Source organism: Roseomonas aeriglobus (assembly GCA_016937575.1).
GTDB lineage: Bacteria > Pseudomonadota > Alphaproteobacteria > Sphingomonadales > Sphingomonadaceae > Sphingomonas > Sphingomonas aerigloba.
The window spans coordinates 3035001-3092030 of record JAFHKN010000002.1; the positions used below are offsets into that span (position 1 = coordinate 3035001).

54 protein-coding genes, 1 tRNA gene and 4 pseudogenes (2 of these 59 running past the window's edge) are annotated in these 57030 nt (G+C 65.0%); 39 read left to right on the forward strand and 20 right to left on the reverse strand.

Going from position 1 to position 57030, the window contains the following annotated elements:
• The 9 genes from JW805_14870 to JW805_14910 all read left to right on the forward strand — a co-directional run.
• Positions 1 to 1301, forward strand: the 3' portion of a protein-coding gene (locus tag JW805_14870) for a glutamate--tRNA ligase (GenBank protein MBN2973294.1). Its footprint begins 28 nt before the window's first position; only the last 1301 of its 1329 coding nucleotides appear in the window; its start codon lies off the left edge, out of view; its stop codon occupies positions 1299 to 1301.
• Between the two features lie 118 nt (positions 1302 to 1419).
• Complete coding sequence (locus tag JW805_14875; protein ID MBN2973295.1) at positions 1420 to 2091, forward strand: TonB family protein; 672 nt, start codon at positions 1420 to 1422, stop codon at positions 2089 to 2091.
• A 56-nt stretch (positions 2092 to 2147) separates the two neighbouring features.
• Positions 2148 to 2495, forward strand: a complete 348-nt coding sequence (locus JW805_14880) for a hypothetical protein (protein MBN2973296.1) — start codon at positions 2148 to 2150, stop codon at positions 2493 to 2495.
• A 20-nt stretch (positions 2496 to 2515) separates the two neighbouring features.
• Positions 2516 to 3550, forward strand: a complete 1035-nt coding sequence (gene ribD / locus JW805_14885) for a bifunctional diaminohydroxyphosphoribosylaminopyrimidine deaminase/5-amino-6-(5-phosphoribosylamino)uracil reductase RibD (GenBank protein MBN2973297.1) — start codon at positions 2516 to 2518, stop codon at positions 3548 to 3550.
• Positions 3535 to 4149, forward strand: coding sequence for a riboflavin synthase (locus JW805_14890; protein MBN2973298.1), 615 nt, complete (start codon positions 3535 to 3537; stop codon positions 4147 to 4149). The genes ribD and JW805_14890 overlap by 16 nt, the downstream gene beginning before the upstream one ends.
• A gap of 70 nt (positions 4150 to 4219) precedes the next feature.
• Positions 4220 to 5272 carry a 3,4-dihydroxy-2-butanone-4-phosphate synthase gene (gene ribB / locus JW805_14895; protein MBN2973299.1) on the forward strand — a complete coding sequence of 351 codons (1053 nt, stop codon included), beginning with the start codon at positions 4220 to 4222 and terminating at the stop codon, positions 5270 to 5272.
• Positions 5272 to 5691, forward strand: coding sequence for a 6,7-dimethyl-8-ribityllumazine synthase (locus JW805_14900; protein MBN2973300.1), 420 nt, complete (start codon positions 5272 to 5274; stop codon positions 5689 to 5691). Before ribB ends, JW805_14900 begins: the two co-directional genes overlap by 1 nt.
• Positions 5688 to 6230, forward strand: coding sequence for a GNAT family N-acetyltransferase (locus JW805_14905; GenBank protein MBN2973301.1), 543 nt, complete (start codon positions 5688 to 5690; stop codon positions 6228 to 6230). Before JW805_14900 ends, JW805_14905 begins: the two co-directional genes overlap by 4 nt.
• Positions 6203 to 6652 carry a hypothetical protein gene (locus tag JW805_14910; protein MBN2973302.1) on the forward strand — a complete coding sequence of 150 codons (450 nt, stop codon included), beginning with the start codon at positions 6203 to 6205 and terminating at the stop codon, positions 6650 to 6652. Before JW805_14905 ends, JW805_14910 begins: the two co-directional genes overlap by 28 nt.
• Positions 6653 to 6782: 130 nt before the next feature.
• On the opposite strand, the gene JW805_14915 is transcribed toward JW805_14910, so the two are convergent.
• The gene (locus tag JW805_14915; GenBank protein ID MBN2973303.1) at positions 6783 to 7853 is read right to left on the reverse strand and encodes an alkene reductase; all 1071 of its coding nucleotides are present in this window, start codon (positions 7851 to 7853) and stop codon (positions 6783 to 6785) included.
• A 68-nt stretch (positions 7854 to 7921) separates the two neighbouring features.
• On the opposite strand from JW805_14915, the gene JW805_14920 reads away from it, so the two are divergent.
• Positions 7922 to 8854, forward strand: a complete 933-nt coding sequence (locus JW805_14920; protein MBN2973304.1) for a DMT family transporter — start codon at positions 7922 to 7924, stop codon at positions 8852 to 8854.
• A complete protein-coding gene (locus JW805_14925) occupies positions 8854 to 9510 on the forward strand; it encodes a COQ9 family protein (GenBank protein ID MBN2973305.1) in 657 nt (218 codons plus the stop codon). The genes JW805_14920 and JW805_14925 overlap by 1 nt, the downstream gene beginning before the upstream one ends.
• A 131-nt stretch (positions 9511 to 9641) precedes the next feature.
• Here the strand turns inward: JW805_14925 and JW805_14930 are convergent, their stop codons facing one another.
• Complete coding sequence (locus JW805_14930; GenBank protein MBN2973306.1) at positions 9642 to 10424, reverse strand: zinc-ribbon domain-containing protein; 783 nt, start codon at positions 10422 to 10424, stop codon at positions 9642 to 9644.
• 175 nt (positions 10425 to 10599) lie between these two features.
• On the opposite strand from JW805_14930, the gene ftsE reads away from it, so the two are divergent.
• From ftsE to JW805_14950, 4 genes are read left to right on the forward strand one after another with little or no spacing between them, the layout of a single operon-like run.
• Positions 10600 to 11304: a cell division ATP-binding protein FtsE gene (gene ftsE, locus JW805_14935; protein MBN2973307.1), complete on the forward strand. Its 705-nt coding sequence runs from the start codon at positions 10600 to 10602 to the stop codon at positions 11302 to 11304.
• Complete coding sequence (locus JW805_14940) at positions 11301 to 12179, forward strand: hypothetical protein (protein ID MBN2973308.1); 879 nt, start codon at positions 11301 to 11303, stop codon at positions 12177 to 12179. Before ftsE ends, JW805_14940 begins: the two co-directional genes overlap by 4 nt.
• A complete protein-coding gene (locus tag JW805_14945) occupies positions 12176 to 12709 on the forward strand; it encodes a YdcF family protein (GenBank protein MBN2973309.1) in 534 nt (177 codons plus the stop codon). The genes JW805_14940 and JW805_14945 overlap by 4 nt, the downstream gene beginning before the upstream one ends.
• Entirely contained in the window at positions 12709 to 13434 is a 726-nt protein-coding gene (locus tag JW805_14950; GenBank protein MBN2973310.1) for a 1-acyl-sn-glycerol-3-phosphate acyltransferase, read from the forward strand. The genes JW805_14945 and JW805_14950 overlap by 1 nt, the downstream gene beginning before the upstream one ends.
• Positions 13435 to 13507: 73 nt before the next feature.
• On the opposite strand, the gene JW805_14955 is transcribed toward JW805_14950, so the two are convergent.
• Both JW805_14955 and JW805_14960 read right to left on the reverse strand, forming a co-directional pair.
• On the reverse strand, positions 13508 to 14419 hold the full coding sequence (locus JW805_14955; GenBank protein MBN2973311.1) for a prephenate/arogenate dehydrogenase family protein: 912 nt from the start codon (positions 14417 to 14419) through the stop codon (positions 13508 to 13510).
• Complete coding sequence (locus JW805_14960; GenBank protein MBN2973312.1) at positions 14419 to 15513, reverse strand: histidinol-phosphate transaminase; 1095 nt, start codon at positions 15511 to 15513, stop codon at positions 14419 to 14421. The genes JW805_14955 and JW805_14960 overlap by 1 nt, the downstream gene beginning before the upstream one ends.
• Positions 15514 to 15592: 79 nt before the next feature.
• On the opposite strand from JW805_14960, the gene JW805_14965 reads away from it, so the two are divergent.
• The 3 genes from JW805_14965 (at position 15593) to metW (ending at position 19137) form a co-directional block, all read left to right on the forward strand.
• Positions 15593 to 17164, forward strand: a complete 1572-nt coding sequence (locus JW805_14965; GenBank protein ID MBN2973313.1) for an FAD-dependent oxidoreductase — start codon at positions 15593 to 15595, stop codon at positions 17162 to 17164.
• Positions 17165 to 17341: 177 nt separating this feature from the next.
• The gene (locus JW805_14970; GenBank protein MBN2973314.1) at positions 17342 to 18463 is read left to right on the forward strand and encodes a homoserine O-acetyltransferase; all 1122 of its coding nucleotides are present in this window, start codon (positions 17342 to 17344) and stop codon (positions 18461 to 18463) included.
• Positions 18460 to 19137 carry a methionine biosynthesis protein MetW gene (metW, locus tag JW805_14975; protein ID MBN2973315.1) on the forward strand — a complete coding sequence of 226 codons (678 nt, stop codon included), beginning with the start codon at positions 18460 to 18462 and terminating at the stop codon, positions 19135 to 19137. Before JW805_14970 ends, metW begins: the two co-directional genes overlap by 4 nt.
• A 320-nt stretch (positions 19138 to 19457) precedes the next feature.
• Here the strand turns inward: metW and ssb are convergent, their stop codons facing one another.
• Positions 19458 to 20021 carry a single-stranded DNA-binding protein gene (gene ssb / locus JW805_14980; protein MBN2973316.1) on the reverse strand — a complete coding sequence of 188 codons (564 nt, stop codon included), beginning with the start codon at positions 20019 to 20021 and terminating at the stop codon, positions 19458 to 19460.
• Between the two features lie 44 nt (positions 20022 to 20065).
• On the opposite strand from ssb, the gene JW805_14985 reads away from it, so the two are divergent.
• Positions 20066 to 20254 (forward strand): DUF4169 family protein, encoded by a 189-nt coding sequence (locus JW805_14985; protein ID MBN2973317.1) that lies wholly within the window; start codon positions 20066 to 20068, stop codon positions 20252 to 20254.
• A 94-nt stretch (positions 20255 to 20348) separates the two neighbouring features.
• On the opposite strand, the gene JW805_14990 is transcribed toward JW805_14985, so the two are convergent.
• Both JW805_14990 and JW805_14995 read right to left on the reverse strand, forming a co-directional pair.
• The gene (locus JW805_14990; protein ID MBN2973318.1) at positions 20349 to 22205 is read right to left on the reverse strand and encodes a ferrous iron transporter B; all 1857 of its coding nucleotides are present in this window, start codon (positions 22203 to 22205) and stop codon (positions 20349 to 20351) included.
• A complete protein-coding gene (locus JW805_14995; protein MBN2973319.1) occupies positions 22205 to 22468 on the reverse strand; it encodes a ferrous iron transport protein A in 264 nt (87 codons plus the stop codon). The genes JW805_14990 and JW805_14995 overlap by 1 nt, the downstream gene beginning before the upstream one ends.
• A 163-nt stretch (positions 22469 to 22631) precedes the next feature.
• Here JW805_14995 and JW805_15000 point away from each other — a divergent pair.
• Positions 22632 to 22718: transfer RNA gene (locus JW805_15000), tRNA-Leu, on the forward strand.
• A gap of 507 nt (positions 22719 to 23225) precedes the next feature.
• On the opposite strand, the pseudogene JW805_15005 reads toward JW805_15000, so the two are convergent.
• The 6 genes and pseudogenes from JW805_15005 to JW805_15030 form a co-directional block, all read right to left on the reverse strand.
• Positions 23226 to 23408 (reverse strand): annotated as a pseudogene (locus tag JW805_15005) (zinc ribbon domain-containing protein).
• A gap of 54 nt (positions 23409 to 23462) precedes the next feature.
• A pseudogene (locus tag JW805_15010) lies at positions 23463 to 23876 on the reverse strand (recombinase family protein).
• Positions 23850 to 24320 (reverse strand): annotated as a pseudogene (locus JW805_15015) (recombinase family protein). The pseudogenes JW805_15010 and JW805_15015 overlap by 27 nt, the downstream one beginning before the upstream one ends.
• Positions 24321 to 24410: 90 nt before the next feature.
• Entirely contained in the window at positions 24411 to 24926 is a 516-nt protein-coding gene (locus tag JW805_15020) for a hypothetical protein (protein MBN2973320.1), read from the reverse strand.
• 19 nt (positions 24927 to 24945) lie between these two features.
• Entirely contained in the window at positions 24946 to 25158 is a 213-nt protein-coding gene (locus tag JW805_15025; GenBank protein MBN2973321.1) for a hypothetical protein, read from the reverse strand.
• Positions 25159 to 25215: 57 nt separating this feature from the next.
• On the reverse strand, positions 25216 to 26535 hold the full coding sequence (locus JW805_15030; protein ID MBN2973322.1) for a hypothetical protein: 1320 nt from the start codon (positions 26533 to 26535) through the stop codon (positions 25216 to 25218).
• A 322-nt stretch (positions 26536 to 26857) separates the two neighbouring features.
• Between JW805_15030 and JW805_15035 the strand changes: the two genes are divergently transcribed.
• Positions 26858 to 27598 carry a ribonuclease H-like domain-containing protein gene (locus JW805_15035; GenBank protein ID MBN2973323.1) on the forward strand — a complete coding sequence of 247 codons (741 nt, stop codon included), beginning with the start codon at positions 26858 to 26860 and terminating at the stop codon, positions 27596 to 27598.
• Between the two features lie 126 nt (positions 27599 to 27724).
• On the opposite strand, the gene JW805_15040 is transcribed toward JW805_15035, so the two are convergent.
• A complete protein-coding gene (locus JW805_15040) occupies positions 27725 to 28633 on the reverse strand; it encodes a sigma-70 family RNA polymerase sigma factor (protein MBN2973324.1) in 909 nt (302 codons plus the stop codon).
• A 171-nt stretch (positions 28634 to 28804) separates the two neighbouring features.
• Here JW805_15040 and JW805_15045 point away from each other — a divergent pair, with 171 nt between their 5' ends.
• Together JW805_15045 and JW805_15050 are read left to right on the forward strand one after the other, a co-directional pair.
• Complete coding sequence (locus JW805_15045; protein ID MBN2973325.1) at positions 28805 to 29251, forward strand: carboxymuconolactone decarboxylase family protein; 447 nt, start codon at positions 28805 to 28807, stop codon at positions 29249 to 29251.
• Positions 29252 to 29280: 29 nt separating this feature from the next.
• Entirely contained in the window at positions 29281 to 29760 is a 480-nt protein-coding gene (locus tag JW805_15050) for a carboxymuconolactone decarboxylase family protein (GenBank protein MBN2973326.1), read from the forward strand.
• A gap of 535 nt (positions 29761 to 30295) precedes the next feature.
• Here the strand turns inward: JW805_15050 and JW805_15055 are convergent.
• The gene (locus JW805_15055; protein MBN2973327.1) at positions 30296 to 30550 is read right to left on the reverse strand and encodes a PilZ domain-containing protein; all 255 of its coding nucleotides are present in this window, start codon (positions 30548 to 30550) and stop codon (positions 30296 to 30298) included.
• A complete protein-coding gene (locus tag JW805_15060) occupies positions 30550 to 32148 on the reverse strand; it encodes a ShlB/FhaC/HecB family hemolysin secretion/activation protein (protein ID MBN2973328.1) in 1599 nt (532 codons plus the stop codon). Before JW805_15060 ends, JW805_15055 begins: the two co-directional genes overlap by 1 nt.
• Before the next feature lie 190 nt (positions 32149 to 32338).
• On the opposite strand from JW805_15060, the gene JW805_15065 reads away from it, so the two are divergent.
• The 6 genes from JW805_15065 (at position 32339) to JW805_15090 (ending at position 42377) form a co-directional block, all read left to right on the forward strand.
• Complete coding sequence (locus tag JW805_15065; protein ID MBN2973329.1) at positions 32339 to 34783, forward strand: FecR domain-containing protein; 2445 nt, start codon at positions 32339 to 32341, stop codon at positions 34781 to 34783.
• Positions 34784 to 34875: 92 nt separating this feature from the next.
• Positions 34876 to 37209: an EAL domain-containing protein gene (locus JW805_15070; protein MBN2973330.1), complete on the forward strand. Its 2334-nt coding sequence runs from the start codon at positions 34876 to 34878 to the stop codon at positions 37207 to 37209.
• A gap of 26 nt (positions 37210 to 37235) precedes the next feature.
• Positions 37236 to 39008 (forward strand): diguanylate cyclase, encoded by a 1773-nt coding sequence (locus JW805_15075; protein ID MBN2973331.1) that lies wholly within the window; start codon positions 37236 to 37238, stop codon positions 39006 to 39008.
• A gap of 263 nt (positions 39009 to 39271) precedes the next feature.
• A complete protein-coding gene (locus JW805_15080; protein ID MBN2973332.1) occupies positions 39272 to 41164 on the forward strand; it encodes a Tad domain-containing protein in 1893 nt (630 codons plus the stop codon).
• Between the two features lie 32 nt (positions 41165 to 41196).
• Positions 41197 to 41739 carry a pilus assembly protein gene (locus tag JW805_15085; protein ID MBN2973333.1) on the forward strand — a complete coding sequence of 181 codons (543 nt, stop codon included), beginning with the start codon at positions 41197 to 41199 and terminating at the stop codon, positions 41737 to 41739.
• On the forward strand, positions 41736 to 42377 hold the full coding sequence (locus tag JW805_15090; GenBank protein ID MBN2973334.1) for a pilus assembly protein: 642 nt from the start codon (positions 41736 to 41738) through the stop codon (positions 42375 to 42377). Before JW805_15085 ends, JW805_15090 begins: the two co-directional genes overlap by 4 nt.
• Positions 42378 to 42662: 285 nt before the next feature.
• On the opposite strand, the gene JW805_15095 is transcribed toward JW805_15090, so the two are convergent.
• Both JW805_15095 and JW805_15100 read right to left on the reverse strand, forming a co-directional pair.
• Complete coding sequence (locus JW805_15095; GenBank protein ID MBN2973335.1) at positions 42663 to 42953, reverse strand: PilZ domain-containing protein; 291 nt, start codon at positions 42951 to 42953, stop codon at positions 42663 to 42665.
• A 244-nt stretch (positions 42954 to 43197) separates the two neighbouring features.
• Positions 43198 to 43557 (reverse strand): hypothetical protein, encoded by a 360-nt coding sequence (locus tag JW805_15100; GenBank protein ID MBN2973336.1) that lies wholly within the window; start codon positions 43555 to 43557, stop codon positions 43198 to 43200.
• 315 nt (positions 43558 to 43872) lie between these two features.
• On the opposite strand from JW805_15100, the gene JW805_15105 reads away from it, so the two are divergent.
• On the forward strand, positions 43873 to 44883 hold the full coding sequence (locus tag JW805_15105) for a hypothetical protein (protein MBN2973337.1): 1011 nt from the start codon (positions 43873 to 43875) through the stop codon (positions 44881 to 44883).
• 95 nt (positions 44884 to 44978) lie between these two features.
• On the opposite strand, the gene JW805_15110 is transcribed toward JW805_15105, so the two are convergent.
• The gene (locus JW805_15110) at positions 44979 to 45899 is read right to left on the reverse strand and encodes a hypothetical protein (protein ID MBN2973338.1); all 921 of its coding nucleotides are present in this window, start codon (positions 45897 to 45899) and stop codon (positions 44979 to 44981) included.
• Between the two features lie 448 nt (positions 45900 to 46347).
• Between JW805_15110 and JW805_15115 the strand changes: the two genes are divergently transcribed.
• From JW805_15115 to JW805_15130, 4 genes are all read left to right on the forward strand, one after another.
• Entirely contained in the window at positions 46348 to 49800 is a 3453-nt protein-coding gene (locus JW805_15115; GenBank protein MBN2973339.1) for a MobA/MobL family protein, read from the forward strand.
• 27 nt (positions 49801 to 49827) lie between these two features.
• A complete protein-coding gene (locus tag JW805_15120) occupies positions 49828 to 50469 on the forward strand; it encodes a hypothetical protein (protein MBN2973340.1) in 642 nt (213 codons plus the stop codon).
• A gap of 3 nt (positions 50470 to 50472) precedes the next feature.
• A complete protein-coding gene (locus tag JW805_15125; protein MBN2973341.1) occupies positions 50473 to 51105 on the forward strand; it encodes a hypothetical protein in 633 nt (210 codons plus the stop codon).
• Between the two features lie 60 nt (positions 51106 to 51165).
• A protein-coding gene (locus tag JW805_15130; GenBank protein ID MBN2973342.1) for an IS5 family transposase occupies positions 51166 to 51923 on the forward strand; the annotation gives its coding sequence in 2 pieces (ribosomal slippage) (positions 51166 to 51487 and positions 51487 to 51923; 759 coding nt in all).
• A gap of 102 nt (positions 51924 to 52025) precedes the next feature.
• On the opposite strand, the pseudogene JW805_15135 reads toward JW805_15130, so the two are convergent.
• Positions 52026 to 52560, reverse strand: a pseudogene (locus JW805_15135) (transposase).
• Between the two features lie 378 nt (positions 52561 to 52938).
• Between JW805_15135 and JW805_15140 the strand changes: the two are divergent.
• The 5 genes in view from JW805_15140 to JW805_15160 are tightly spaced (each overlapping or abutting the next) and all read left to right on the forward strand, a layout consistent with a single transcriptional unit that may run on beyond the window.
• Complete coding sequence (locus JW805_15140; GenBank protein ID MBN2973343.1) at positions 52939 to 53985, forward strand: phosphotransferase family protein; 1047 nt, start codon at positions 52939 to 52941, stop codon at positions 53983 to 53985.
• The gene (locus tag JW805_15145) at positions 53982 to 54830 is read left to right on the forward strand and encodes an alpha/beta fold hydrolase (GenBank protein MBN2973344.1); all 849 of its coding nucleotides are present in this window, start codon (positions 53982 to 53984) and stop codon (positions 54828 to 54830) included. Before JW805_15140 ends, JW805_15145 begins: the two co-directional genes overlap by 4 nt.
• Entirely contained in the window at positions 54827 to 55597 is a 771-nt protein-coding gene (locus JW805_15150; GenBank protein MBN2973345.1) for an SDR family NAD(P)-dependent oxidoreductase, read from the forward strand. The genes JW805_15145 and JW805_15150 overlap by 4 nt, the downstream gene beginning before the upstream one ends.
• On the forward strand, positions 55567 to 56754 hold the full coding sequence (locus JW805_15155; protein MBN2973346.1) for an acyl-CoA dehydrogenase family protein: 1188 nt from the start codon (positions 55567 to 55569) through the stop codon (positions 56752 to 56754). Before JW805_15150 ends, JW805_15155 begins: the two co-directional genes overlap by 31 nt.
• A protein-coding gene (locus JW805_15160; protein MBN2973347.1) for an FAD-dependent oxidoreductase crosses the window boundary here: on the forward strand, positions 56751 to 57030 show its beginning. 962 nt of this gene lie beyond the right edge of the window; the window shows 280 of its 1242 coding nt (coding positions 1-280); the start codon lies at positions 56751 to 56753; its stop codon lies off the right edge, out of view. The genes JW805_15155 and JW805_15160 overlap by 4 nt, the downstream gene beginning before the upstream one ends.

A 57030-nucleotide genomic window follows, 5' to 3' on the forward strand; every position in this document is an offset into this window, starting at 1 on the left:
CGACCGGTTTCCTGCATGTCGGCAATCTGCGCACCGCTCTACACAATTGGATGTGGGCGAAGAAGCATGGTGGGCAGTTCCTGCTGCGCATCGACGATACCGATGGGGAACGCAGCGAAGAGCGGTTCGTCGAGGCGATTCGCGACGATCTCGCGTGGCTCGGCCTGTCGCCCGATGGCGAGGCGCGGCAGTCGGCACGGTTCGCCCTTTATGAGTCACGGTTTGCCGATCTGGTCGCGAGCGGGCGAGTCTATCCTGCATATGAGACGCCGCAGGAGCTCGACCTGAAGCGCAAGATCCGGCTCGGGCGGGGACTGCCGCCGATCTATGACCGCGCCGCACTCTCTTTGTCGGACGCCGATCGCGCGACGCTGGAGGCCGATGGCGTGCGCCCGCACTGGCGCTTCCGCCTGTCGGCCGATCCGATCCAGTGGGACGACCTGATCCGCGGCCCCCAGCGCTTCGATCCGGCGACGATGAGCGATCCGGTGGTGCGCCGCGCCGACGGATCGTGGCTCTATCTGTTGCCGAGCGTCATCGACGACATCGACATGGGCATCACCCACGTCGTGCGCGGCGAGGACCATGTGTCGAATACCGCAGCGCAGGTGCAGATGTTCGCGGCGCTGGGTGCGACCCCGCCCGTTTTCGCCCATGAAGCGTTGCTCACGGGGAGCGAAGGCAAGCTGTCGAAGCGACTCGGCTCGCTCGGCGTCACGCACTTCCGGGACGAGGGCATCGAGCCACAGGCGATCGTATCGCTGCTCGCGCGGATCGGCACCAGTGATCCGGTCGAGCCGGTCGTCGATCCCACGCCCCTGATCGATGCGTTCGACTTCGCGCATTTCGGGCGGGCGCCGGCTCGGTTCGACGAGGCGGAACTCGCCGGCGTGAATGCCAAGGTGATCCACCAGCTGCCGTTCGACGCGGTGTCGGACCGGGTGCCCGGCGGCATGACCGCCGATGGCTGGTACGCGATTCGCCCGAACCTGGAGCGCGTCGCCGAAGCGGCCGATTGGTGGAACGTGGTCGAAGGCCCCATTGCCAGCGAGACCGCCGACGACGACCGTGCCTTTCTGGGCCAGGCCGCAGCGGTCGCACGCGACCTCGATTGGAGCGCCGACCCATGGCCCGCGCTGACCGGCGCGCTGAAGGAGACGAGTGGGCGCAAGGGCAAGACGCTGTTCCTGCCATTGCGCCGCGCGCTGACCGGGCGCGAGCACGGTCCCGACATGGCCGCCCTGCTACCGTTGATCGGTCGCGACCGCGCGGTGGCGCGGCTCGACGCCGCAGCGGGCTGAATTTCTCGATCCTTATCCATATGGCGCAATAAAAGGGCGCTTGAGCGCATTTTGATATGGTGTAACATCACGCAACGGCCGGATGGTCCGGCGAGGAGTATGATCGAGGAGAGACGTGATGTATGCCGACCGGTACCAGCGTTCGAAACCCAATCCCGTAAGCCTGACTGCCGCCATCGGCATCAACGCGGTATTGATCGGCGCGCTCCTGTTCTCCGCACCCGATATCGCGACTCATATCGAGAAGAGCTTCACCAGCTACGACGTCCCGATCACGCCGCCCCCCGAGCCGATCAAGCCCGAGCCGGTGAAGGAAACCAAGGCCGCGACCAGCCCGACCGAACCGCTGATCGTCACCCCGATCCCCGAGGTGAAGACCGTGACGGTCGACACCCCGATCGGCACCACGACCGATATTCTGACGCCGCCACCGTCATTGCCGGGACCGACCGCCACCGGCACGCCGACCGGCACGCTCACGGTCGATCCGCCCAAGCCCGCCCCGGTGATCGTCGGCGCGACGCCCGATCCGCGCGCGACGTTCCAGCCCGACTATCCGCCATCCGAGCGGCGCGCCGGAGCGGAAGGCGCGGTGACCGTTCGTGTGCTTGTCGGCACCGATGGCCGGGTGAAGTCGGTCGAACGCGTCGATGCCGCCAGCGACGCCTTCTATGAGGCCACCCGCCGCCAGGCGCTCAACCGCTGGCGCTTCCGTCCCGCCACGCGCGACGGCGTGCCCTATGAGACATGGCGGACGATGACGGTGCGCTTCGTGCTCGAAGACGCGTGATCGACCAGGCGCGGGGGTGGTTCGACGCCGCCCCCGCGCCTATGTATAGAGGCGCAATGCGATATTTCGCCCGCTTCTCGCCGTTCCGCGCCATCCAGGACCTGCGCCTGTATCTGGCATCGCGCCAGAAATACGAGCTGGTCTTCCTGTTCGTATCGATCGTCCTGACGACGCTGCTGATCGCCGGCTTCGTGAAGGATTCGCGGGTCGAGAAGCCGTACAAGCGCGACATCGTCTATGTCGAGAACTGGCGCGCCGACCGCAGCAGCGAACAGATCCGCGCCGACCAGCTGCGCGACATGGCGACCCGCACCAAGCTGGACGCGATGCAGGAAAAGGCGATGGCCGACCGCAAGGCGAGCTTCAAGCGGGTCGACGACAAGCTGACCTCGTGGGGTCTGTAACACCGGACGACGCCCGCTGGATGACCGCCGCGATCGCCCTGTCGGAGCGGTCGCGCGGGCGGACGGCGCCGAATCCCAATGTCGGCTGCATCATCGTTCGCGAGGGGCGCGTTGTCGGACGTGGCTGGACCCAGCCGGGCGGGCGACCGCATGCCGAGGCAATGGCATTGGCCGAGGCCGGCGAGCGCGCCCGCGGGGCGGCGGCCTATGTGACGCTGGAGCCGTGCGCGCATCAATCGACGCGCGGACCGGCCTGCGCGCCGTCACTGGCCGAGGCAGGCGTGGCACGAGTCGTCGCGGCGCTCATCGATCCCGATCCACGGACGGCGGGGCGCGGGCTGGCGGTGTTACGGGACGCAGGGGTGGTGGTGGTCGAAGGCGTCGGCGCCGACGGAGCGCGGCGGGCGATGGCCGGCTTTCTTACACGACGCGCGTTGGGGCGGCCGTTCGTGACGCTGAAGCTCGCAATGTCCCTAGATGGCTGCATCGCGCTGGCTTCGGGCGAGAGTCGCTGGATCACCGGGGCGGAAGCGCGGGCGCATGCGCACCTCGAACGCGCGCGACACGAGGCGATTCTGGTCGGGCGCGGCACATGGGACATCGATGCGCCGAAGCTGGACGCACGCTTGGCGGGGTTGGAAGACCGGTCGCCGATTCGGGTGGTGCTTTCCCATCGCCCTCACCCTTCCGCGGCTGCGCCGCTCCCTCCCTCTCCCGACGGGAGAGGGAAGGGGCCCGCCGCCGCAGGCGGTGGGAAGGGTGAGGGCGACCTAACATATATCGCCCGCCCCGAGGACATCGCCCACCTCTCTGCCGACCACGTTCTGGTCGAAGGTGGCGCGCAGACCGCAGCCGCCTTTCTCTGCACGAATCTCGTCGATCGCCTGCTCCTTTACCGCGCGCCGATCCTGATCGGCGGCGGCAAGCCGGGGCTCGGCGACATCGGCCTGAGCGATCTCGCCGTCGCGCACGGCCAGTGGCGCCGCACCGATACCCGGCGGCTTGGCAGCGATACGCTGGAGGTCTACGAGCGGCGCCCATGTTCACCGGAATAGTCAGCGACGTCGGCGAAATCGTCTCGGTCGAGGATCGCGGCGACCGGCGCGTGCGGATCCGCACCGCTTATGATCCCGCCACGATCGATCTCGGCGCCTCGATCGCCTGTTCGGGGGTCTGCCTGACCGTCGTCGGCACCGGCCCCGATTGGTTCGACGTCGACGTCTCGGCCGAAAGCATCCGCCGCACCGCTGATGACATGTGGACCGCCGGCCGCCGCCTGAACCTGGAACGCGCGCTGAAGCTGGGCGACGAGCTGGGCGGGCATATCGTCACCGGCCATGTCGACGGCGTCGCGCGCGTGACCGGCATCACGCCCGAAGGCGAATCGCACCGCGTCGGTTTCCGCGTCGATGCGAGCCTCGCCCCGTTCCTCGCGCCCAAGGGGTCGGTCACGGTCGATGGCGTGTCGCTGACCGTCAACGAGGTCACCGACCAGGCCGACGGCGCAACCCATTTCGCGATCAACATCATTCCACATACGCAGAGCGTGACGACATTGGGCGCCCTCGCGCCGGACCAGTCGGTCAATATCGAGATCGACGTGCTCGCCCGCTATCTGCAGCGCATGGAGGCCTATCGTGGCAAAGCCCGCTGAAGTCGCGCGTCTCGCGCACGCCTTTCTTTCCAGTCCCGAAGAAATCATCGACGAGGCTCGCAACGGCCGGATGTTCATCCTGGTCGATGACGAGGATCGCGAGAACGAGGGCGATCTGGTCATCCCTGCGCAGATGGCGACGCCCGATGCGATCAACTTCATGGCGAAATACGGCCGCGGGCTGATCTGCCTGGCGCTGACCAAGGACCGCGTCGACCAGCTCGGCCTGGAACTGATGAGCCGCAACAACGGCACACGGCACGAAACCGCCTTCACCGTCTCGATCGAGGCGCGCGAGGGCGTGACGACCGGCATTTCGGCCGCCGACCGCGCGCGCACCGTCGCGGTCGCGATCGACGCGTCGAAGGGCCGGTCGGAGATCGTGACGCCGGGTCACGTCTTCCCGCTGGTCGCGCGCGACGGCGGCGTGCTGGTGCGCACCGGCCATACCGAAGCCGCGGTCGACGTCGCGCGCCTCGCCGGGCTCAATCCCTCGGGCGTGATCTGCGAGATCATGAACGAAGACGGCACGATGGCGCGGATGGACGACCTGGTCGGCTTCGCCCAGTTCCATAAGCTCAAGATCGGCACGATCCGAGATCTGATCGCCTATCGCCGCCGCTACGATCATCTGGTCGAAAAGAAGGCCGAGGTCCGATTCACGTCCGAATGGGGCGGCGAATGGACCGCACTGACCTATTGGAACAAGGCGACCGAGACCGAACAGCTGGTGCTGACCAAGGGGCGCATCGACCCGAGCAAGCCGACCCTGGTGCGCATGCACGCGCTGTCGCCGTTCGCCGACCTGCTGGGCGAGACGACCAAGCGGTCGGGCCTCCTGCAGCGATCGATGGAAATCATCGGCCAGGAAGGCGCCGGCGTCATCGTCGTGCTGTCGAGCCCGCGCAGCGACGCGTTCACCGCGGCGCTGCGGATCAAGTCGGGCGAAGCGAACGCCGCCGACATGGAGGAACTGCGCGACTACGGCGTCGGCGCGACCATTCTTTCCGAACTCGGCGTGCACGACATGGTGCTGCTGACCAACACCCACCACACGCTTGTCGGGCTGGAGGGCTATGGCCTCAGCATCGTCGGTGAGCGACCGATTCCCGAGGACCATTGATGGCCAAGTTTCTCATCGTCGAAGCGCGCTTCTACGAACACCTCAACGACCTGCTGCTCGAGGGCGCCCGCGCCGCGATCGAGGCCGCGGGGCATAGCCATGAGACGGTTACGGTGCCAGGCGCGCTCGAGGTCCCCGGCGCGATCGCACTGGCGAGCGAGAGCGGGCGGTACGACGCCTATGTCGCTTTGGGCGTCGTCATTCGCGGCGAGACGTACCACTTCGAAATCGTGGCGGGCGAAAGCGCGCGCGGGCTGATGGCACTCAGCATGGATGGCCTCGCCATCGGCAACGGCATCCTGACGACGGAGAACGAAGCGCAGGCGCTGACACGGGCCAGGAAGAGCGAGAAGGACAAGGGCGGCGAAGCGGCCAAGGCGGCGATCGCGATGCTGAACTTGCGCGGGCGGTTCGGCTGACCGGGCCGGTCCTCTCCACCCCGCGGTTGATCCTGCGGTTGCCCGAGCGTCGGGATTTCGACGCTTGGGCGGACTTTTGCGCCGATGCCGAGCAGATGCGCTTCCTGGGCGGCGCGATGCCGCGATCGGTCGCGTGGCGCGACATGGCGCTGCGTGCGGGCGCCTGGCTGACTCACGGCTTTTCGATGTTCTCTGTCATCGAGCGCGACACCGGCGCGTGGATCGGGCGGATCGGGCCGTGGCAGCCCGACGGCTGGCCGGGCACCGAAGTCGGCTGGGGCGTCGCGCGCGCATTCGCCGGGCGCGGCTATGCCTATGAGGCGGCGGCGGCGGCGATGGAGTACGCGGTCGAGGTGCTCGGCTGGGCCCATGTGATCCACACGATCGATCCGGACAACACTGCGTCGATCCGGCTCGCCGAACGGCTGGGCTCCACCAATGGCGGCCCGGTCACCCTGCCCGCCCCGCTCGCCCATTTCCGCGTCGATGCCTGGGGCCAGAGCGCCGACCAATGGCGCGCGCGCCGGGCCGCCGAGTGACCAGCCAGCCGCCCCCGTCCCGCTACCGCGTGGTGGAGCAGGGTCGGCGGCTGGTGGTGATCGATACCCGGACCGGCACGTCGGCCGACCGCGGCCGCGACGTCGCGCCGACCGGGGCGAAGACGCCGCTCGGCCCTGAGCGGATCGCCTTCGACGGCCGCGCGGTGCTGGTGACCCGCCCCTTCTACGACGACAAGGCGCCGCGTCGGCTGGTGCTGGACGAGGGCGCGGCGCGGTGGCTGGAGAATGCGCGGAGTCTGGGGATCGGGGCGGCGGTGCTGGCGGTCGTGGCGGCGATCCTAATCCCGCAAATCGTACCGATCGGCCTCATCGCGATCGTCGCCGTCGTCAACGGCAAGTCCCGGGCACGGCTCCGCGCAGGTCTGACCGCCTGGCTCGACCGCTTCGACAGTGACCGATAACCATCCTCCCCTGCAAGGGGAGGTGGCAGGCCGAAGGCCTGGCGGAGGGGTGTCGACCTCTCGATAGCGGGACACCCCTCCACCACCGCTTCGCGGCGGTCCCCCTCCCCTTACAGGGGAGGATTTTCGGCTAAGCTGCCAGCGTCGGGTAATCGATGTACCCCTCCGGCCCCGAGGTATAGAAGGTCCGCTTGTCCGGCGTATTCAGCGGCGCGCCCGTGCGCAGCCGCTCGACCAGGTCGGGGTTCGCCAGGAACGGGCGGCCGAAGCTGATCGCGTCCGCGACCCCGCTGTCGAGATCGGCCTGCGCCTTTGCCGCGTCGTAATCCTGGTTCAGGATCAGCGGGTTGGTGAAGACCTCGCGGATCTTCGGGCTGAGCTTTGGCACATCGGTCTGTGCGAACGTGTCGGTCGGGCTCGATTCGCGCAGTTCGAGGAACGCGATGCCGAGCGACTGGAGGTGCGCGGCCGCCGGCACGAACACGGCTTCCGGGTTCGAATCATCGCAGCCCTGGACTTCGCCGTTGGGTGACAGGCGCACGCCGGTACGGTCGGCACCCGCTTCGGCGACCAGCCGCTCCATCACCTCGCGCAGCAGGCGCAGGCGATTGTCGACCGAGCCGCCATAATCGTCGTCGCGGAAATTGGTGCCGTCGCGCATGAACTGGTCGATCAAATAACCGTTCGCGGCATGCAGCGCGACGCCGTCGAAGCCGGCGCGCATCGCATTGCGGGCGGCGCGCGAGTAGTCGTCGAGCGTGCGGGCGATATCGTCCGTCGTCATCGCGCGCGCCTCGACATTGACGTTCTCGGTCGCGCCCGGCCGCGCAGGCGCGGTGGTCGCGGAGGAGGAGAAGGGGGCGTCGCCCGTCACGTCCTTGCGCGCCAGCCGTCCCAGGTGCCACAGCTGGGGCACGATCCGCCCGCCGGCCTGGTGAACGGCGTCGACGACCGGCTTCCACGCCTCGACCTGTTCGTCCGACCACAGCCCCGGGGCATTCGGCCAGCCGAGCCCTTCGCGGCTGATGCCGGTGCCTTCGGTGACGATCAGTCCGGCGCCGGCGCGCTGGCGGTAATATTCGATCATCAGCGGCGTCGGCACATGCGCCGCCGTCGCCCGGCCACGGGTCAGCGGGGCCATGACGGTGCGGTTGGGCGCAGGAATCGCGCCGTAATCGATGGGGTCGAACAAGGTCGGCATATAGAAATTCTCGTGTCTTATGGTGGCGACGGCGCCCAGATAGGGCGTTAGGGGGCCGCATGCATCGCGTGCCCGACGAAACAATCGCTACGCCGCCCCCAAGCAAAGCGTTGCCGCTGGCCGCTTTGATCATCGCGAACGTCGCGCTTGCCTTCGGCCCGTGGTTCGTACGGCTGACCGACGTCGGGCCGGTCGCAGCCGGCTTCTGGCGGGTGGGGCTCGCCGCGCCGGTCCTGCTCGGTGCCGCCGCGTTCGCCGGCCAACGGCCGGTCGCGCAGGCGAAGGGACTGTGGACCGTGCTCGCGGTCGGCGGGCTCGCCTTCGCCGGCGATCTCGCGACATGGCATGCCGGCATTCACCATACCCAGCTCGCCAATTCGACGCTGTTCGGCAATGTCGCGACGCTGATCTTCCCGATCTACGGCTTCATCGTCGCGAAGAGCTGGCCGACCCGCACGCAGGGGATCGCGCTGGCGATGGCGGCGGTCGGCGGGGCGCTGCTGATGGGGCGGTCGGCGCAGCTCAGCCCGCAAAACCTGATCGGCGACCTGCTGTGCCTGACGGCAGGGGTGCTCTACGCCGTCTATTTCATCATCATGGCGCGCGTCCGCGCGACGATGCACCCGGTGCCGGCACTCGCCTTCGCCTCGCTGTTCGGCACGGTGCCGCTGTTGGGCGCGGCGCTGCTGCTCGGCGAGCAGGTGTGGCCGGGTGACTGGGGACCGATTCTGGCGATTGCGGTCGTCAGCCAGCTGATCGGGCAGGGGCTGATGATCTATGCGCTCGGGCATCTGACTCCGCTCGTCGTCGGCGTGGCGCTGCTCACCCAGCCCGTCGTCGCCGGGGCGATCGGGTGGATCGCGTACGACGAGCGGCTGGGGCTGCCCGACGTTGCCGGGGCGATGCTCGTCGGGCTTGCGCTGGTGCTGGTGCGCAAGGGCGGTCCGTCGACGTCGCAAGCGCTTGAACCCGGCGCGCCGGAGGGCCACAAAGGCCGGTGATGGCTTACGAAGACGCGACCCTCGACGAAATCCGCAGCGCGCTGGCACCCGAAGTGGCGGCCAATGCCGCGTTCGATGGCTGGAATGTCCGCGCCGTAGAGGCGGCCGCGGCGGCGCTCGGGATCGATGCCGACGTCGCGCGGCTCGCCTTCCCCGGCGGGCCGGTCGACATGATCGATGCGTGGTTCGCCCACATCGATGCCGAGATGCACGCGCGCCTGCCGGCCGAGGCGCTGGCGGCGATGAAGATCCGCCAGCGGATCACGACGCTCGTCGAAACGCGGCTGGAGATCGCCGCGCCGAACCGCGAGGCGCTGCGCCGCGCGCTCGCGATCCTGGCGCTGCCGCAGAATGCCCTGCGCGCCGCCAGGCTCGGCTGGCGATCGGCCGACGTCATGTGGCGCGCGGCGGGCGATACCGCGACCGACTACAATCACTATACCAAGCGCGCGATGCTCGGCACCGTCTATGCCGCGACGATCGCGGTGTTCCTGGACGACGACACCGAGGATTTCGCCGACACCCGCGCGTTCCTTGCCCGGCGAATCGAGAATATCATGCAGTTCGAGAAGGTGAAGGCCGGGATGCTGGGCAACCGCGACCGGGTGCCGAGCCTGAGCCGGTTCATCGGGCGTCTGCGCTATCCGGCGGTGTGATACCCAAGGCCCACCACCGTCATCCCCACGGAGGCGGGGATAAATTCTGGCTGGCCCAAGTGAGTCCCACGATGTTCAGCGTCTATTTATCACCGCCTCCGCGGGGATGACGCAGGTATGGGAGGCGAGACTTACCCCTCGATCCCCTGCGCGAAGCTGAGGCTGAGCATCTTCGAATTTGCCGGCACATCGGTCCGCCCGCTCGCAAAGCCGATCGAGGCGTTGGGGCCCAGCGTCCGCTGTTTCGGCGTCACCGTCCAGTTATAGACCACGCGCCCCTGTGCATCGAGCAGCGCGACGCGCACGTCGGGGACGCGCTGGGCGGCGCCGGTCGGGTTCACGATCGTGCCGCTGACCGCGAACAGCTCGCTGCCCGTACCCATGTCGCGGCGTTCGATCGCCTCGCCGGTGAATTTGAGCGGCGTTTCCGCGGTGCCGACCGGCAGGCCGAGCTGCGCGGCGATGCCCGGCGCACCCGAATAGAGGATCGCACCGACGCCGAGCAGCATCGAACAGCCCGCGACCAGCGCCGCCGCGGTCCAGCGGCGCGCGGGGTTGGTGCGTGGGCGGAACGGCGGGCGATGCGCGAAGGCGTCATATTGCGGGCGCGGTTCAACCAGCGTGTCGTCGAAGGTCCGCGTCATGGCCGGGCGCGGCAACGGCTGGCTCTCGGCCGCGCGTGGCGCTTCGACCGGAGCGGCCGGTGCAACGACCGGGGCAGCAGAAGCCGGCTGCGGCGCTGCAGCCTCGGGCTCGTACGCCGCGGCGCGCGTCGCGGCCGACAGGTCCATCATCGCCGGCGGCTGAAACCAGCTGTGCCGGCAATTGGCGCAGCGTACGGTACGTCCGTCGGGGCCGATTGCGGTATCCGGCACCAGATACCGCGAGCTGCATTGCGTGCATTCGAGGATCATGTGGCGGACTTCCCCCTTTGAGCGAAAAAAACTGGTTGCTCGAATTGGCTGAATCTTAAGCATTTCCACGAGTCGCGGGCAAGGCCTGTCCACCGGCTTATCCACAGCTTGAGCCCCGCCCGCCCCTGTGCGATGGCTCGAGGCTGTGTCCCGATCGAGGAATCCGGCCGCCGGCATGGCGAACATCGTCCAGTTCGAGAATGTCGGCCTCCGCTACGGGACTGGCCCTGAGACGCTGATCGACGTCAGCTTCTCGCTGGCCGCGGGCGGTTTCTATTTCCTGACCGGGCAGAGCGGCGCGGGCAAGACATCGCTGCTCAAGCTCCTCTACCTCGCTCAGCGCCCGACGCGCGGGATCATCCGATTGTTCGGCGAGGATGCGGTGATGCTGCCGCGCGACCGCCTGCCGGGCTTTCGCCGTCGCATCGGCGTCGTCTTTCAGGACTTCCGATTGATCTCGCACCTGTCGGCGGCGGACAATATCGCCCTCCCCTTGCGCGTCGCCGGCGTGCCCGAAAGCGATATCGAGACGCCGGTACGCGAAATGCTCGCCTGGGTCGGCCTTGCCGATCGCGCCAACGCCCGGCCGGAAACGTTGTCGGGCGGCGAGCAGCAGCGCGTTGCGATCGCTCGCGCGGTCATCGGCCGTCCGGAAATGCTGGTCGCCGACGAACCGACCGGCAACGTCGACCCGAAGATGGCCGCGCGGCTGATCCATCTGTTCGAGGGTCTGAATCGCCTGGGCACCACGGTCGTGGTCGCGACCCACGACCTGGGCCTGATCGGCCGGATCGACGGCGCGCAGCTGATGCGGATCGAGGGCGGGCGGCTGCTCGACCCGACCGGCGCGCTGCGCCACCCGCCAGCGCGGTCGGCATGAGCACGCCCGCTGCCGGGACCGCGCGTCGCGCACTGCTCGACGACGGGCGCAAGACCCGCGCCATGGGCTGGGTGATGGCGGTCATGCTGTTCCTGACCGTGCTCGCTGCCGCGCTGGGACTGGGGACATGGGCGGGCGTGACCAGTCTCGACCGCCAGCTCGCCGGACGGTTGACGGTCCAGCTGATCGGCACCGACACCGCGCGGGTGAGCGATGTCGCCGACGCCCTGCGCCGCCAGGGCGGCGTCCGCGACGTCGCGGTCGTGCCGCGCGAAGACTTGATCGAACTCGTCCGCCCCTGGCTCGGCGATGCCGGTCTCGACGCCGACCTGCCGATGCCGGCGATGATCGACGTGACGCTGGCCGACGGCAGCACTGCAACCGCCGACGCCGTCGTCGCAAGCATCGGTCGCGCGGTGCCCGGCGCGCATGTCGACCGCGCGGCGCGCTGGCTGGCACCGGTGCGCAGCTTCATCGCGAGTCTCGCGTGGCTGGCGGCAGGCGTCGTCGTCCTGATGGCGCTCGCAACCTCGGCCGTCGTATTGCTGGCGGCGCGGGCGGGGCTCGACACCCACCGCGATACGATCGACGTGCTGCACATGCTGGGTTCGACCGATGTTCAGGTTTCCCGGCTGTTTCAGCGCCGCATCGCGCTCGACACGTTGGTCGGGGGCACGCTCGGGACGATCGCGGCGATGGGCGCGGTGTTCCTGATCGGACGGCGGGTTTCGGCGATCGATTCGGTTCTGGTGTCCGGTGTCACGCTCGACGTCGGCGCCTGGGCGGTGCTTGCCTTGTTGCCGCTTCTCTTCGCGTTGCTCGCAACCATCGCCGCGCGGGTCGCGGTGTTGAAGACGTTGAGGGCACGGCTGTGACGATCATCCGCGTCCTCGCGCTCGTCGCGCTCGCCTATCTGCTGGGCTTCGCCGCCTTCATGCTGTCGCTCGGCAAGCCGGCGGGGCCCGAAAAGACCGACGCGATCGTCGTGCTGACCGGTGGCGCCGGGCGCGTCGCGCGCGGGCTGTCGCTGATGGAGGCGGGGGCGGCCAAGCGGATGCTGATCTCCGGCGCCGATTCAACCGTACGGCCGAACGAACTCGCGCATGAATATCGCGTGCCGCGTCGCCTGTTCGCCTGCTGCATCGACCTCGGCTACGAAGCGGTCGATACGCGCTCCAACGGCGAGGAAACCGCCGAGTGGCTGGCGGAGAACGGCTACAGGTCCGTCCGCCTCGTCACCACCGAATGGCACATGCCGCGCGCCCGGATGGAACTGGCGCACGCCCTGACCAGCGATGTCGAGGTGATCGGCGACGCCATCCCCAGCGACCCGCCGTTCGGCATGCTGGTGCGCGAATATAACAAGTATCTCGTGCGGCGTGCCGCCTTGTGGCTGGGGTATTGATGTTCGCGAGACTGCGCACCTGGGCGTTCAACGTCATCTTCTTCACCGGATCGGTCCCCTATGTGCTGGCGACCCCGCTGATGGCGGCGCTGGGTCCGGGCGTGCTGCGAAAATGGGTGCGGTCGTGGACCCGGTACAACCGGCATTGCGCGCGACTGTGCCTGAACATCCGGATCCAACGGAGCGGGCGCATCCCGACCGCCCCGGCGCTCTATCCGGCCAAGCACCAGGCGATGTTCGAGACGTTCGAACTGGTCGCGATGCTCGATGCGCCGGTGATCGTGATGAAGCAGGAACTCGCGCGCATTCCGCTGTGGGGCTGGGCGGCGCAGCGCTACGGCATGATCACCGTCGACCGCAGCGGATCGGCCGCGGCGCTGCGCGCGATGATGCGCGCGGCAGAAGCGGCCAAGGCGGAAGGCCGGTCGGTCATCATCTTTCCCGAAGGTACCCGCGTCCGCCCCGGCGAGACTCCGCCGCTCAAACCCGGCTTCTCCGGTCTGTATCGCGCGCTCGGCCTGCCGGTCGTGCCGATCGCGATCGACAGCGGGATCGCATGGCCGAAGACGGGGCCGAAAGTGCCGAACGGGGTGATCCACTTCGCTTTTCAAGAGGAGATCCCGACCGGCCTGCCCCGGCGCGAGATCGAGGCGAAGGTGCACGCCGCGATCAATGCGTTGGAGGCTCGACCAAACGGTCGTCATTCCCGCGAAGGCGGGAATTGATAGTCGCTGGACGCGCGACTCTTTTCGAAAGTTCAGCCAGATTTGATCCCCGCCTTCGCGGGGATGACGAATGTCACTCGTGATCCGACCGCCCGAAGTCCGCCCGCGCGTCGTCCTGGCCCTGTTCGATGATCGAACGCCGCACCGCGCGCGTGCGCGTGAACGTTTCGAACAGCTGGTCGCCCTTTCCCCAGCGGATCGCGCGCTGCAGCTCCGACAGGTCCTCCGAAAACCGCTGGAGCATGTCGAGCACCGCGTCCCGGTTCGCCAAGAACACGTCGCGCCACATCGTCGGATCGGACGCGGCGATGCGGGTGAAGTCGCGGAAGCCGCCGGCCGAATATTTGATGACTTCGCTGGACGTCACTTCCTCCAGGTCGCTGGCGGTGCCGACGATCGTATAGGCGATCAGGTGCGGCAGATGGCTGGTGACGGCGAGCACGCGGTCGTGGTGCTCGGGCTCCATGATCTCGACATCGGCACCCAGCCGTCGCCAGAACGCGCTGACCCGCTCGACCGCGACGTCGGGGCTGCCGGGCGCGGGCGTGACGATGCACCAGCGCTTGTGAAACAGCGATGCGAAGCCTGCCTCCGGGCCGCTCTTCTCGGTGCCCGCGACCGGATGCGCCGGCACGATCGTCGCGCCGGGCAGCGCTGCGGTCAGCGCCTCGACGACGCTCGCCTTGCACGATCCGACGTCACTGACGATCGCGTCGTCGGGCAGGTCGCCGGCGAATTCTGCCGCCAGCGCGCCCATCGCGCCGACCGGTACGCACAGGATGACCAGGTCGGCATCGATCACCGCGGCGCCGGCGGTGTCGGCGACATCATCGACCAGATCGATCGCGCGCGCCGTCTCGCGCACCTGGGGATCGGCGTCATAGCCGGTCAGCGCGACGCTCGGCATGCTCGTGCGCACGCCGCGAGCGACCGACGATCCGATCAGCCCGAGCCCGAGGACGGCGACACGCGCGAACGGGAGCATCAGGCCCCAGCCAGTTCCCTGAGCGCCGACATCACGCCGCGCGTCTCGTCCTCGGTGCCGATGGTGATGCGCAGCCCGTGCGGCAGGCCCTGCCCCGGCAGCCAGCGGACAATGTAGCCCGCATCCATCAGCCCCTTGTACGCGGCCTCCGCGGTCAGATCGCCCTCGAACAGGACCAGCACGAAGTTCGCCTGGCTCGGCACGGCGCGCAGGCCTGCGTTGCCGAGCTTACCGATTTCCTCGGAGAACCACGTCCGCCAGCGCGCATTATGGTCGCGCGTATTGTCGACGAAGTCGCGATCGTTCAGCGCCGCGACCGCCGCCGCCGTGCCGGCGATGGTGATCGAGAACGGCAGGCGGATGCGGTGCATCGCCTCGATGATCGGCGCCGCGGCATAGCCCCAGCCGATCCGTTCGGCAGCCAGGCCGTACATCTTGGAGAAGGTGCGCGTCACCAGCACGTTCGAGGCGCGGGCGGCGAGCGCCATGCCGCCATCCTCGGCATCGCCCTCGATATATTCGGCATAGGCGTGGTCGAGGACGAGCAGGATGTCCTCGCGCAGGCCGGCGTGCAGCCGCGCGATCTCGTCGCGGGTCGAATAGGTGCCGGTCGGGTTGTTCGGATTGGCGACGAAAACGATTTTCGTGCGGTCGGTTACCGCGGCCAGGATCGCATCGACGTCGGTCGCATAGTCCTTGTCGGGCGCGATCACCGGGGTTGCGCCGACGCGCCGCGTCGCGATCTCGTACACCGCGAAGCCGTAGCGCACGTAGATCACCTCGTCGCCGGGGCCGGCAAAGGCGCCTGCGGCCAGGTGCAGCACTTCGTCCGAGCCGTTGCCGTAGATGATCCGCGACGCATCGAGCCCGTGGCGCTCGGCAAGCGCCTCGCGCAATTCGGTCGCGCTGGCGTCGGGATAGCGTTCCAGCCGGCCGGCGGCGCTGGCGAAGGCGTCGCGCGCGGCGGGGCTGGTCCCCAGCGGATTTTCGTTCGACGACAGCTTGGCGACCTTGCGGCCGTCATCGGTGGTGCTGCGTCCGGGAACGTACGGCGCGATGCCCATGATCCAGGGCTTGGGAGCGGGTGCGGTCATAGCGCCAGCGCTATCGCCGCCGCGTGCCGCCTTGGCAAGCCGGCGACTTTATGACACGCGCTTCGCGGGGGTAAGGTTAATGCGCGGACCGACAGCTTTCTGGCAGGCGATGGAGGCCGCGCGACAGGCCAATCTGCGCGACCGTGGCGAACCGTTGCCCACGCACGGCGGCGACGGCCTGTCGCGTCGCCAGCTGATCGCCGCCGTCGCCGCGACCGCCGCGGTGAGCGCCCTGCCCCGCCCGGCACGCGCGGCGCCGGCCAGCGGGCCGGTCGCGATCATCGGCGGCGGCATCGCCGGGCTGTCGGCGCTCTACCACCTGACCCAGGCCGGGATCGAGGCGCGGCTGTTCGAGGCGCGGACGCGGCTCGGCGGGCGTATGTTGACCGTGCGCGCGCCCGGCCAGCCGGCGCTGGAAATGGGTGGCCAGCTCGTCAACAGCGACCACCGCGACATCACCGACCTGTGCCGCCAGTTCGGCGTGACCCTGACCGATCGCAAGGGCGGTCCGCATCGCACGCTCGTCATCGATGGTGCATCCGAAATCCCGCGCGAGCGACTGATCGCGGGGCTGCGCGGGATCGCCGGCCAGATCGACGCCGACGCCGCGCGGCTCGACAAGGATTATGCGAGCGTCGCCGCCGAGCTCGATCGCATGTCCTTCACCGGATATCTCGATCGGTACGCGAAGCTGATGCCGCAGGGCTTCGCCCGCGCGCTGATGGAGGCAACGGCGCGCACCGAATACGGCGTCGAGCCCGACCAGGCGTCCGCGCTCGAGCTGGTCTTCAACCTGCCCTACGTCGACGGCAAGCGGATCGACGTGCTCAGCCGCAGCGACGAACGCTATGTCATGGCCGGCGGGTCGAGCGCGCTGGTCGAGGCGATAGGCGCGCGGCTGGCGCGCCGCATCACCCTCTATCGGCGTGCCACGCGGATCGCGCCGCGCAGCGACGGCGGGGTGCGCCTGACCTTCTCCAACGACGAGACGTTCGACGCCGGCGCGGTCATCGTCACCACGCCTGCATCGATCATGAGCCGGATCGACTATGCAGTGCCGCTGCCGCCCAAATGGCGCCAGTTCATCGCGGAAGTCGGCCTGGGCCAGAACGGCAAGCTGCAGGCGATCGCGTCGAAGCGACCGTGGGAGGCGCCGATGGGTCGCGGCGGCGAAATCTGGCAGGTCGACCACGGCGCCGGCGCCTCGCTCGGCTGGGACGGCGGCGTGCGCCCGACGAGCGGCCCGGGCAGCGTCTGGACCTGGTTCACCGGAGGCAGCGAAGTCCGCGCCGCCGACCTGCCCGACGCGCGCGCGCTCAGCCAGCGCTGGGCCCGCATGGCAGAGGGCGCTGTCCCCGGCCTCACCGCCGCGCTCGACGGCCCGGTTCGCCGCACCAACTGGCACGACGAACCCTTCACGCGTGGCGCCTATGTCAATTTCCGCCCCGGCCAGCTGACAAAATTCGCCGAGCTGATCTGGACCGAGGCCAACGGTATCGCTTCCGTGCCGCTGTCGGCCGGCCCGGTCTATTTCGCGGGCGAGCATCTGTCGGACGCGTATCCCGGCTACATGAACGGCGGTGCGCAGACCGGGCGGCTGGCCGCGCAGGCGATCATCGCCGCCAGGGCGCCGGCGCGGCGGATGGGGTGACGGTCAAAATCCTCCCCGCTTGCGGGGAGGGGGACCAGCCGCAGGCTGGTGGAGGGGGCTCTCAGCGAGCGATCTCCATGCGGCCTGCCCCCTCCACCACGCCGCTGGCGCGGCGCGGTCCCCCTCCCCGTACCGGGGAGGATTTGCAGCCCTTCCCCCACTCCCCCCATCCATGCCATGGGCGCCCGCATGACCGACCCCCGCTATGGCCTCGACCGCAAAGCCGCGCTCGGCACGCTGGCGCTCGACAGCGGGGGAAGCCTCGCGTCGGTCGAGGTCGCGTACGAAACCTACGGCACGCTCAACGCAGACGCGTCGAACGCCATCCTCGTCTGCCATGCCCTGACCGGCGACCAGCATCTCGCGTCCGCCCACCCGCGCACCGGCAAGCCGGGCTGGTGGGTGCGGATGGTCGGCCCCGGCAAGCCGATCGACACCGACCGCTGGTTCGTCATCTGCTCGAACGTGATCGGCAGCTGCCTCGGCTCGTCCGGCCCCGCGAGCATCGATCCGGCGACCGGGCGGCCGTACGGCATGAACTTCCCGGTCATCACCATCCGCGACATGGTGCGCGCGCAAGCCATGCTGATCGATCATCTCGGCATCGATACGCTTGCGGCCGTCGTCGGCGGGTCGATGGGCGGCATGCAGGCGCTGAGCTGGGCGGCGACCTTTCCGACACGCCTGCGCGCCTGCGTCGTACTCGCCAGCGCCGCGCGGCATTCGGCGCAGAACATCGCATTCCACGAAGTCGGTCGCCAGGCGATCATGGCCGATCCCAATTGGGCGAACGGCGCCTATTATGACGGTACGCCGCCGACCGCGGGCCTGGCCGTCGCACGAATGGCCGCGCACATCACCTATCTGTCCGAAGCGGGTCTTACCGCGAAGTTCGGCCGCTCACTGCAGAACCGCACCGCCAAGACCTTCGGCTTCGACGCCGATTTCCAGGTCGAGAGCTATCTGCGCCACCAGGGCCTGTCGTTCACCGACCGGTTCGACGCCAACAGCTATCTCTACATCACCCGTGCACTCGACTATTTCGACCTGGCAGAGGAGCATGGCGGGCATCTGGCGAATGCCTTTCGTCATTCGAAAGCGCGCTTTTGCATCGTCAGCTTCGACACCGACTGGCTCTACCCCACCGCGGAGTCGCGCAGCGTCGTCCATGCGCTGAATGCGGCAGGCGCACCGGCCAGCTTCGTCGAATTGTCCTCGCCGTTCGGGCATGACGCCTTCCTGCTGGAAAATGCCGCGCTCGACCGGGTGATTGCAGGCTTTCTGGGGGCTGCGGCATGACCACCCCTCTGAGCGGGTCGCAAATTCTGACTCCGGCGGCATTGCGCCCCGATCTCGCGATCATCGCTGCAAATGTCGCGCCGGGCTCGCGGATCCTGGATGTCGGGTGCGGAGACGGCGCGCTGATGGCGGCGCTGCGCGACACCCGCGGGTGCGACGCGCGCGGGCTGGAGCTGAATCCCGACGACGTCGCGACCGCGCTGGAGCGGGGGCTGTCGGTGATGCAGGGTGACGCCGATACCGATCTGGCCGACTATCCCGACGCCGCGTTCGATTACGCCATCCTCAGCCAGACGCTGCAGACGACGATGCGGCCGCACGTGGTGCTGGAGCAGTTGCTGCGGATCGGCACCCGCGCGTTCGTGTCCTTCCCCAACTTCGCGCACTGGCGGGTGCGCGCGTCGCTGCTGTGGGGCGGGCGGATGCCGGTCACGAAACTGCTGCCGCTCGAATGGTATGAGACGCCGAATATCCACCACGTCACGATCGACGATTTCCGCGCGTTCGTGGATACGCGCGGGATCGTGGTGGAGGGGGCGTGGTTCTTGAATCGTGGCGTTGCGACGAGTGCGGCGGCGGCGAATTTTCGGGCGGAGCACGCGGTGTTTTTATTGCGCAGCGCGGCTAGCGGCGTGCCGCCGCTTGACTCGCGCCATCACGGCCGGCGGGCCTAGCCCGGCCGACGGCGGCGGCTTCGCCGTCGCCCTGTTTGTGAGTGTAAGCGGGATAAAAAAGGCGTGGGCAAAGCCCACGCCGTCGGCCGAACTCCGTTCGCCGGCCGTGCTCGCGCGAGTCAGGCGGCAACACGCCGCCTGCCGCACTGCGCGCAAAGCCCACGCCGTCGGCCGAACTCTGTTCGCCGGCCGTGCTCGCGCGAGTCAGGCGGCAACACGCCGCCTGCCGCACTGCGCGCAAAGCCCACGCCGTCGGCCGAACTCCGTTCGCCGGCCGTGCTCGTGCGAGTCAGCGCGCAGCGTGCGCGCTGCCGCACCTCTCAGAACGGCACGTCATCGTCCAGATCGTCGCCGTAGCCACCACCGAAATCGTTGCCACGGCCGGCGCCCGAGCTCTTCTGTGCGCCCGAGTTGAAATTGCCGCCGCCACGCGAGGAATTGCCCGCGAAGTCGTCGCCGCCGCCCCAGTCGCTGCCACCGCCCGAATCGCGCTGGCCGCCGCCGTAGCCGCCACCGCCGCCACCCTGGCCGGGGGCGCCGTCGAGCATCGTCAGGACCGAGTTGAAGCCCTGCAGCGTGATTTCGGTCGAATAGCGGTCGTTACCCTGCTGGTCCTGCCACTTGCGGGTCGTCAGCGCGCCTTCGATATAGACCTTGCTGCCCTTGCGCAGATAGCGCTCGGCGACATTGGCCAGGCCTTCGTTGAAGACCTTGACCGTGTGCCACTCGGTCTTTTCCTTGCGCTCGCCCGAGTTGCGGTCCTTCCAGCTTTCCGAGGTGGCGATACGCAGTTCGACCACCTTGCCGCCGTTCTGGAAGCTGCGGCTTTCCGGGTCGCGCCCCAGATTGCCCACCAGAATCACCTTGTTGACGCTGCCCGCCATGTCCGCTCCAAATGCTTCGAAATCCCTGTTTAGATAGGCGTGCGATGGCCGAAATCATATCCCTGAATCGCGCCCGAAAGGCGAAAGCGAAGGCGGTGAAATCGGCGCAGGCCGACGCCAACCGGGTCAAGTTCGGACGGACGAAGGCCGAGAAGGACGCCAGCGCGCTGGCCGAGGCGCAGCGTACGCGGCTGCTCGATGGCGCGAAGCGCGATCAGGAAAAGGAAGAGTGATTCAGAGAAGGCGCGAAGACACGAAGGCGCACGTTGAAGCTTCTTCGCGCCTTTGCGCCTTCTCTGAACTAATTTCCTTTTTCGCGCCGCGAGGTCAGCCCAAGCCAGCCCAGACCGCGATCCAATAGGTCGCGCCCGCCGCGACGTACGCCAGCGCGAACAGATAGCCGATCATGAACGCCGGCCATTTCCAGCCGTTCGTTTCGCGTCGGACGACCGCGATCGTCGATAGGCACTGCGGCGCGAAGACGAACCAGGCGAGGAAGGCGAGCGCGGTCGCCAGGCTCCAGCGGCCCGCCAGCCGCCCGCCGAGCTCCTGCGCGCCCTGCTCCTCGTCCGTCGCGTCGATCGCATAGACGGTCTGGAGCGCCGACACCGCGACTTCGCGCGCGGCCATCGCCGGGATGACCGCCAGACTCATCTCGTGATTGAAGCCGATGGGCTTCAGTCCGACTTCCAGCACGCTCGCGATGCGGCCGGCGATCGAATATTCGCTCTGCTTGGCCCCCTCCGGCGCGACCGGATAGCTCGCCAGCAGCCAGAGCGCGATCGTCACGCCCATGATCATCGTGCCCGCGCGGCGCAGGAACACCCAGGCACGCTGGAACAGGCCGATCGCGACGTCGCGAAGGTTGGGCCATTGATAGCGCGGCATTTCCAGCAGGAAGCCGCCGCCGACTCCCTTGGTCGCGGTCCGCCGGATTAGCACCGCCGCCAGCATCGCGCTGACGATACCCGCCAGATACAGCGCCAGCAGCACCAGCCCCTGCAAGCCCACGCCCGGCATCACCTGGCGCGCCGGAATGAACGCGCCGATGATGACGGCATAGACCGGCAGACGCGCCGAACAGGTCATCAGCGGCGCGACCAGGATCGTCGTCAGCCGTTCGCGCGGGTCGCTGATCGACCGCGTCGCCATGATGCCGGGGATCGCGCAGGCGAAGCTCGACAGCAGCGGGATGAACGCCCGTCCCGACAAACCGACACCGGCCATCAGCCGGTCCATCAGCATCGCGGCACGCACCATATAGCCCGACGCCTCGAGCATCAGGATGAACAGGAACAGGATGACGATCTGGGGCAGGAAGACGACGACCGATCCGACGCCGCCGATGATGCCTTCAACCAATAGATCGCGCAGGAACCCTTCGGGCAATGTGGCGACCGCGGTGTCGGCCAGCCATCCTTGCGCGCCCTCGATCCAGCCGATCGGCGCTTCCGACCAGCTGAACACCGCCTGGAACATCACGAACAGCAGCGCGAGCAGGATGACGGGGCCGAGCACCGGATGCAGCGCGAACCGGTCGAGCGAGCGCGTCACGCCGCGCGACCGCGACGTCTCGGTGCTGGCAACCTTTGCGATGCGGCGGGCCTCGCGCTGGAAATGGCGGATGTCGGCGTCGATCGAATCGACCGCGACCTGCGGCACCGCGCGCGTCCTGAGCGCCTCGCCCAGCGCTTCGCGTAAGGGGTCGAGCCCGCGCTTGCGGACCGCAACGGTCTCGACGACCGGCAGGCCGAGCTCGCCCGACAGCGCGGCGGCATCGATCGTCATACCGTCGCGCGCGGCCATGTCGACCATGTTCAGCGCCAGTACCATCGGGAGGCCCAGCTGCTTCAGCTGCAGAACGAAGCGCAGATGGTTGTCGAGATTGGTCGCGTCCGCCACCACGACGATCGCATCGGGCCGGCGCTCGCCCGCCTGGCGACCATAGACGACGTCGCGCGTCACTTCCTCGTCGGGACTCGATGGGTCGAGGCTGTAGGTGCCGGGCAGGTCAACCAGTTCGACGGGGCGGCCATCGTTCAGCGACAGGCGGCCGGTGTGCCGCTCGACGGTGACGCCGGGATAGTTGCCGACCTTCTGCCGCGCGCCGGTCAGCGCGTTGAACAGCGCCGATTTGCCGGCGTTGGGATTGCCGACCAGCGCGACCAGCGGAAGAGCGGTCATCAGAGGGTGACGCGGATCGCCCGGGCGATGTGGCTGCGGAACGTGATGGTCATGCGTCCGATTCGGCACGCGAGCGGCCCGCCGCCCAACGTCGCGCCGTGCAGCAGCTCGATCTCGACCCCCTCGTCCAGCCCGAACTCGCGCAACCGCCGCCCTTCGGCATCACTCAGCTGCGTCCAATCGATCGCGGCCACCGTCGCCAGCGCGTGGCGCGGCAGGGCGGCAAGGTCGATCGGGAGGGGAATGGCGGAATGGGCGGTCATCAGCTGCGAGTGATTATCAATAGAGTGGTGGTTTGACCAGCCCTAATGCGAAAACCCTGCGGACTTGCCAATGGGCGTGAAAACGCCATTGCCACGCCCCCCGGCCCTTGCTAGAGGCGCCCTCCTTGCCAGCCTTCCGGCCCAGCCGGTTGGGGTTTCACGTGCGGTCGTGGCGGAACTGGTAGACGCGCAACGTTGAGGTCGTTGTGGGCGAAAGCCCGTGGAAGTTCGAGTCTTCTCGACCGCACCATTCCCGATCAAGCGAGGGCACCATAGGTGCTTGATGATCGGGACCGCTGTTGGCGGCGATTTCGAGCGACTTGATCGGCCCGGTGATGGTGATCAGCTGCGGCGCGACCACAACCTTGGCGATAAACCGGCGCGCATAGCCCTGACGCAGGGTCGGGTCATCGGAGCGTAGCTTGGCCAGGATGACCTCGCCGAGCCGATCGATGGCTTCTGGTGTTACCCGCCGGTCGGCGGCGGAGAGCTGGCGTTCGACCAAAAGGATTTCCTGTTCGAGATCGGCGCGGCGGGTGCGCTGGGCGGCGAGCCGCGCCGCAAAGTCCATGTCGCGGGCAGAGACAACGCCCTGCTCGATAAAGTCGAACATGTTCTGGATCGCGCCGTCGACCCGCGTTCGCTCGGTGCGCAATGCCTTGAGATGCGCCTGCCGCTCGCGCACGGCGGCGGAGCTGTCGTCGAGCAGATTTGCAAGAAACTGCTGCAGCCGCTCAGGACGGAGCAGCCGCTCGGCCATTGCGTCGATCACGATCGTCTCGAGCTTCTGGTCGCGGATGCTTGTCCCTTCACAGGCGGTCTCACCGCGCCGCAGGTTGCGCGAACAGCGATAATAGCGGTAGCGACCGCCCTTGCCGGTCGCGATGGTCAGCGCGTTGCCACATTCGGAGTGACCGCACTTGGCGATACCGGCGAGCATGGTCGGTCCCGACACGAACGTCGGCGCGGTGATGTGGCGGGCATTGCGGACGATGCCGGCCTGGACCTCGAGCCATTCGGCCTCGGGGATGATGACCGGCGCCGCGATCTCCTGCCATTCCTCCTCGGGCCGCCTGACGCCGTTGCGCGTGTCGTGGACGCCGTACAGATGCTTGCCGCGATAAGTCGAGCGGGTGAGGATGTCGCGGACGTTGGAGACATGCCACTTGCGCCCCCGCAGAGTCGCGCCGGTCGCGTTCAGATGGCAGACGATTTTCTTGTATCCCATCGGGCCGCGCCCGATGCCCAGCCGCTTCATGCGGAAGATCTGCTGGACCATCAGCGCCTCGGAGGGTTCGATCGCCAGCCGCTTCCTGGCCTTGTGTCCGCGCATCTCGGCGATCTCGGTCGTGTAGCCGAACGGCGGGATCGCGCCGTTCCAATAGCCGTCGGCCGCGTTGCGCCGCATGGTGTCGCGGGTGAACTTGGCGGTCTGGCGCGACTGATATTCGTCGAAGTTGGAGAGGACCGAGCGGACGAGATCGCCTTCGGCATCCTGCCCAACATCCTGGGTGATGGCGACGATGCGCACCCCGGCGCGCTTCAGTCTCCGGCGGTAATGCTCGAGCAGATAATGATCGCGGAACAGCCGGGAGAAACTGTACACACCGATCTCGGTGACGCCGCTCCCTTGCCGCAACGCATGTTCGAACAACGCCTGGAGGCCGGGTCGGCTGTCGGTGGTGCCGCTGAGGCCGGCGTCGCGGTAGATATCGATCAATTCGACGCCGCGCTGCGCATAATGCGTGGTCAGCCGCTCCTGCTGGTTATCGAGGCTGATCCCGCCCTCGGCCTGGCGCTGGGTCGATACCCGGACATAGCCGAGCGCGCGTTCGATCTTCGGTGTCGGCATCGGCGAGACCTTTCAACATTATAGCGGAGCCGGTTTGTGCACGGGAACGGTAGCAACCCAGCGTCCGACACGTCAGTTTGCGAACGGGGATCACGCGTTCGATTGCGGTCCATTGATGCTGTCCGTCTCGCGCAGCCTCTGCCGCAATGCCGCGACGACCATCTCGTGGCGCCGCTGTCCGGCTGGCGAGCGCTTGTAGCCCCTGACGGTCCAATAGTCCGCAGGCACGTCGTAATCGTCGCGAAAATCCTCGCCGCCAGGCGGCGTGTTGAACCAGCCATAGCCCATCGAGCGATCGTCGTCCGCGATGCACTCGCAGTCGAAGGCCAGCGTCGGGAACAGCTTGGCCAGATCCTCGAACGTGTCTGTCGGGAAGATCGCGAGCGTATCGAACGCGAACGAATAATAGCCGGGCTCGGCCGGAAAAGTTTCACGGAAGTTCCAGGTGTCGTCACCGCCGATCCGGCAAAGCTCGATCGCGTGGGTGCTGCCTGCCCAGTTGTTGGCCGGCGCGGGGAAGATGAAGCGCCGCTTGAAGCGATCGATCTCGCTTTGCGGGCCGTAGATTTCGACGCTGTTCCACATCTCGTCGCACATGATATGCATGATTACTCCCTTCACTTGGTCAGACTTGGGCGGTGGCGACGACGGCGGGACTGGCCGGGGCGGGCGACGGCTGCACGCCAACGACGGGTTCTCCCTCGTCCGGTCCTTCGAAGATGTAGCGAAGCTCGTCCGCGCTCAGCAGGGTGAGGAGCCACTCCGATTCCGAGCGGTCGAGCGCGAACGCGTCCGGCAGCCGGTCGTCGACGAAAGGCAAGGGATCGAGGTTGCTCACGCATGGAGCATCGCCCGATTCGTGAACGTCGCAGGGGTAACCCGAACCGCATGACGATCACCGGCGGAACAGCGCGACGGGATCGATGCCGAACGTCCGCGACGCGCGCTCGGCGATCACGGGATCGCGCAGCTTGACCTGGAGCGACGCAAGCGGTCCGCGTGAACCCTTGTTGGCCGGATCGAGCCCACCATCGCCGCCACGCGCGGTGCCCAGCTGTGCCGCCTCGCGATCCGGCTGCCCCGCCGCCCTGAGTACGGTCGCGACGAAGATGGTTTTGGTCCTGGAGGGTTTGGTCGCGTGTGCCTCGAGCGCGCGCTGGTCCAGCACCGCCTCGACCAGCGCCTCGACCGCATTCAGCGCCTTGATCAGATCGATCGCCACGAACGTGGCGGCCTCGCTGGACTCGAGCCCGAACCAGAAGCCGCTCATGCTGGTCTGGGTCAGGTTCTGCTCGAAGATATCGCGGTTGGTAATCCCGGCGACAGCGGCGACCGCGTTGGCGATCGCGCCAAGCTTGGTGGTCACGCGCGCATCGGCACAAGCCGCCCGGCGCAGCATCGCGCGGACCTCGATCGCGACCGCCCACACGAAGTCACCGGCTGCGCCGCTGGCGAGCAATTTGTCGCCAAGCAGCTTCTTGCGGACTGCATCATCATCACCGCTCATCGTCGGTGCCCGCGCGATCAGCTCGCTGACCGCGATCGCCGGTTCGGCAACCGATGTCAGCAGGACGTGGCCGGCGGACTTCCAGACGGTGTAGCCCGCGAAATGCCGTCCGTGCGGGCTGATGGCGAGGCGACGGATGTGCGCGATATTATCGTGCGCCATGCCGATCAGCAGGATACGCGCATGATCGCATAGCAGGTGCTTCAGCCTGGACCGGTCGATCCCGGCTTGCGTGCCTAGCCGCGCTGCCAAGCGCAACTGACGTTCGAACAACGCCCGGAAGATGCGGGGATGCGTCTCGCGCAGTTCGTCCAGCGCCTCGGCATGGGCGTCGAGACGATCGCCCAGCCAGTCGCTGGTGATCCAGAAGAGTGCATCATCCCTGGCGAAGACCGAACTTGCCTCAGTTGAAATGATCGCGAGCAACTGCTCGCGGATCGCCTTGTAATCGCCAGGCAGCGTCCCGAAGTGCAGGCTGGACAAGGGGTGGCGCACTGCTGCGTTCCTGAGTTCGACAGCGGCGCGGATCGGGGCTGGCAACGATTTGGAACCCTGGCCCGTATCGAGAATGAATGCGGCCACGAGCTGGGCCAGCTCATGCCGGTCGAACAATGCAACGTTACGGGCGGCAGCGGTGGCGCGCTCGGCGCGTGTCAGGACGCGGCGGATCTGGGGCGCCTTCGGGGGCTTGCGAACTTTACGCGGCATGCGACCATAGCCCTGGCTATGGATCGCGGTCCGGGAGCGATCTCGTGAGGTTAGCCCTTTCTAGGGGCTGAGCCACACTCAGGGATGGCCCGCGACCGACTGGGGGTTGACTGCGCCCCGCTGCTTCTCCTTTGGCGCCCAGACCTGCGCCAACACTACCCGATCGAATGCACGCGTCGTCAAAGCATCCGACCAGCGAAAGATAGCATGAGAGACAGGCCACGAAAAGCGCGAATTGAGCGCTATTGTCGTCGCGCGTGCTGCTTAGTGAAGGTGACGTGCAAAGGGGAAGGTTCCTGTGCCTCAACACAGGAGATGAAAAATGACTATTATCGTACTCGATATCGAAACGATCGCCGATCCCGCCGCCTGCGAACGCGCCGCCGTTGATCCGGCGGACGGGTTCCCGGCATGGCCGCTGCACCAATTGCTGTGTGTATCGCTGCTGACGGTTGATCGCGACCGCGACCAGCGGCACCGTTTCGAAGTCGAGACCTTCTCACGCTCGGCGATGTCGGAGCGCGCCATCGTCGCCGAGGTCGAGCGGCGGCTTGAGAAATGTCGTGGCGTGATCACGTACAACGGACGCGGGTTCGATATCCCGGTACTACTCGCCCGGGCCGCCTTGACCGGCGAGTATGTGCCGAGCCTATTGCGCGCCGGTAATCGGGCGAACGCTGGGTTCCATACGGATCTCATGGATGAGATCACCAGCTACGGCGCTGCGGTCAGACCGCGGCTGGTCGATGTATGCGCAGGCTTTGGTATCCCGGCGAAACTCGACATCGCTGGCAGCAGTGTCGCCGCGCTCGCGGCGCAGGGCGATTACGGGCGCATCGAGCGCTACTGCGAATCCGACGTCGTATCGACATGGCTCGCCGCCCAGATGTGGTGGTCGGCACAGGCACCGGGGTTGGGCATCGAGCACTGGCGCGAACTGGCCGGATGGATATTCAGCAACCAGCCGCGATTGGCTCATCTGCTGCCCTATGTCCCGGCGCCCACCGTGCCCGGCGGCGGTTCCGCGTTCGATCCATGTGCGGCCGGGCTGATCGATCTTTGAATGGACAACCAGTCCCAGCTTTCCTGCGGCAGCTAGGCGCCCCAATTTCCGCCCTCTGGCCTCACTTGAGGCACTCCTAGAAGCGGCCGTTCTGCGTGGCTCAGGGGGGAGCCTCGGTCGGTTGATCTAGCCGATCATTGCGCCTGCCAGATGCTGCAACTTGTCGGGGTTGCGAACGATGTAGATCGCTGCGATCTTGCCGTCCCGTATATCGAGGGCGGTAGTTTGCACGAGGCCGCGATCGACGCTGATGTAGCCAGGCAGGCCATCAATCTCGGCAGTGCGTAGCAGTTGGGCGGTCGGCGCGTTCTTGCGCTGCAGTCCGGCGAACAAGCGCAGCGCGCGATCAACGCCGCGGATCACGTTGCGGAAGGCCATGACCTTGCCGCCGCCGTCCGAGTGGATCTCCACCTCTTGGGCAAGCAGCGAGGCAAGTGAGGCGGTATCGCCATCGCGTGCGGCAACGAAGAACGCCTGAGTTATCCGGTCTGCCTCGGCTGCTTCCACGCTGAAGCGCGGTCGCGCGGCCTGGATATGCTTGCGTGCGCGAGAAGCCAGCTGGCGCACAGCAGCCGGCTCCCGACTAAGCGTCACCGCAACGTCGCTCAGAGCCACATCGAATACGTCGTGCAGCAGGAAAGCTGCGCGTTCCAGCGGCGACAGGCGCTCCATCGCGAGCATCAGCGTGACCGTGAGATCGTCGGCAATCGCTTCATCGGGATCGGTCGAGCCCACCAGCGGGTCTGGCAGCCATGGGCCGATGTAAGTTTCGCGGCGCGAGCGAGCGGATTTCAGGCGATCGAGGCATAGCCGGGTGACGACCCGCGTGAGATAGGCGGCGGGCGAGTCGATGCCACCCTCGACCTGCTCCCATTTCAACCAGCTATCCTGGACGACGTCCTCGGCTTCGCTGAACGAGCCGAGCATTCGATAGGCCAGGCGGACAAGACGCTTACGCTCGCGCTGAAAGTCACCCAAGCGAGAACTCGGTCCGATCGTCTTTGCTGACACCTTCGCGCTGTCGACCCTCGTCATCTTGCGTCGCTCCAATGGTTTCCCTGATCTGACGAGCCAGCTCGCTGCAGTGTGACATGGTCGCAGGCAGAACGAAAATTCCTGGGGCATGTCACATCGCCAGAGCCCGCCTCGTCAGTGCAGCGAGCGTCACTTGGGCGCTGCTGCAAGAGGAGTGATGGCGTGAACGAGATCAAAAGGCTGGTGTGGCATGAGGTTGCGCCCGTGGGCGCCAAGGCACTGTTCGGCGTGCACCACTACGTAACAACGGGCACCAACTTGCCGGAAGAGATGATCCACCTCGTGTTCCTGCGCGTGTCGCAGATCAACGGCTGCGCGCACTGCATCGACCTGCATACGCGCGACCTGCTCAAGACAATGCCGCTCGACAAGGTGGTGCTGCTGCCGGTGTGGGCTGAGGTGCCCCACCTCTTCGATCCGCGATACCGCGCAGCCCTTGCCTGGGCCGAAGAAGTTACGCGTGTCAGCGAGACCCATGCCTCGGACGACGCCTATGCCGCAGTAGCGGCAGTGTTCGAGCCACGTGACTTGGTCGACCTGACCATCGCGATCGCGGCGATGAACGCCTTCAACCGGCTTGGCGCGCCATTTCGTTTGCCGGTCAAAGCCAAGCCCTGACACTTCCCGACGTATCGGATCTACTGATCATGACCGAACGACTAAATCACATGCGCCAGGTGCCGGCGCTGACGCAGAAGCTCACCGAACTTACCCTCACACTCAAGAAGGGGACAGTCGAGCAGACCATCCTGAGCTTGATCGAGATACGAACGTCGCAGCTCAATGGCTGTGCCTTCTGCCTCGACATGCACGTCAAACAGGCCAAGCTCCACGGCGAGCGCGAGCTGCGCCTCCACCACCTCGCGATCTGGCGTGAATCGACCCTGTTCAGTGATCGCGAGCGCGCTGCACTGACATGGACCGAAGCGCTCACCCGGCTCTCGCCCCACGGCGTGGCAGACGACATCTACGCGGACGCACGCGCGCAGTTCTCGGAAGATGAGCTCGTCTACCTCACCTACATGGTGATGGTGATCAACGCTTGGAATCGCGCCTCGATTGCGTTCCGGCCGGTGCCCGGGTCGCAGGACAAGGCTTTTGGGCTGGATAAATCAGGGCTGTCTTGATCGAGAGCATGAGTTATTCATCGAGCGGTCGCCCAAAGGCGCTCAAGTCAAATGAACGGCCGCTCGTCCGAAGACTCGCAGTCTTCCGCTATGCGCCCTCATCTCCGCCATTCTGGTTCCGCTCGATCGATCCCGAAAGTTGCAGTTCGTTCAAGCCAGTTTGTCCGGTCAAAGACTGCGAGTACGCTTTCGGGTGGCGATCGCTGCCGTTCGTCCTGCGTCCGTCGCTTGAACCGGACAAGTCGGGTTGGCAGAGGACAGAGCATAGGTATGACGGCAAGGATCCGCCGTGAAGTCTGATCCACCTAACGACTACCGATCCAACTTGCGGACAGGGTCCGTGACCTTGATTTCGCGCCATCGTCGTCGAACGGGTTGTTCCGGCAGTTCGGAGTAATCGTCAACGAATCCCATGCCATCAAACTACGTGAGGACCCCTGCAATTCAATGCCCGCGGACTCGACCCCGGGACGTCAGCATCGCCCGTGCCTCGAAACGTCAGAGGCTACTCATATGAGCAGGTTGGCGATCCGGTTCAGGTCCCGACGTACCGCAACCCTAACTTACCATCTGCTTGCGTCCAGCATACCAGCGCAGGCCGATCCGCTCTGTCCCAGCGTACGGCAATTTGCTGGCCCACCTCGAACGCGTGCGTGCAATGCGCGCGTGCGCCAGTGTCGCTGACGTCCAGCAGATGCGCGCGATACTCGTTGCCGTTCGAAGTGATGATCGACACCTCAAACACTTTGATTCGGACAGCGTCGCGGCGCTCAGTGGCGGAGGTCGGCATCAGAACACCTTCAGCAAGCGGAGGTTTAGGCGGGGGTCGTGACTATCGGTCTCGTAGCGTGGGCCGGACAGCGGCACCGCGACTTCGACATTGGCATCGATCGATGAACTGACGTCGGCCCTGACACCACCGCCGCCGGACACGAGTCCGCCACCACCGAACCCCCCGGCAAGGTTCGTCACCCGCCCGCCATCAACGAAACTGTAAAGTTGCGCCTTGCGGCCCAGGCCCAGGGGGTTGCGCCAGTCGTAGCGCAGCTCGGCGAGGCCCATATAACCCTGGTCACCGGACCGCTCGCTATAGTCATAGCCGCGCAGGAACGCGCTGCCGCCGATGCCGATCTCCTCGGCGACGAGAAGAGGGGCGCTCGAGACTTGGGCCTGGGTGGCGAGACGCAAGCTGACCCCACCGCCCAGCGGCCGGGTCCAGTCCGCCCAGCCGAGCAGCGCCGTGAACGTGCCGTCGGCATCGTCACGCGACGCCATCGGATCGCCGGCTCGCGTGGCGCCTAGGCCATCCAACCCACGCGAAAGCGTGAGCGTCCCGCGAAGAACACCGCCGGCGGCCTGCATGTTGCCGTTTACGCTGACCCGGACCGCGAAGATGCGGTCGCGCCGGCGCCGCTCACCCGCGCGGAACTGTTCAACGTCGCGCACGCTCAGATTGCCACCCAACCACAGGCTGGCGTTGCGACGACGGTGAAGAGGGTGAAGTAGGGAAATGGTCGCCGACACGCTGTCACCGGCAATGTCGAACGCATCCAGATAGGCACCCGGGCGCGTCGACGATGCGGCGACGGCGACCGCGACTTCGGTCCCGTCGCGGCTGACGCGCTTGCTGTATCCGGTACGGACATATTGCAGCTCGTCGGGTTCGAACGGTGTAGTCACATACGTAACCGTGAATGCATCGTCGGACGAAAAGACACCGTTGATGTCGGCGTCGAGGCGCAGCTGTTCGGGACCGATCGGCGCCGTACTGTCGTTCTCCAGCACGGCACGGATGCGCGATTGGGTCGCGTGGGTCTTTACGACCAGCGTCCCGTGGCCGTCCTCGCGGACGAAGGCGCTGCGCAGGATGGTGACGCCGTCGATATCGCCGGCGACCAGCAGGCGACGCTCGACCTCGTTCATGCGCGCCGGTTTCCCGATCAACGGCGCGAGCGCTGCGCGGACGGCGGAGTTGTCGTCGCCGTCGATGCGCACCGCCTCCAGCACGCCCGGATCATAGCGAATTTTGAGAACACCGGCGGCAAGGCGTTGTGGCACGATCGACGCGGAAGCAAAGACATAGCCGCGACCGCGCGCGCGGCTGCCGATCTCCTCTGTCAGCCGGATCAGGTCGTCGGCGCCGAGCGACCGCCCGATGTAGCGCGCGACGATGTCGGAAAAGTCGCGCTCCGTCAGGCCCTGCAAGCCATCGAACGTAATGGCGCCGACATCGATCGCGCCACTTGCCGGCACTGCCGTCGCAGGTCCGGTCGCCTCGACGACGGGTGTCGGTTCGCGAACCTTTGCGGGCTTGGGAAGATTGTCGCGCTCGATCCGCGCCGGATCGACCCGATCGATTGCTGTCTGGGCAAGCGCGGGCGACGCCATCGCGATGGCGCAAGCACTTGTCCAGACTCTGATGTGCATCAATTTTACGGCCTGCAGTATTCGCGAAGTCCAAGCAGTAGCAGCCAAAGTGTTACAAAAGGCTCAAATTTACGGAATTTAACCAAGAGTCAGAAGAGCGTGGAAATCTCTGGGTCCTATTGGCCACGATGAGTCAAAAGGGGATCCATTGATGTCCACGATCTTTCGCGCCGGCGTTGCAGTGCTATGCCTGCTGTCGAGCACATCGGCGCTGGCGCAGGCGCGGGTCTGGCAGCTGAGCGAAGCGAGCGGTCGTGTAACGGTGACCGACGCTCGCGGAACGCGGCCGGCCGAGCGTGGCATGACGATCGCGCCGGGAGCCACGGTCCAGACAGCTCCCGGCAGTCGTGCGGTAATGGTGCGCGGACCCGAGTTCGTGACCGTCTCGGCGAACAGTCGCATCCGCGTGCCAGAGGCGGCACAGCAGACCGGCCTGATCCAGATCTTGCAGGATTGGGGAACGGCGCTGTTTCGAATCGACAAGCAGCCGAACCCGCATTTCGGTGTGAAGACGCCGTATCTGGCCGCAGTCGTGAAGGGCACGACTTTTTCGGTCACCGTTTCCCGCGAAGGGGCGTCGATGCAGGTCGTCGAGGGCGCGGTCGAAGTTTCGACCGACGATGGCGGCGCACGTGAACTCATCCGACCGGGTTCGCTGGCGCTGGTCACGGCGGCGGATCGATACCGATTGACGGTCCAGGGGGACAACGCGCACAGCGTCGATTCCCCCGCGCGATCGGCACCGCCGGCGGCGCGGCCCGCGGTGGATACCTCGCCGACACCCACGCCGCCATCGGATACGCCGCCGCCTGGCACTAGCGATGGATCATCTGCACCGGCACCATCGACCGACGTTCCGGCGAACGACGTCGTCTCGACCGTGATCGTCGAGAAGCCGGTGGATTTGGGCAAGGTGACCAACGGCATGATCACCGGTCCAGCTCCCGTCCAGCTTGCGTCGATCGCGGTTTCGCCGGCGACGACCACGGTTGATGTGCGTCCCTTGCCCGCCGCTGATGCCGAAGCGCGGGCGCGTGCCGAACGCGAGGCGTCGGAGGCGGCTACCCGTGACGCGCAGGCGCGGGCCGCAGAAGCGCAACGACAGGCTGACGTCGCCGCGGAAGCTGCAGCACAAGCCGCACGGGAGAAGGTCGAGGCGGAGCAGCGTGCTGCCGAAGCAGCGGACCGTGCCGCTCGCGCCGAGGCTGCGGAACAGGCACGTGTTGCAGAAGCTCGTGCGCGTGACGAAGCAAAGGCTGTAGACGATGCCCGGCAGGCCGCCGAAGCGGCACAAAGGGCAGCCGAACAAAGTGCCAGGAACGACGCCAAGACGGCCGACGACAAGGCGAAGCACGACGCAAGCGCGGCGGACGATGCAAAGAAGGCTGCCGATGACGCAGCCAAGAATGCGGCCGAGGCCGATAAGAAGTCCGCCGACGAAGCCAAGAAGGCAGTCGACGAGGCCAGAAAGGCGCAGGACGCGCTCGACAAGGCAGCGGCCGACGCTGCAAAAAAGGCCGCCGACGAAGCCAAGAAGGCAGCCGACGAGGCCAGAAAGGCGCAGGACGCGCTCGACAAGGCAGCGGCCGACGCTGCAAGAAAGGCCGCGGACGACGCTAAGAAAGCCGCTGATGACGCGCGCAAGGCCGCCGATGACGCGACCAAGAATGCCGCTGAGGCCGACAAGAAGGCCGCCGACGAAGCCAAGAAGGCAGCGGACGAGGCCAGGAAGGCGCAGGACGCGCTCGACAAGGCGGCGGCCGATGCTGCGAAAAAGGCCGCGGACGACGCTAAGAAAGCCGCTGATGACGCGCGCAAGGCTGCCGACGACGCGGCCAAAAATGCGGCCGAGGCGGACAAGAAGGCCGCCGACGAAGCCAAGAAGGCAGCGGACGAGGCCAGGAAGGCCCAGGACGCGCTCGACAAGGCGGCGGCGGATGCCGTGAAAAAGGCTGCCGAGGACGCGAAGAAGGCACAGGATGCGCTAGACAAAGCTGCCGCAGACGCCGCGAAGAAGGCGGCAGACGATGCAAAAAAGGCCGCCGACGAGGCGCGCAAGGCCGCCGAGGATGCGGCGAAAAAATCGGCTGAGGCTGACAAAAGGGCTGCTGACGAGGCCAAGAAGGCGGCTGAGGAAGCAAAAAGGGCGCAGGACGCGCTCGACAAGTCGGCCGCCGACGCCGCGAAGAAGGCGGCCGAGGACGCGAAGAAGGCGGCCGACGACGCAGCGAAGGACGCGGCGGACACCGCGAAGAAGGCGGCGGACGCGGAAAAGAAAGCTGCCGAAGAGGCTAAGAAGGCTGCAGACGAAACTGCCAAGCTCGACGCAAAGGCGGCGGAGGACGCGAAGAAGGCTGCCGAGGAGCAGGCCAAGCTCGACGCAAAGGCCGCAGAAGACGCGAAGAAAGCTGCCGAGGACGCCAAGAAGGCGGCGGACGAGGCGACCAAGGCTGCCGAGGATGCCGCCAAGAAGGCTGCAGAGGATGCGAAGAAGGCCGCTGACGAGGCCAAGAAGGCGGCGGACGATGCCGCCAAGAAGGCTGCCGACGAGGCCAAAAAGGCCGCCGAGGATCTTAAGAAGGGCGTGGGTATCTAACCTCGCCCCGCTCTGCGGCGGGCCCTGCAATATCGTTCAAGCCGGGTGCTATCCTTGGGAAAACATTAGTCATTCTCCGGTAGGATGCCGCGATGGACCTTCGCTTCTTTGCCGCCGGAATTCGCAATCGCCTGTCCAAGCGTCATGTGATGGCCGGCATCGTCTCAGTGTCTTTGGCGCTCGCCGTGCTGTGTGGGGTGACCGGTAGTGGCATCGGTGTAGAGCGAATGCTCTCGGCCTGGAGCGCCGCGCTACGCAGCCATCCGGCGAGCGGCGACCTGCACATCGTCGAAGTCGATGCGGCCAGCATCGCCGCGATCGATGACTGGCCATGGTCGCGCGCGGAACATGCGAAGGTGGTCGACCGGCTGCGTGCCGCTGGCGCAAGCGTGATCGCCTTTGACATCGACTTTTCCTCCCGCTCCAGTCGCGCGGGCGACGCAGCTTTCGCCGCGGCGATCGATCGGGCGGCCGGTCGTGTCATCCTGCCGACTTTCCGGCAGACGTCCGGTAGCCGCAATGAGAGCGAGATCGACGCACTGCCGGCGGCTGCGCTGCGGCAGAACGCTGCCCTCGCGGCCGTCAGCGTTCTGCCCGATCGCGATGGCGCCATCCGGGAGGCGCCGATCGGCACCGTCACGGCCGGGGTTCCGCGGCCATCATTGTCGGCGATGCTGGCGGGGCGGGCAGGGGCCGCGGGCGCATCCTTCCCGATCGATTATGCGATCGATCCGACGACGATCCCCCGGCACAGTTTCATCGACATCCGCGACGGGCGGTTCGACCCGGCCACGGTTCGAGGCCGCCAATTCCTGATCGGCGCGACCGCGATCGAACTGGGTGATCGCTATCCCATTCCGAATTACGGGGTCGTTCCCGGCGTTCTCGTCCAGGCACTGGCCGCGGAAACGCTCGCACGCGGTGTACCCTCCCGGGTCGGCTGGCCCGTCGCCATTGTCATCGCCCTGTTGTGTGCGATCGGGATCGTCCGGACACGGCGCAGTTTTGACCTCGCCGTTGTCGGCGTGGCTTGCCCGGTCATTGTCTTTCTGTTGGCCGTCGGTCTGCAGGCGGCGTTCGGCATTGTCGTCGCGCTAGTCCCGGCGCTGCTTCTGCTCGGCTGCACCCTTTTCGCCACCATCGCGGCGCGTTTGGCCCTGGCCTGGCACGCACGACGCTTGCATGACCCGGTGACCGGCTTGCCCAATCGTCAGGCGCTGGCGGTGTTCCTGCGGGGCGGCTCGACGGGCGGTGTCGTCGTCGCGCGCATCGCCGATTTCGAGAAATTGGCAAGCGGCCTGTCTAGCGAAGCCACCGGGCAAGTCATGCTTCGGCTCGCTGATCGCATCCGCCTGGTCAGCGAGGACGCGCAGATCCATCGGATTAACGATCGCATGTTGGCGTGGCCGGCGACGATCACCATCGACCAGGTGGCGGACCGATATGCGACGCTCCGCACGTTGATGCTGTCACCGATCGAGATCGGCGGACGCCGGATCGATGTCAGCCTGTCCATCGGTATCGCCGATAGCTGCGCCAAAGATTCCGAGCAGACGATCGCCAATGCCGCTCTTGCCGCCGAGCAGGCGCATGAGGCGCAGAGCGGATGGCACCTTCATACGGACGCGGAGGGTGAGGCTGTCGACCGCGACCTCTCGCTGCTGGGGGAACTGACCGAAGCTGTCGAGCGGGGTGAACTGACGGTTCACTATCAGCCTAAGCTCGATATCGCTTCCGGCCGCATTGCCAGCGTTGAGGCGCTGGTACGCTGGGACCATCCGACGCGAGGCTTCCTGCGCCCCGACCTGTTCATCCCGCTTGCCGAGCGCAACGACCGCATCGAGGGGCTGACGCTGGCCGTGATCGAGCAGACCATTGCCGATCTGAAGGGTTGGGCGGCGCATGGGCACGCGCTGACCGCCGCGGTCAACCTGTCGGCGAAGCTGCTTAGCTCCGACAGCTTCAACGCTGATCTTATCGCGCTCTTGCATCGCACCGGCGTCGCGCCCGAACGACTGATCTTCGAGGTGACTGAGTCGGCCGCAATGGTTGAGCCGGAAGCCGCCCAGGCGGCGCTCACGCGATTCCGGGAAATGGGCGTCGCGGTCTCGATGGATGACTATGGCACGGGCCAGTCGACGCTGTCATATTTGAAGCGCTTGCCGCTCACCGAAGTGAAGATTGACCGGAGCTTCGTCCAATATGCCCATCAGAATCGTGGCGATGCCATCTTGGTACGCTCGACCGTCGACCTCGCCCACGAATTGGGGCTGAAGGTTGTTGCAGAGGGCGTTGAAGACGAAGCCTGCCTCGCTTTTCTCTCCTCTATCAATTGCGACATGGCGCAAGGATATCTCATCAGTCGTCCTGTCGATGCGAACGAGATTACCGCAATGCTATCCAGTAAGGCAGCAAAAGTCGCGTGACGATAGTCGAACCCTAGGCAGACGATATGCCCAAACGATCGATCAAAGAAATCTTGTCTATACTGCTCCTCGGCGTGCTTTATCTCACGCTAGCTGCTGCCGCGATTAAGCTGACCCGCTTCGAAGGCGGGGTTGCCTTTATCTCTGTGGCAAACGCCGCGCTCCTTGCCCGATTGCTGACGCTGCGGCCTCCGCGCTGGATGCCGCATTTGGCTAGCTGCGCACTCGCCGGGATGGTCGCAACCGCCTGGGTCGGCCTCGGGGTTGTCGCGGCCATCCCGATGGCATGCGTGAACCTTTTTGAGGTAGTAGCGGCGGCGTTAATCCTTCGGCGCGTTAGCCCGAGCCCCAGCAAGACGGGATCTCGGGCAAGCCTCCCTTGGTTTTTGTTCGCCGCAGGCGGGGCGGCTCCTGCGCTGAGTGCGTTCGGCGGCGCAGCAGTGGCGACGGTGCTTGGCGGTGACAGCTACTGGGGCAATTGGGCGCACTGGTACGCGGGCCATGCTTTGGGTGCGGTGACCTGCACCCCGATCGCCGTTTATTTCCTGCGCGGCGATGCCAAGGCTTGGGCTATGATGGCGAAGCCGGCGGCAGTAATTGAAGCGGCTGCGTTAATTCTGCTTGTCGCCCTTACCAGTGTGTTCGTGTTTGCGCAGGACGGATTTCCGCTATTGTTCCTGCCCATGCTTCCCATAATTTTGGCTACCTTTCGACTGGGTCGATTAGGTGCGGCCGCGTCTATCGTCTTGCTAACTGTGATCAGCGGATGGCTTACAATTGCTGGGCACGGACCCCTTGGTCTGTTGACCGGGCCAGTCGGCGAGCGAGTACAATTCTTTCAATTCTACTTAGCGTGCATAGTCCTCACGATACTTCCAATCAGCGCGGAACTCGCGCGCCGTAACGCACTCTATCGACGCTTGCACGAAAGCGAGGCGCGCTATCGGCTCCTCACCGAGAATTCGACCGACATCATCGTCAATCTCGATCTGAGCGGCCGCATACGGTTCGCTTCATCATCGATCCAACAGATTAACGGGTACACACCCAAAGGCGTGATCGGCCGTCGCGCTTCGCAGATGGTCCACCGGGAAGACCTGGGCGAGGTAATTAGAGCGCATGCAAGAGCTATCTCAGACCCAAATTGCACAGTCATCGCCGAATTCCGCGCTCGGGATTCGATTGGTAAGACGCGATGGTTCGAGACCCAGACCCGTGCAGTCATCGATGAGGCGGGCAGGGTAAACGGATTGGTGAGCGCGATCCGTGACGTCGACCACCGCAAATCAGTCGAGAGACGACTTCTTGCGGCGGCGATGACCGACCAGCTAACCGGCATTGCGAATCGGGGCGCGTTTGACGCGCAGCTCAATCTCGCAATTGAGCGCGCGGGACCAGATGGCTTTGGATGTGTCGCGTTGTTTGACCTCGATCATTTTAAGGCGGTGAACGATTGCTATGGTCATGCTGCGGGCGACGCGGTTCTTCGCGTCTTCGCGGATCTTGTGCGTGATCGGATGTGCGACAGGGACTTCGTCGCGCGCTTCGGCGGCGAGGAGTTCGCGGTCATTCTACCTGGTGCGACAGCCGAACAGGCCGAGTTGATCTGCGATCGGTTGCGCGTGGCTGTTGCCTCGGCCTCGATTTCGGTCGCGGGAGTCAGCATCCATGTTACCGTCAGCGGCGGTGTGGCTCGGTATGACAGAGCCGTCACAGCCGCAGGGGTTCTGGCCGCCGCCGACCGGGCGCTTTACGAGGCCAAGAAAGCGGGTCGGGATCGCTTGAGGCTAGCTGCCTAACAGGTTCAACCGACAACGGAGGTTCGAAGAAACTCGTCCCTCTGTAAACGTTGCGGATTCGCTCGAATTTTCCCTCGTATAACTCTCACGGATAAGCCCGTTCGCTTTCTAAAGTTTCAGCCATCCGACGGCATTGCAGAAATCCCGCTCTCGCCAAGAAACGGATGAACGTTAAGCGGTTGTGTAGCTTGCAATTGAATTTTGTCGTTAACCCCCCGTTTACACCATCCTGTAATAATTCCAGCACTTAAAGGGCCGGGTTTATGCCAGGATGGTTTAGCGCAAGTCGTGTCTTTCGTGATGATCATCGTGCGGCAGTGCTGCCCATGATGGCGATAGGGCTTATCCCTGTCATCATTGCTCTCGGGTCAGCAATCGACATGGGGCGGATCTACGTTGCAAAATCGGCGCTACAGGCCGGGGTTGATGCTGCGGCCTTGGCAGGCGCTCGAGCCTACAACGTATCCGGCAGTATGCCGACATCCCGCGAAAGTCAGGTTAACGCGTATTTCTTTGGCAACTTCCCGGACGGCACGATGGGTGCTCAAAACCTATCGCTGACACCGCGGTTTGAAACTGTAGCTAATCGCAATCAAACGACGGTCAAGGCGACAATAGATTTGCCAATGACGTTCATGCGCGCGTTCGGGTTCTCACAGCAATCGATAGAGGCGATAGCGACCGCTGAAATACAGCCGCACCCGCTTGAGGTCATGATGGTGCTCGATAACACTGGCTCGCTCAGGGCGAACCTGCCTGCCGATGCAACCGGGGTGATCAAGACGCGCATTTCGGCCCTCAAGGACGCCTCGCGCAGCTTTCTCGACATCCTTTATCAGGGCGCCGAGTCGCGCGCCGACCTGGCGCTCGGTTTCGTGATGTACGATATCACCGTCAACGTCGGAAAGTTGCTGCCGTCGGGAATGGTGAAGCAAAAGGCAGCCTACAACGATCAGTATATGAACTCGTATGGCGGCACATGGCCAACACAGCCGCTGGCTTGGAAGGGATGTGTCTTCGGCGACACAACCGTGCGCGACCTGACCTCTACTGTAAGTTATGCCGACCCCGGCGCTTGGGACATCGACCGCACGCTACCAGGTGAGAATGGACATCCGTCTATTGAGCCATATTTTATCCCGCCGTTCTACGTTCCTCGGATTGCTGCGAGCGCCGCCGATGCGGCAACAAAGTCCAACTCGACCGGTGATTTCTACAAATACTCGTCAGTAGAGCCTGGGTTCAACCTTTATCGGCTGCATGCGAGCTACGCCGACGCTATGCTGAATATGGACCTTTCTGGTGATAACTTTGCGTCGAATCCCTATCGGCGCTGGTTTTATCAATATTACCTCGGGCTCAATAACGGTGCTACGACGGCGGCCGACGACGTAATCACGACAACGAGTGGAGCCTACTACGATCCGTCCACCATGACGTGGGATTTCAAAACGAACACCGGAACGCCATTTAAGGTAAATTACGATCGCATTCCGCGTTTAAGTGCGGATTGGCGCGACCCAACTGCTTACCGCATCAATCCTAACGGTGGATCCACGGACAACTCCAGTCAGAACAAGACTGAAACACCCTCCCCCAATTGGCAGTGTCCGGAAGAGGCCGAGCCGATCACCTACGGTCGATCGAAGAACTACTGGCTGAACGTAGTAAGTCAGAAAAACGCCGCGATCTATCCCGCCAACGGCACACTGCATCACGCAGGTTTGTTGTGGGGATATCGATTGCTGGTCCGCGATGACATTTTCAAGCGGGTCAACCCTGTCAACGAACGGGCAAAACGTGCCTTAGTGTTCATGACAGATGGCGAGACGGCCCTGGGTACGACGCAGAACGGATATACCGACCGCACCTGGACTTTTTACGGAAATTATGCGGATGCGCCGATTAGCGCAAACGCTGGTAACTTAATCAGTCAGTCGGAGCGGCGCTTTGCTAAAACCTGTGCGTCGTTGCAGGCTGAGGCGAACCCGCCGAAAGTTTATATCGTCGCGCTGACCACTACGGACGCCGGCACGCTATCGATGTTCGAGAAATGCGCGCCTAGCCACGTTTATCGGACGTCCGACGCGGCAACCTTAAAGGCAGCGTTTGACGACATCGCGTCCGAGCTCGTCGACCTGCACCTGGTCAAATAATCATGGCCACACTGTCTCAGTGCGAGCGTGGCGTGACAATCGTCGAGTTCGCCTTTCTGTCACCGATAATGTTATTTTTGATCTGTGGGGCGGTAGAGATCGGCCACCAGATATTTGCACGCCAAGTGCTTGAAGGGTCTGTGATGGAGGCCGCGCGCGCGGCGACGGCAACTCTTGAATCAAGTGAGGCTGAACGCATTGCGGTAATGAACGCACGGATCAAGCTCGACATGAAGCAGTTTCCCGCGCCGGCTGGACGCGAGATTTCCATAGTGACGAAGGTCTATGCCGATTTTGCTTCAGTGACGCCGGAACTGTACACCGATAGCAACAAGAATGGCACATATGACTTGGGGGAGCCCTATGTTGACCGTAATAAGAACGGGCGCTGGGACGCCAGCGTGCCAAAGTCAGGAACGCTAGGCGGGCCGGGAGACGTTGTTAGCTACACTGTCACTTATCCCAAGCGTGTATTATTCGGTTTCGTCGGGGTGGTCACCGGCATGACAGACGGCGTCGTCCCACTGTCAGCGACTACTGTCGTGCGTAACGAGACGCTGAGGCGTAACTCATGATTATGAAACGACTACGCGACGACCGCCGTGGCGTCTCGTTCCTGGAATTTGGGCTTATCCTGCCAATCTTTTTAGGCTTCACGCTGACCGCGATCGAATTTGGAAACTTCGTCATGGCTACCAACCGGGTTCAACGCTTGGCCGCAATGTCGAGTGACCTGGTGGCGCAAAGCGGCAGCGGCGAGATCGGGGTCACCGAGGCGCAAATCTATGATTTGTTCAACGCGTTCGATCTTAGTGCAAAGCCCTATGATCTACGCAATTTCGGGCGCATCGTAATTACAGGGGTACAGGGAACTGATAACGACAACAACTCGATAGTCGAGAACCGGATTCTATGGCAGCGCTTCGACGGCGGCTATGCGACGATGGCGCCCCTTGTTGGCTGCAATCAGGCGAATGCACTTGCAACCTTGCCGAATGGGCGGACACTCAACCTAGACGAGGTACTGTTCCATGTCCAAATAAGCTACGAATACCAACCACTGTTTTCGATGCTACCATTTCGCATGGCGAGTCTTGACCCGGCAATCACTCGGGTTTCTATGTTCCGCGCGAGGTCTAAGGACTTCACGTCTCCGGTTCCCGACAACCGTTTCCCACCAAAGAAAAATTGCAGCAGCCCGACGGGGCTTTAGTAACCCGTTTATTGGCCTCTGCTGATGCCAGCAGTCTGTTCACGGGGTTGTTATCAACTTTCAAGCAGAGTGAGTGGCATTGCCCTTTGGAAGTTCCCTTTTTGGCGTGATGGGCTGAGGGCGAATTGGACAGCCCTTCGCATCCTTCCCGCGTATGCACCGCCAGAACAGGTAGCGCGAGCGCGACAACCGTCGCGCGGCCGACGCCAAACGATGGTCCCGTGCGTCGGCGCGATCTGGCGTACCGGCAAGTCCCCCGCCGGTTGCGATAAAAAGCCTTAGGACTTAGCCGGAATAGCGTGTGCGGACATTTGAAGGCTGAGGCGGCTTTGCCGTTCGTGCCAACGCGGAGGCGGTTTCGATCGGCACAACAAATTGTAGCCCGATCAGACCGTCCTTTGCCCAGCGGACTTGCGCACCCACTTCCGAGAGCGTTCCAATCCCGATAACGAGCGTCTCACCGACGCGGAACGTATCGCAGGCGTCGATGCATGCGCCCGCCGTGGAAAGATTGCGGACCCTGTGCATCGTCGTCGCGGCCCGCCCAAAGCGTTCCGCCGTGGCAGATAGGAACACGCTTTGACGGGGCATTCTAACTTGATGCACAGCTGTCGACATGCTGACCGTTTTTGCACGGAAAGGGTAAAGAAGCGGTGATAGCGGCGGACAGCGCTGCTGCGCGCCCGCACGACATCGCTCGACACGCAAGTTTCAAAGGTAGGCTAGCGCGTCGATGCGATCTGGCGGACGGTAAGGGTGCCGACCGAAGGGTCAAGCAAGAGAGATTTTTCTATTGCCTATTAAGGGCAGAACGATAGATTTAAATAACGCGATCGCTGATCGTTTCGGCTAACAACCCTTCCCGCTCCTTGCCCAAGCTGGGGTCAGGGGCCCGTTGTCTCGCCTGCGGATCGCAGTTCCGCATACTTTCGTGTGATCGTCGGGATGCTGTCGAGAACGAGCTGTGCCTTCCGTTGCTCTTCGTTGAGCGACTGTTGGAGGGCGCTCTGCCGCCGGCCAAAGTCACCAACTCAACGATCGCTAGCAGCGAAGTGTATACGGCGATCTCAGAATTCTCGAATGCGTAATTGGCAAGCGAGTTCTTGATGATCTCGTCAGGGGCAGGGATTTGGGCGAGAGCGGCGACGTTGCCTGTGAAACTCAAAACGGCGTCCTTCACCGTCGAAGGCGAGGTTTCGAAGTCGGTAATGTCAGCTTTTGAACACGTGCCGATTGGAAGCCGCTATTCCGGATACGGCCCAGTAGCGGCCATAAATCCCGCCCGCCCGGCCATTCCCAGACCGACACGGCACTCTATGCGCTGATGGGCATAACCGTCTGCTGCAGACACATCGGCATTGCAACTTAGACTTTGTCGGTGTGCGACAACATCTGTTGGTGCCCCGTGTGACCGATCGGCGAAGAGCACGAGAAGTGGAGTGGATGATGGAGGTCGAACGCTGACGTTCGGATGAAATTCACAAGGACCAGGTAGATGACCGACCACCCCGATGACCTGCAGGCCAAGCACCTCAAGCGCATCGCTCGGCGCGTGCGCGGGATCGCAACGAAGGCCGCCGCGGAGATCGGTGTCAAAGCCACCGTCACCATTAACCCGATGATTGATCGGCGGAGCGGCTATGATGGCTTCCGGGTGGTGTTGACCCTGGCTGACGTCGAGCTGGTGCTGTTGGTCGACGAGGTGACCGCCGGCAATGACAAGACGACGTTTCTGGCCGCCGCGATCCGCGCAAGGATCAGCGAGTTGCTGGCGCAACATGACCGCTTCGCCGAGCGCGTCGCGGCGCTCCGGGCACGGGTCGAGGCGTCGATCGATCGGGCCAACGCAGGCATGCGGCTCGCGGGGTTCAGCATGGCGCCCTTGCCGATACAGTGCCCGTTCGACTGGCGCCGTGAGGAGCTGGAAGCGGCGGTCGAGACGCTCGACCCGATGCTGCGACCGGAGGTGTCGGCGATCGGCGGTACGAACGGCCGTGATTTCGCGGGCAGCATGCGTCTTATCGCGCCGTCGCAACGACGCCGGCAGCGGCGCAAGGCCCGGCTTGACGCGCATCACGCGATGCTGGAAATCGACGCCCTGGCGGAGGCAGCGATCGCGCGCAGCGGGCGCGACCCCGCGGCAGTGATCGCCGACCTGCAGACAAAATATCGGCAGGCCGACCTTTACCGCAATGGCGATTCCGGCGTCGATGTCACTTCCGTGTCGGTCGTGTTGTGGGAAGGGCGCATTTCCTTGTGTGCCCGGCTGGCGACGACGTCGCCGACCGCGCTTATCCATGGGTCGGAGCTGCGGCTCGATCGGGCGCTGAACGACAGTGATCTGCAGCATGTGGTCGGCCTGTCAGCGGCCACTCTGCTGGACGGCGAGCCACTGCTCGGCGACGCGGTGATCACCTCGGCGCGGGCGCGCGGTGACCGTTATACCGACGTCCGGCTCGGCATGCGCCGACGGTTCATTCAGGTGGACGAGCTGCAAGCCGCCTGAGCGGTCGCGACGCCATTTCACTGCCCCCGTAAGACACAAGCCCGAGCGTCCGGGGCGACGCTCGGGCTTTTTATGTACGACCCTGTGATCTTCGATCACGATGCGGGATTGCCTGGCTCTTCATCTCCGTCGGCCGATGCGCCGACATCCAATCCGTCGAGCACTAACCCATAGTCGTTGCGCAGGCCTTCGCGCCGCACGCTGGTGCGGCGCTGGTCGTGATTGCGCATGGTGCGTTTTGCTCGGAGGCTGAGCGGCGTGCCATCCCGCTTCGCCTCGGTCCGCTCGGCTTCGACCGCGGCATAGGCCTCGGTCAGCACCTTGTGGATCGCGTGGTGCAGCTTGATCTCGACGCCAGCGTCGCCGGCAAGAAAGTCGAGCAGCTCCATGATCGTCCGCGCCGTGTCCTGGCGGTTGGTGATATGCTCGTCGATCCACGCGCGGCCATGCTCGTCGAGCGCTGCCTCGAACGCCGCGTCGCGCCGCTGATAGGTGCTGATCGCGCGCAATAGCGTGAACGCCGGCCCCATTGCGAAGGCACCCGCAAGCAGCTTCGCCTCATCGATCCGGAGGCGGTAGCAGACCGCCGCGCGCAGATGCGCGTCGGCGTGCCTGACCGCCAGCTCGCACTCCTCAAAATTGGCTTCGGCCTCGGCCAACTTCTCGCGCGCGACCGTAACCTGCTGCGCGGCCAGCTCGCGCCGGTCGACCGCCGACTGCCATGCGCCGCGCGCCGACTTTTTCTGCCCGCGCTCGGGGTCGGTCAGGCGGTCGGCTGACGCCGGTGCGCGACCGCCCTCGATCCAGTCGAGCCACTGCCGCGCATCGATTTCCGCGGGCAGGATTTCGAGCGCCCGCGCCATCAGCCACGCATCGCGTTCGCCGCCGTCGACAAGCTCGGCGACGCGCTCGATCGTCAAAGGATCTTCCTTGCCGAGCAGAACGAGTTCGGCCAGCACCTTGACCAGTGCCTGCGCCACTTCGGGCGGCTGCTTGCCGATGTTGAATGCGTTCATGGTGCGACCTTTCCTGTCCGGTGCCCGACGAGGGGCGACCGGCGGAAATTACGGTCGATCGACACCCCCTTCAGGGTAACCTGAACCGCAGACACGGCCTCACGCACGCGAGGCGCGCAACGGGCGCGTGCGACACGCACAAGCGGATGTGCCACGCGCGTGCGCATGCGCCACACGCATGCGAGTGAGGGAGGAAAGGAGGAAGGTTTTGCGCAATAAGGTAGTCGTCGGCGACTACCGATGGATGGGGGGAGCAGGATGCCGCTCAGGCCCAGTGGGCGAACGATCGCCCGAAAAATGGCCGGTCGTCGAGGCCGCGGTCCGGCAGGCATCGCGTTGGTCCGCCGCTGTCGCTCCGGAAGGCGAGAAGGTTTATTTCTGAGAAGGTCTGGCCGGCGCGGCGTGTCGGAGTCATCCTATTGCCATGACCTGAGCTTCGAGAGCCACCGTGAACCTGTCCGAGCGCCTGTTCCACGCCAATGCCGCCGTTCGCGCGATGATCTCGCGGCAGGCGCTGGAGGAGCTCGGCGGGGCGAAGCCCGGGCGGCGGGTCAAGGCTGAGAAGCGATTGGAACGGCATCGCCAGGGCGGGGGATTGTCACGCCGGAATATCGACCTGAGTTTTCCGGCACCGCCACGCTGGCGACCGATGACAACGGCCGGTGCGACGAGCTTTCACTTCTCGCTATCTTCCGTGAGCAACGTCAGGCCGGCAGGCAGGAAGGCGCCGAATGGTGCCCTGGCGTTCGAGCGTTACATCACAGCGGAACAGGACCGGGCGACGGTCAACGAACGCTACGTCGTCGATAGAGACGAGGGTGTAGAAGGTAAGTCGCGAACGGCCTTCGTGGTCAGCAACATCTCGCGCGATGCGGCGGAGCGCGAGCGGTTCTGGACGGCGGTGAGTGCCGCCGCCTCGACACCATCGCCGCCAAGCTTGTGGGTCCGACCGGCTTGCGGCGACCTGTCGGAACTGATCCGCCTGAACGAAAACCCGGCCACGCCGCGGTCGGTTTGCAAAGGGCTGCTGAAAGTCATCGGTGCGTCGAATGCCGGGAGCAAACCGACATGCCGTCGTGTCCATCGCATCGAACTCGATGACCACGCTCTGGCGTGGGCAGAGGCGCTGGACATCAGCCGGTATGGATCGCGTCGCGATGAGCGGTTGATCCACTTCGTCCGTCCGCGCGGCGGGGTCCTACAATGGCAAATCGAAGCCGAATTTCCGGATGAACTCGGCGACCACGACAACCGCGCAATCGCCGAGGCCTACGGCTCATTGCTTGATAAGTTGGGACTGAAGTACACGATAGCGGCACACGAGCCGACGCACCGCAACGACCCGCGAAATCGCCATCCGCACATCTTGATCTACCCAGGCGTATGTCGTCAGGGGTGTGATGGCCAGTGGGAGTTTCGCGGCGGCAAATTGCAGCCTGGCGATCTCGCCGCCCGATTGGGCGGGGCGACCCGGGAAGAGCTCCTCCGCCTGAGTTTTAAGCAGCGGTCCGCTGCCGACGTCGCCGCGCTGCGACATGCCTTTGCAGAGATCGTCAACGACCGGCTGACCGCCTGCGGTGTCCGTCGTCGCTACGATCCGCGAACCTATAAGGAGATGGGGATCGATCAGGTACCCGGCGAGCACTTGGGCAGCGCCGCGGCCGCACTGGTCGACGCCGGTTTTGCGGTTGAGATCGACCGTCGCAATGCGGTGAAAGCCTGGTCCGCACGACAACGGCTAGCAGAGCGGGAGATCGCCGCCGAGCTCGATCGGCACGACGTCATTCTGCACAAGCTCGATGCTGCCGCACCGGCCGGCGACGAAGACGAGTTGGCCAGATTGCGCCGGGCCTATGAGAACGCTCGCGACCGTCTGGCCACGACCCTACGCGCCGTAGCAGATTGGGATCTTTCGACCGAGATGGCCCGGTCCGCGGCAGAGCGCCTGGCGGCGAAAACCTCCGACATTCTGGCCGCAATCGAGGACGGTTCGGCCAGCCCCGCGGAGGCGCGAGCGGTCGCGACTTATCGTGCGCGCAGCGAGATCGCGTGTGCACATCTCGACGCCGTGCACGAAGCGATTGAGCCGCACGGCGATACGGTGCGCGCGGCGCGACGCGAGGTCGCCGATCTTCGTCAACACCTCGCCCAATTCGATCGGCAGATCAATGAAACGATCGAGCGGCGGAGCGTTCCTCAGGCGAATGAGTGGGCGGCCCGGCGGTGGGGCGAGGGCACCGTTTTATTGCCTGCCCACCATCCCGAGCCACGCGATACCGAGGCGCATTTCGATGCGCTCGTCGAGCATCTGTCCCGGCAGCGGTCGGTCGAGTGGTCGACTCCGGCAGACCGCTTCGTCTTCATCGTTCGATCGGGTAGCAAGAGCGAACGATATGTCGCTACTGGACTACGCCAGGCTGACCGCGCGTTGATCGCGCAACAGCCCTACAAGCGGCGGTTCGATGCCGTAGTGCAAGAGGCCGGCAAGCTGCAGGACAAGGAGATCGGGCGCGTCATCGACTACATCGCGGCCCACGGTGAGGCGTCACTGCTCGGATCTGACGGAGGCGCACCGCATCGGACCGTCAGGCGCCACTACAGGCTATACCGGCATCATCCCAGGTTCGGCGATCTGCTGCCGAGCGCGCAGGCCAGATTCGATGCCTCACAACGGCCTGTGGTGAAGCCGCAACCGGTAGAGGCGTCACCCGCCGCCGCGCTGATCGTAGAACCCGCCCCCGTTGCGCTCACGGCTTCGAAACAGCGGCCGATCGAGTTGCCCCCTCCCGTGACGGCGGTAGTGATCAAAGCTGCTCATTCAATGACGACGTCCCGGAATCTCAGCGAGGCAAATGCCAAGGCCAGCGCCGTCGCGTCGGCATCGCAGGCCGTGACGAATACGACTATTCAATCGGCGACGCGCATCCCGCCACATATATCCGCCGATGCTGACAGAGGCGGCGATAAACCGGATCAAGGAAAGGACTCTATGTCTCCTCGGATCCGTCCGGATGCGCCGCTGCGCGAAGCTAGCGATGACAAAGTTGAACTCGGCTACGGTGATGGACCGACGCTGCCACCCAAGGCCAGTTCTCCATCGCCAGTTGGCCCGCAGACAGTCGAAAGCGCCGAGGTTGAAGCGATCAATCGACCGTCGCTGCAGACGCCCGACGAGCGTCAGAAACAGATGGAATCGCTGACGCGCGAAGCCGTGCCGACGCAGGTCGCCTCACCTTCCGACACCGCGGACGAGAAACACGAATCCGCCGCAGTGCCGGCAACGCTGGATGACTCTGTTGTTGCTAATCGAGAAGCGCTTGAGGCCAGAGCCGACGCTAAAATCGCTCCCAAGCTTACAACAGCACCGACGCCGCCGAGACGTCGTCCGCAATCATCGCCAGAAAGCGACGAAGTTACTTCTCGACCGACGCCGATGGAGCAAGCTCGCCGCCTCGCACAACAGCGTGGGCCGATATCCTCTACCGCCACGGTTTCGTCACCGACCACCACGTCGCCGTTCGTTTCAAATCGCAAGGCCGAACGGCTAGAGCTGGCCCGGCAAGTCGTAAGCGACTTCCGAGAACATACACTCTATCAGCGCCTGTCGACGGCAGACCTCAAAGCCTTCGAAGCCGCGCTCGTCGGCCCGATGACCGATCTGGTGAACGGGCGTATTTCTCTCAGGATTGAGAATGGCAAGCTGCTCGCTGCAAGCCGGCATGAGGAGATCATCGATCGACTTCGCGTCTTCGCCACGGTCGATTGCGGTTACTGGCTTCTGGCCCAGGCGGCGACAGTCATGCCGGCCGAACCGCAGACCGGCGAGGAGTGGGCGGTGATCGATCAGACAGGCGTGGCTGCCGCCGCGCCAGCACCACGGGACCACGGCCGCGGGCACTAACGATGGTAGAGCGCCATCGATTTATCGGTGGCGCGAAGAGGATTGGGAAGGAGCCTAAGGCTGTACCGTGAGGTGAAATTTCCCCGTGCGCCTCGCACGCTCGCAGCCGGCGGCAGCGCCGAACGAGAAGACCTTCAAGTGACCAACGACAATCGCATGCGCCGCCTAGCGGATGTGCAAATTATCGGCGCGACCCTCGCGCTCGTGAAAGCCGCCGGATGGACGGTAGAGAAGGACGCCGCGACCGCGCTGCCGATCGACTTCTGGAATTATCTCTACGTGCCGGAGGCTTCGTTATTGCTCGTGCCGGCCATCGAAGACCCACGGACGATGGGTGGATCGGTTGCTGCCGGTGTCCGCGCGGCACGTAGCGACGCGCTGGTCGTGTCGCTCGGCCAAGGCGCCGATGGTATTCGGCATATGTCGATGTCGATCTGCCAATGGTCGATGCTCGAAACCCATTGGCATGGACCGCACTTGCCGTGGCTGGCAGCTGACGGCGCCGTGTGGTTGGTGCCCGATCACCGCGCACCCGTTGATGCTCAGCCTTCGTTCCGTCTTGGCGACGACGCTCTCGATCTGCGCTCAGCGCCCTTCACCAATCATATCGATCACCGTCGTGGCCTCATCGCCGCGCGCGATCTGATCAATCAGGCTCTGGAGGGCTGAGCGATGGATTGGATCAGCCCTGCGAACGCGATGAGCATGGTGTTCGACGACCCAGCACGAGTCGGACCGGACTCGGATTTCGGCTTCGCCCTGCTTTGGTCGGGCGATGGCAAGGGCGGCAGTCATCGCACTGCCGACCTTGCCCGCGCGAAGTTACAGCCCCGGAAGCCCTCCGCAGCTGATATCAAGGCTGCGGGACCAGAGTGGGCGGTCACCGCCGCCGACCATCGGCTGCTTCTGGCCGATGGCGTGGCTGATGTTTGCGGCGCCCGGGTGTTCTTCGAAAGCTATGACGCAGCGGTACGGCCTGGTCAGAACCTCCTCGCCGTGGTGCAGACGTTGCGCTTTCCGCCGTCGCTGCCCCGTCATGCTATGATGCACGCCGCCTACATGTACGTGGCGCTGTGCCTACAGCCGAAGGCGCTCAGCAGCCTGATTGTGCAGCACATGCCTTCGGACATTCGATCGAATCGCGCACCGCACCTTCACATCGTAACGCCCGTTCTGACCCATCACTTGTCCGGATACAGCGCTGTCCATCCAATGTTCGAAGATACACCTGCTGTAATGCACCGTTCCTTTGCGTCGGACTGGCAACGTGTACGCCAGGCGCTGGCAACGCTGTCTACTGCTTAGGGTCAGGACCCATTGATGTGGGAGGCGCGATCTGATTCAGGCTCCGTGAGGAGAGAGTGGATGAGCGACCTGTACTGGCTGACGGATGAGCAGATGGCGCGTCTGCAACCGTTCTTTCCCAAGAGCCATGGCAAGCCTCGGGTCGATGATCGGCGGGTGCTCAGCGGCATCATTTTCGTCAATCGCAACGGGCTACGCTGGTGTGATGCACCGAAGGACTATGGGCCGCACAAGACGCTCTACAATCGCTGGAAGCGGTGGAGCGAGAGGGGTATTTTCCTGCGAATGATGGAAGGTCTCGCGGCAGCGGAGGCCGTGCCGAAGACCGTCATGATCGACGCGACCTACCTGAAGGCACACCGCACGGCATCGAGTCTGCGGGTAAAAAAGGGGATCTCGGCCGTCTGATCGGCCGCACGAAAGGCGGCATGAACACCAAACTGCACGCCGTCAGCGATGCGGACGGGCGGCCCTTGAGCTTCTTCATGACCGCCGGGCAGGTCAGCGACTACACCGGCGCGGCAGCCTTGCTCGACGATCTGCCGAAAGCACAGTGGCTGCTTGGCGACCGTGGTTATGATGCCGATTGGTTCAGAGACGCCCTGGAAGCCAAAGGCATCCAGCCCTGCATCCCGGGCCGCAGATCGCGCAACGAGCCGGTCAGATACGACAAGCGCCGCTACCGGCGCCGCAGCCGCATCGAGATCATGTTCGGCCGTCTGAAGGATTGGCGCCGCGTCGCAACTCGCTACGACCGCTGCCCAACCGTCTTCTTCTCTGCCGTCGCCCTCGCGGCCACCGTCATCTTCTGGCTATGACCAATGAGTCCTGACCCTAATTCGCGCGTACATCGACTGCCTGTGCGGGTTGAAACCCTCCGCAGGCAGTCGCCGAGGTTCGGTCCCCGTGACACCAGCGCCCAGCCCTTCCTCACGGTAGAGCCGCTGGGTCTTCTTGCGGTTGATCGTAATGCCGTCTCGGCGCAGCAGGATGTGCAGCCGTCGGTAGCCAAACCGCCGGCGCTGCTGCGCCAACTCACGCAAACGCGACCGCAGGTCGCTATCATCCGTCCGGCAAGACCGATACCGCATGCTCGTGCGGTCCGCCACGACGACAGCACACGCCCGCCGCTCGCTCATCCCGAGTGTCGCCTGGAGATGAGCGACCGCTTGCCGCTTCGCGGCGGGCGTCTCCACTTTTTTGACAGCAGGTCTTTCAACCCCGCATTGTCGAGCATCGTGTCCGCAAGCAGCCGCTTGAGCCGCGCGTTCTCCTCTTCGAGCGACCGCAGGCACTTCGCGTCAGATACCTCCAGGCCGCCGAACTTCGCCTTCCATGCATAGTAAGTCGCGCTCGACATGCCGTGCTTGCGGCACAGCTCCGTCACCACGCACCCGCCTCGGCCTCCTTCAGGATGCCGATGATCTGCTCTTCCGAAAACTGCTTCCGCTTCATTCCGTCCGTCCCTTCGAGGGGCCGGTCTCTAGTTCCAGGTGGATGAAGAAACGGGGGTCACGTCATACCGCTTGTATCGAGCCGGGTCTGCCAGCCATCTGCTGCCGCAACGCCCGATGACCGTTCTGGGTGGAAACTGGTGTGGCCGCCTTGGGGTGGTGTGACCAGGGACCTGCTTTTCATTCATAATAGCCGATTTCGTAGCAACGCGTAGCGGTCATTCTAGATATCCGCACCATTTTACGGCCAGCGCATTAGCTTTGACGATGCCAGCGCGACAGAAAATACGCGCTCCGGCCACAGCTTATATTCTCTATAGAAAAAAACTTTCCGATATGCGAAAGCGTTCGGATGGGGGGAGGACGAACCGGGCCTGGTATGAGCGAAAAAGCAATCTCATCGCCGTTTTTCGACCAGAGGCGTCTGTCTGCGTGGCTGAACCTTCAGGCGCCGGAGGTCGGGGACGTTGAATCCGTCGAACGATTCGCAGGTGGCCAGTCTAATCCAACGTTTGCACTGCATGCCGCCGGCGGACGCTATGTCTTACGTCGGAAGCCGCAAGGCGCGCTGCTCAGGGGTGCGCACGCCGTAGAACGCGAAGCTCGGGTGCAGAGCGCGTTGTACGCGGCAGGATTTCCAGTGCCGCGCATCATTGCCACCTGCGAAGATGCGGGCGTCGTAGGATCGCCGTTCTACGTAATGGCGCTCGTGGAGGGGCGGATGTTTTGGGAGTCGTCCTTTGCGGCGGCGTCGCCGAGCGAGCGGCCGTTGCTCTTCGATGCGATGAACGCCACGCTCGCGCGGTTGCACGCGATCCGACCGGGGGACGTGGGTCTCGGTGACTATGGTCGGCCTGACCGATATGTCGAGCGCCAGATCGCCCGCTGGTCGGCGCAGTATCGCGCGGATGGCGGCGCCGGGCGGGTGCCGGAACTCGAAGCGCTTGCCGCATGGTTGCCGACGGCGGTGCCTAAAGATGAAGAAACCGCGATCGTCCACGGCGATTTTCGCGTTGATAATCTGATTTTTGCGCCTGACCGGCCCGAGATTGTCGCGGTAATCGACTGGGAACTATCGACGCTGGGGCATCCGATCGCGGATTTCGCCTACCATCTCATGATGTATCGGTTGCTACCGAGCTTTCCTGGCGGCCTGCTCGGTGTCGATATCTCGGCAGCGAGGCTTCCGACAGAAGCTAGTTATGTGGAGCGCTATAGCGAGCGTACCGGGCGCAAAGGCGTCGCCGATCTTGATTTCTACCTTTGTTATAACCTGTTCCGCTTCGCAGCGATCATTCACGGCATCAAGGGTCGAATGCTGCGCGGTAACGCTTCGTCGGCGGAGGCGGGTCGCCTGGTCGAGCAACTTCCAACGATTGCTCGCCTCGCTCATGAACAGGGTGTTCGTGCCGGAATGCCCGCGTGACCGAGCGTGTCCAGACGCGCGATGGTGAACTCGCGCTCGACCGGTTGGGACCGGAGACCGCGCCAGTGGTCGTCCTGCTGCACGGAGGCGGGCAGACGCGGTATAGCTGGTCGGGGGCCGCGGAGCAGCTTGCGGCAAACGGCTATCATGTGCTCAATTTCGATGCGCGGGGGCATGGCGAGAGCGCCTGGGCATCGGACGGCTGCTACACCCTCGATGCCAGAGCCGAGGATTTGCGCGCTATCCTTGGTGACGCGCCCGTTTATGCTCTGATCGGTGCCTCGTTGGGCGGTGCGACCGCGATCCATGCGGTCGCGCTTGGCCTGCGCCCACAAGCGTTAGTGCTTGTCGACGTCGTTCCCAATGCCGAGCGCGCCGGGATCGAACGCATCCGGCGCTTCATGCTTTCGGCGCCCGACGGCTTCGCCTCACTCGACGAGGCGGCCGATGCCGTCGCGGCGTATAATCCCGAGCGCCCGCGACCCCGCGATCCCGAAGGGCTGCGCCGCAACCTGCGCCTACGAGACGATGGCCGACTTCACTGGCATTGGGATCCGGCGATCCTCGGCGACGAAAAAGCGACAATGCGATCGGTGCTTGCGGCATCGAGCCGCAGGCTTGCCGAAGTGGCAGATCTACGGACGCTGCTGGTGCGGGGTCTGCGCAGCGATGTTGTAAGCGACGCGAGCGTTGCGGCGTTTCGGGAGATGCTGCCGTCGCTCGAAGTCTTCAATGTAGCAGGCGCTGGCCACATGGTTGCGGGCGACCGTAACGACGCGTTCAATACCGCCGTTCGCGCTTATCTGGAGAAGCACATGCCACCGCTAGCACGGGTCGCTCTATGACCGCGCCATTCGATTGCAGCGGACGGGTTGCGCTGGTCACCGGGGCATCGTCGGGTATCGGTCGGCGCTTCGCGACTATCCTGGCGCAGGGTGGCGCTGCGGTCGTGGTCGCAGCGCGCCGCGCGGACATGCTCGCCGAGTTGGAGGCGGAGATCCTAGCCGCCGGTGGCCGTGCGCGGGCGGTGGCGATGGACGTCGCTGACGAGACATCGGTGATCGCGGCGTTCGATGCGGCAGCCGCTGCCTTCGGCCCGGTCGACACGGTGATCGCAAATGCCGGGATGAACGCCCCTGGCAGCGCGCTCGGCCTGGACGTTGATGCGCTCGACCGACTGTTGTCGGTGAACGTGCGGGGCGTATTCCTGACTGCGCGTGAGGGCGCGCGGCGGATGGTGGCGGCCGGTTCGAGCGAGCACGGTCGCGGGCGGATCGTGCTGGTCTCGTCGATAACCGGCGCCTGGGTACCGACAGGCACAGCCGCCTACGCCGCGTCGAAGGCGGCTGTGAATCAGATGGGTCGTGCGCTGGCAAACGATTGGGCCGGAAAAGGGATCAACGTCAACGTCCTCGCGCCGGGCTATATGATGACTGAGTTGACCGATGACATGTGGGAGTTGCCGATGGGCCAGAAACTGCTGGCGCGCTTTCCACGTCGCCGCATTATGTCGGCAGCGGCGCTCGATCCGATGCTGCTCTATCTGGCATCGGACGCGAGCGCTGAAGTGACCGGCTCCGTATTCACCATCGACGACGGTCAGACGCTGTGAGCGCGCGTGCCGAGGAGATCGCAGGCCGGGTCGAGGCCTTCGTGCGCAATACGGTGGCACCGTTCGAGCGCGATCCACGCTGCGGCGCGCACGGACCCTCCGAAGATCTGGTGGCCGAGTTGCGCGGGCTTGCACGAACGGCGGGCGTACTCACGCCGCATATCTTGCCTGGCGGAGAGCATTTGCATCACCGTGAAGTGGCGATCGTGCTTCGCAAGGCCGGGCTCTCGCCGCTCGGGCCCGTCGCGGTCAACGTCGCGGCGCCAGACGAGGGCAACATGTATCTGCTCGGCGCGCGCGCAACCGATGAGCAGAAGGCACGCTTCCTCGCGCCACTGATCGCCGGTGAGGCGCGATCGGCGTTCTTCATGACCGAACCGGCTGTCGAGGGCGGCGCGGGCAGCGACCCTTCGATGATGCAGACGACGGCCATGCGCGACGGCAACCACTGGCGGATCGACGGGCACAAGGCTTTCATCACGGGTGCGGACGGAGCGCGCGTCGGAATCGTGATGGCGAAGGCCGACGAAGGCGCCTGCCTGTTCCTGGTCGACCTGCCCGATCCCGCGATCCGGATCGAACGCGTGCTCGACACGATCGACAGCTCGATGCCCGGCGGTCACGCGATCGTTGCGATCGACGGGCTGCGTGTGCCTGCCGACCAGATGCTTGGCGAGCCTGGCGATGGGTTCAAGCTTGCGCAGGTGCGGCTCGCCCCGGCACGCCTGACGCACTGCATGCGGTGGCTGGGCGCCTGCACACGGGCGAACGAGATCGCAGTCGACTATGCGAACCGCCGCCACGCGTTCGGCAAGCCGCTGGTCGATCACGAGGGCGTCGGTTTCATGCTGGCCGAGAACCTGATCGATCTGAAACAGGCCGAACTGGTGATCGACTGGTGTGCCGGCGTGCTCGATGGCGGATCGCTGGGCACCGCGGAAAGCTCTATGGCGAAGGTTGCGGTGTCCGAGGCGTTGATGCGGATCGCCGACCGGTGTGTCCAGGTGATGGGCGGTACGGGGGTCAGCGGCGACACGATCGTCGAGCAGGTGTTTCGCGAGGTCCGCGCGTTTCGCATCTACGACGGACCGACCGAAGTTCACAAATGGAGCCTTGCGAAGAAGATCAAGCGCGACTGGAAAGCGGCGCAGGCATGACGACGGGCGATGTCGTGATCGTTGGTGCGGGCCACGCCGGCGCGGCCTGCGCGATCACCCTACGGCAACAAGGTTTCTTGGGATCCGTCCACGTCATCGGGGCCGAGAACGAGCTGCCTTACGAACGACCGCCACTGTCGAAGGAGTATCTGCAGGGCGACAAGCCGTTCGACCGGATGCTGATCCGCCCGCCCGGCTTCTGGCGCGACCGTGATATCGTGTTCCAGCTCGGAACTCGGGTTACCACGGTCGATCCTGACGCCCGCACGGTTCGAA

Excerpts from the sequence above, each read along its gene's own strand:
- JW805_14875 (MBN2973295.1), top strand. The coding sequence starts at position 1,420 with ATGTATGCCGACCGGTACCAGCGTTCGAAACCCAATCCCGTAAGCCTG.
- JW805_14880 (MBN2973296.1), top strand. The coding sequence starts at position 2,148 with ATGCGATATTTCGCCCGCTTCTCGCCGTTCCGCGCCATCCAGGACCTG.
- ribD (MBN2973297.1), top strand. The coding sequence starts at position 2,516 with ATGACCGCCGCGATCGCCCTGTCGGAGCGGTCGCGCGGGCGGACGGCG.
- JW805_14890 (MBN2973298.1), top strand. The coding sequence starts at position 3,535 with ATGTTCACCGGAATAGTCAGCGACGTCGGCGAAATCGTCTCGGTCGAG.
- ribB (MBN2973299.1), top strand. The coding sequence starts at position 4,220 with ATGTTCATCCTGGTCGATGACGAGGATCGCGAGAACGAGGGCGATCTG.
- JW805_14900 (MBN2973300.1), top strand. The coding sequence starts at position 5,272 with ATGGCCAAGTTTCTCATCGTCGAAGCGCGCTTCTACGAACACCTCAAC.
- JW805_14910 (MBN2973302.1), top strand. The coding sequence starts at position 6,203 with ATGGCGCGCGCGCCGGGCCGCCGAGTGACCAGCCAGCCGCCCCCGTCC.
- JW805_14915 (MBN2973303.1), bottom strand. The coding sequence starts at position 7,853 with ATGCCGACCTTGTTCGACCCCATCGATTACGGCGCGATTCCTGCGCCC.
- JW805_14925 (MBN2973305.1), top strand. The coding sequence starts at position 8,854 with ATGGCTTACGAAGACGCGACCCTCGACGAAATCCGCAGCGCGCTGGCA.
- JW805_14930 (MBN2973306.1), bottom strand. The coding sequence starts at position 10,424 with ATGATCCTCGAATGCACGCAATGCAGCTCGCGGTATCTGGTGCCGGAT.
- ftsE (MBN2973307.1), top strand. The coding sequence starts at position 10,600 with ATGGCGAACATCGTCCAGTTCGAGAATGTCGGCCTCCGCTACGGGACT.
- JW805_14940 (MBN2973308.1), top strand. The coding sequence starts at position 11,301 with ATGAGCACGCCCGCTGCCGGGACCGCGCGTCGCGCACTGCTCGACGAC.
- JW805_14950 (MBN2973310.1), top strand. The coding sequence starts at position 12,709 with ATGTTCGCGAGACTGCGCACCTGGGCGTTCAACGTCATCTTCTTCACC.
- JW805_14955 (MBN2973311.1), bottom strand. The coding sequence starts at position 14,419 with ATGCTCCCGTTCGCGCGTGTCGCCGTCCTCGGGCTCGGGCTGATCGGA.
- JW805_14960 (MBN2973312.1), bottom strand. The coding sequence starts at position 15,513 with ATGACCGCACCCGCTCCCAAGCCCTGGATCATGGGCATCGCGCCGTAC.
- JW805_14965 (MBN2973313.1), top strand. The coding sequence starts at position 15,593 with ATGCGCGGACCGACAGCTTTCTGGCAGGCGATGGAGGCCGCGCGACAG.
- JW805_14970 (MBN2973314.1), top strand. The coding sequence starts at position 17,342 with ATGGGCGCCCGCATGACCGACCCCCGCTATGGCCTCGACCGCAAAGCC.
- metW (MBN2973315.1), top strand. The coding sequence starts at position 18,460 with ATGACCACCCCTCTGAGCGGGTCGCAAATTCTGACTCCGGCGGCATTG.
- ssb (MBN2973316.1), bottom strand. The coding sequence starts at position 20,021 with ATGGCGGGCAGCGTCAACAAGGTGATTCTGGTGGGCAATCTGGGGCGC.
- JW805_14985 (MBN2973317.1), top strand. The coding sequence starts at position 20,066 with ATGGCCGAAATCATATCCCTGAATCGCGCCCGAAAGGCGAAAGCGAAG.
- JW805_14990 (MBN2973318.1), bottom strand. The coding sequence starts at position 22,205 with ATGACCGCTCTTCCGCTGGTCGCGCTGGTCGGCAATCCCAACGCCGGC.
- JW805_14995 (MBN2973319.1), bottom strand. The coding sequence starts at position 22,468 with ATGACCGCCCATTCCGCCATTCCCCTCCCGATCGACCTTGCCGCCCTG.
- JW805_15020 (MBN2973320.1), bottom strand. The coding sequence starts at position 24,926 with ATGCATATCATGTGCGACGAGATGTGGAACAGCGTCGAAATCTACGGC.
- JW805_15030 (MBN2973322.1), bottom strand. The coding sequence starts at position 26,535 with ATGCCGCGTAAAGTTCGCAAGCCCCCGAAGGCGCCCCAGATCCGCCGC.
- JW805_15035 (MBN2973323.1), top strand. The coding sequence starts at position 26,858 with ATGACTATTATCGTACTCGATATCGAAACGATCGCCGATCCCGCCGCC.
- JW805_15040 (MBN2973324.1), bottom strand. The coding sequence starts at position 28,633 with ATGACGAGGGTCGACAGCGCGAAGGTGTCAGCAAAGACGATCGGACCG.
- JW805_15050 (MBN2973326.1), top strand. The coding sequence starts at position 29,281 with ATGACCGAACGACTAAATCACATGCGCCAGGTGCCGGCGCTGACGCAG.
- JW805_15055 (MBN2973327.1), bottom strand. The coding sequence starts at position 30,550 with ATGCCGACCTCCGCCACTGAGCGCCGCGACGCTGTCCGAATCAAAGTG.
- JW805_15060 (MBN2973328.1), bottom strand. The coding sequence starts at position 32,148 with ATGGCGTCGCCCGCGCTTGCCCAGACAGCAATCGATCGGGTCGATCCG.
- JW805_15065 (MBN2973329.1), top strand. The coding sequence starts at position 32,339 with ATGTCCACGATCTTTCGCGCCGGCGTTGCAGTGCTATGCCTGCTGTCG.
- JW805_15070 (MBN2973330.1), top strand. The coding sequence starts at position 34,876 with ATGGACCTTCGCTTCTTTGCCGCCGGAATTCGCAATCGCCTGTCCAAG.
- JW805_15075 (MBN2973331.1), top strand. The coding sequence starts at position 37,236 with ATGCCCAAACGATCGATCAAAGAAATCTTGTCTATACTGCTCCTCGGC.
- JW805_15080 (MBN2973332.1), top strand. The coding sequence starts at position 39,272 with ATGCCAGGATGGTTTAGCGCAAGTCGTGTCTTTCGTGATGATCATCGT.
- JW805_15090 (MBN2973334.1), top strand. The coding sequence starts at position 41,736 with ATGATTATGAAACGACTACGCGACGACCGCCGTGGCGTCTCGTTCCTG.
- JW805_15105 (MBN2973337.1), top strand. The coding sequence starts at position 43,873 with ATGACCGACCACCCCGATGACCTGCAGGCCAAGCACCTCAAGCGCATC.
- JW805_15110 (MBN2973338.1), bottom strand. The coding sequence starts at position 45,899 with ATGAACGCATTCAACATCGGCAAGCAGCCGCCCGAAGTGGCGCAGGCA.
- JW805_15125 (MBN2973341.1), top strand. The coding sequence starts at position 50,473 with ATGGATTGGATCAGCCCTGCGAACGCGATGAGCATGGTGTTCGACGAC.
- JW805_15140 (MBN2973343.1), top strand. The coding sequence starts at position 52,939 with ATGAGCGAAAAAGCAATCTCATCGCCGTTTTTCGACCAGAGGCGTCTG.
- JW805_15150 (MBN2973345.1), top strand. The coding sequence starts at position 54,827 with ATGACCGCGCCATTCGATTGCAGCGGACGGGTTGCGCTGGTCACCGGG.